The organism is Staphylococcus simulans (assembly GCF_002902285.1).
Classification (GTDB): domain Bacteria; phylum Bacillota; class Bacilli; order Staphylococcales; family Staphylococcaceae; genus Staphylococcus; species Staphylococcus simulans.
Genome location: NZ_PPRU01000055.1, coordinates 1 through 51,564 on the forward strand (window position 1 = coordinate 1; position 51,564 = coordinate 51,564).

At 37.8% G+C, this 51,564-nt stretch carries 31 protein-coding genes, 1 pseudogene and 1 riboswitch; of the genes and pseudogenes, 7 read left to right on the plus strand and 25 right to left on the minus strand.

The window, feature by feature from the left end:
• The 8 genes and pseudogenes from CD112_RS11940 to CD112_RS11970 all read right to left on the minus strand — a co-directional run.
• Positions 1-7,888, minus strand: a 7,888-nt coding sequence (locus CD112_RS11940; protein WP_103364382.1) for a Rib/alpha-like domain-containing protein, incomplete at its 3' end; no start/stop codon positions are given.
• 373 nt (positions 7,889-8,261) lie between these two features.
• Entirely contained in the window at positions 8,262-8,972 is a 711-nt protein-coding gene (locus CD112_RS11945; RefSeq protein WP_103364383.1) for an alpha/beta hydrolase, read from the minus strand.
• Positions 8,973-9,149: 177 nt separating this feature from the next.
• Positions 9,150-9,992 carry a dipeptide ABC transporter glycylmethionine-binding lipoprotein gene (gmpC, locus tag CD112_RS11950; protein WP_002480032.1) on the minus strand — a complete coding sequence of 281 codons (843 nt, stop codon included), beginning with the start codon at positions 9,990-9,992 and terminating at the stop codon, positions 9,150-9,152.
• A gap of 23 nt (positions 9,993-10,015) precedes the next feature.
• Positions 10,016-10,675: a methionine ABC transporter permease gene (locus tag CD112_RS11955; RefSeq protein WP_002480033.1), complete on the minus strand. Its 660-nt coding sequence runs from the start codon at positions 10,673-10,675 to the stop codon at positions 10,016-10,018.
• A gap of 1 nt (position 10,676) precedes the next feature.
• Entirely contained in the window at positions 10,677-11,693 is a 1,017-nt protein-coding gene (locus CD112_RS11960; RefSeq protein WP_002480034.1) for a methionine ABC transporter ATP-binding protein, read from the minus strand.
• 117 nt (positions 11,694-11,810) lie between these two features.
• Positions 11,811-11,922, minus strand: a riboswitch (SAM riboswitch).
• A 183-nt stretch (positions 11,923-12,105) separates the two neighbouring features.
• Positions 12,106-21,912, minus strand: coding sequence for an LPXTG cell wall anchor domain-containing protein (locus tag CD112_RS11965; protein WP_373364863.1), 9,807 nt, complete (start codon positions 21,910-21,912; stop codon positions 12,106-12,108).
• Between the two features lie 837 nt (positions 21,913-22,749).
• A pseudogene (locus CD112_RS14000) lies at positions 22,750-22,884 on the minus strand (YSIRK-type signal peptide-containing protein); the annotation flags it as partial.
• Positions 22,885-23,282: 398 nt separating this feature from the next.
• Complete coding sequence (locus tag CD112_RS11970; protein ID WP_373364862.1) at positions 23,283-24,542, minus strand: putative glycoside hydrolase; 1,260 nt, start codon at positions 24,540-24,542, stop codon at positions 23,283-23,285.
• Between the two features lie 237 nt (positions 24,543-24,779).
• On the opposite strand from CD112_RS11970, the gene CD112_RS11975 reads away from it, so the two are divergent.
• The gene (locus tag CD112_RS11975; RefSeq protein ID WP_159081719.1) at positions 24,780-25,808 is read left to right on the plus strand and encodes a DNA-3-methyladenine glycosylase family protein; all 1,029 of its coding nucleotides are present in this window, start codon (positions 24,780-24,782) and stop codon (positions 25,806-25,808) included.
• 62 nt (positions 25,809-25,870) lie between these two features.
• Here CD112_RS11975 and CD112_RS11980 read toward each other — a convergent pair whose 3' ends face one another.
• The 10 genes from CD112_RS11980 to CD112_RS12025 all read right to left on the minus strand — a co-directional run bounded on the left by CD112_RS11980 (position 25,871) and on the right by CD112_RS12025 (position 38,764).
• Positions 25,871-27,178, minus strand: a complete 1,308-nt coding sequence (locus CD112_RS11980; RefSeq protein WP_002480042.1) for an anaerobic C4-dicarboxylate transporter family protein — start codon at positions 27,176-27,178, stop codon at positions 25,871-25,873.
• A gap of 195 nt (positions 27,179-27,373) precedes the next feature.
• Positions 27,374-29,308, minus strand: a complete 1,935-nt coding sequence (locus tag CD112_RS11985; RefSeq protein ID WP_070462596.1) for a catalase — start codon at positions 29,306-29,308, stop codon at positions 27,374-27,376.
• A 340-nt stretch (positions 29,309-29,648) separates the two neighbouring features.
• Positions 29,649-30,971, minus strand: coding sequence for an APC family permease (locus CD112_RS11990; protein WP_002480045.1), 1,323 nt, complete (start codon positions 30,969-30,971; stop codon positions 29,649-29,651).
• Between the two features lie 30 nt (positions 30,972-31,001).
• Positions 31,002-32,042, minus strand: a complete 1,041-nt coding sequence (tdcB, locus tag CD112_RS11995; RefSeq protein ID WP_002480046.1) for a bifunctional threonine ammonia-lyase/L-serine ammonia-lyase TdcB — start codon at positions 32,040-32,042, stop codon at positions 31,002-31,004.
• A 42-nt stretch (positions 32,043-32,084) separates the two neighbouring features.
• Positions 32,085-33,203, minus strand: coding sequence for an alanine dehydrogenase (ald, locus tag CD112_RS12000; protein ID WP_103364387.1), 1,119 nt, complete (start codon positions 33,201-33,203; stop codon positions 32,085-32,087).
• A gap of 321 nt (positions 33,204-33,524) precedes the next feature.
• A complete protein-coding gene (locus tag CD112_RS12005; RefSeq protein ID WP_103364388.1) occupies positions 33,525-34,034 on the minus strand; it encodes a DUF4411 family protein in 510 nt (169 codons plus the stop codon).
• Positions 34,031-34,282 (minus strand): hypothetical protein, encoded by a 252-nt coding sequence (locus CD112_RS12010; RefSeq protein ID WP_103364389.1) that lies wholly within the window; start codon positions 34,280-34,282, stop codon positions 34,031-34,033. The genes CD112_RS12005 and CD112_RS12010 overlap by 4 nt, the downstream gene beginning before the upstream one ends.
• A gap of 134 nt (positions 34,283-34,416) precedes the next feature.
• Positions 34,417-35,205 carry a putative hydro-lyase gene (locus tag CD112_RS12015; protein WP_070684389.1) on the minus strand — a complete coding sequence of 263 codons (789 nt, stop codon included), beginning with the start codon at positions 35,203-35,205 and terminating at the stop codon, positions 34,417-34,419.
• Between the two features lie 203 nt (positions 35,206-35,408).
• The gene (locus tag CD112_RS12020) at positions 35,409-36,869 is read right to left on the minus strand and encodes an MDR family MFS transporter (RefSeq protein WP_103364390.1); all 1,461 of its coding nucleotides are present in this window, start codon (positions 36,867-36,869) and stop codon (positions 35,409-35,411) included.
• A gap of 296 nt (positions 36,870-37,165) precedes the next feature.
• The gene (locus CD112_RS12025) at positions 37,166-38,764 is read right to left on the minus strand and encodes an FMN-binding glutamate synthase family protein (protein WP_002480052.1); all 1,599 of its coding nucleotides are present in this window, start codon (positions 38,762-38,764) and stop codon (positions 37,166-37,168) included.
• A gap of 334 nt (positions 38,765-39,098) precedes the next feature.
• Between CD112_RS12025 and CD112_RS12030 the strand changes: the two genes are divergently transcribed.
• Entirely contained in the window at positions 39,099-39,803 is a 705-nt protein-coding gene (locus tag CD112_RS12030) for an SDR family oxidoreductase (RefSeq protein ID WP_002480053.1), read from the plus strand.
• 103 nt (positions 39,804-39,906) lie between these two features.
• On the opposite strand, the gene CD112_RS12035 is transcribed toward CD112_RS12030, so the two are convergent.
• The gene (locus tag CD112_RS12035) at positions 39,907-40,098 is read right to left on the minus strand and encodes a hypothetical protein (RefSeq protein ID WP_002480054.1); all 192 of its coding nucleotides are present in this window, start codon (positions 40,096-40,098) and stop codon (positions 39,907-39,909) included.
• A 175-nt stretch (positions 40,099-40,273) separates the two neighbouring features.
• Between CD112_RS12035 and CD112_RS12040 the strand changes: the two genes are divergently transcribed.
• Both CD112_RS12040 and CD112_RS12045 read left to right on the plus strand, forming a co-directional pair.
• A complete protein-coding gene (locus CD112_RS12040) occupies positions 40,274-41,398 on the plus strand; it encodes a hypothetical protein (RefSeq protein ID WP_103364391.1) in 1,125 nt (374 codons plus the stop codon).
• A gap of 220 nt (positions 41,399-41,618) precedes the next feature.
• Positions 41,619-41,819: a hypothetical protein gene (locus CD112_RS12045; RefSeq protein ID WP_103364392.1), complete on the plus strand. Its 201-nt coding sequence runs from the start codon at positions 41,619-41,621 to the stop codon at positions 41,817-41,819.
• Between the two features lie 65 nt (positions 41,820-41,884).
• Here the strand turns inward: CD112_RS12045 and CD112_RS12050 are convergent, their stop codons facing one another.
• The 3 genes from CD112_RS12050 to tenA form a co-directional block, all read right to left on the minus strand.
• Positions 41,885-42,745 (minus strand): YdeJ family lipoprotein, encoded by an 861-nt coding sequence (locus CD112_RS12050; protein ID WP_103364393.1) that lies wholly within the window; start codon positions 42,743-42,745, stop codon positions 41,885-41,887.
• Between the two features lie 156 nt (positions 42,746-42,901).
• A complete protein-coding gene (locus tag CD112_RS12055; RefSeq protein WP_103364394.1) occupies positions 42,902-43,642 on the minus strand; it encodes an acetoacetate decarboxylase in 741 nt (246 codons plus the stop codon).
• 67 nt (positions 43,643-43,709) lie between these two features.
• Positions 43,710-44,393 (minus strand): thiaminase II, encoded by a 684-nt coding sequence (tenA, locus tag CD112_RS12060; RefSeq protein ID WP_002480059.1) that lies wholly within the window; start codon positions 44,391-44,393, stop codon positions 43,710-43,712.
• A 724-nt stretch (positions 44,394-45,117) separates the two neighbouring features.
• Between tenA and CD112_RS12065 the strand changes: the two genes are divergently transcribed.
• A complete protein-coding gene (locus tag CD112_RS12065; protein ID WP_060804083.1) occupies positions 45,118-46,677 on the plus strand; it encodes a BCCT family transporter in 1,560 nt (519 codons plus the stop codon).
• Between the two features lie 249 nt (positions 46,678-46,926).
• Here CD112_RS12065 and CD112_RS12070 read toward each other — a convergent pair whose 3' ends face one another.
• The gene (locus CD112_RS12070) at positions 46,927-47,850 is read right to left on the minus strand and encodes an osmoprotectant ABC transporter substrate-binding protein (protein ID WP_103364395.1); all 924 of its coding nucleotides are present in this window, start codon (positions 47,848-47,850) and stop codon (positions 46,927-46,929) included.
• A 297-nt stretch (positions 47,851-48,147) separates the two neighbouring features.
• Here CD112_RS12070 and CD112_RS12075 point away from each other — a divergent pair, with 297 nt between their 5' ends.
• Together CD112_RS12075 and yidC are read left to right on the plus strand one after the other, a co-directional pair.
• Entirely contained in the window at positions 48,148-48,717 is a 570-nt protein-coding gene (locus CD112_RS12075) for a hypothetical protein (protein ID WP_103364396.1), read from the plus strand.
• Between the two features lie 225 nt (positions 48,718-48,942).
• Positions 48,943-49,797 carry a membrane protein insertase YidC gene (gene yidC / locus CD112_RS12080; protein ID WP_103364397.1) on the plus strand — a complete coding sequence of 285 codons (855 nt, stop codon included), beginning with the start codon at positions 48,943-48,945 and terminating at the stop codon, positions 49,795-49,797.
• A gap of 97 nt (positions 49,798-49,894) precedes the next feature.
• Here yidC and CD112_RS12085 read toward each other — a convergent pair whose 3' ends face one another.
• Both CD112_RS12085 and CD112_RS13655 read right to left on the minus strand, forming a co-directional pair.
• Complete coding sequence (locus CD112_RS12085) at positions 49,895-50,821, minus strand: DMT family transporter (RefSeq protein ID WP_061055132.1); 927 nt, start codon at positions 50,819-50,821, stop codon at positions 49,895-49,897.
• Between the two features lie 140 nt (positions 50,822-50,961).
• On the minus strand, positions 50,962-51,123 hold the full coding sequence (locus tag CD112_RS13655) for a hypothetical protein (RefSeq protein ID WP_159081720.1): 162 nt from the start codon (positions 51,121-51,123) through the stop codon (positions 50,962-50,964).
• Between the last annotated feature and the right edge of the window lie 441 nt (positions 51,124-51,564).

Genomic DNA, 51,564 nt, shown 5'->3' on the forward strand with positions numbered 1-51,564 from the left:
TACCTTTGACTTCATCTTCAGTAGTTGCTGTGCCATATGGTTTTGTGATTTCTCCCGCAGTCGGTTCATATTTATCATTTTGCGGTTGTGGAGTCACTGTAACTTTGACTGTTACATGATCTTTTGTACCGTCTGGATATGTCACCGTTACTGGCACATCGAATTCACCTGGTGTTTGACCATTAGGTACTTTTGTTGGATCATCCACTGTGACCACTGGTGTTCCTTTATCCGCTGGGAAGTTCGGTACTGTCACTTTATCTTTGACCTCTTGTTCAGTTGTGCCTTGGCCGAACGGTTTTTCAATTGGTTTGACTGTTGGTTCATAAGTGTCTGAATCTTTTGGACCGACTGTAACTTTCACATTCACTGTATCTGTTGTTTTATCTGGATAAGTCACTGTAACCGGTACTTCGAACTCGCCGCTAGTTTGACCGTCAGGAATTTTTGTTTCATCTACTGTCACTGTGAATGGTTGGCCGTTTTCTGGATATCCTGGGACAGTCACTTTTTCTTTTACTTCATCAAGTGTTGTTGTTTCACCATAATGTTTAGTTACCTCTCCTGCTTTAGGATCGTATTTTACATTTTCTGGTTGGTCTCCTACAGTCACTTTAACTACCACGTGGTCTTTTGTACCGTCTGGATAAGTAACTGTTACTGGAACATCAAATACGCCATGAGTGTTTCCATCAGGCAATTTCGTTGGATCATCCACTGTCACTACTGGTGTACCTTTATCTACTGGGAAGTTAGGTACTGTCACTTTATCTTTCACTTCTTGTTCTGTTGTGCCTTGACCAAATGGTTTTGTGATATTTTCAAATTTCGGTTCATAAGTATCAGCGTCTTTCGGACCTACTGTTACTTTAACTTTCACAACATCTGTTGTTTTATCCGGATAAGTGATTGTTACTGGAACTTCGAATTCTCCACTTATGTTACCGTCAGGTACTTTAGTTGTGTCAACCGTTATTACTGGTTGGTCTCCTTCTTTAGGGAAATCTGGAATGCTTACTTTGCCTTTGACTTCATCCGCTGTAGTTGGAGTTCCGTATGGTTTTGTGATTTCTCCTGCAGTCGGTTCATATTTATCATTTTGCGGCTGTGGAGTCACTGTAACTTTGACTGTTACGTGATCTTTTGTGCCATCTGGATATGTGACTGTCACTGGAACTTCGAATTCACCCGGTGTTTGACCGTTTGGAACCTTAGCTGGATCATCCACTGTTACTACTGGTGTACCTTTATCCGCTGGGAAGTTTGGTACTGTCACTTTATCTTTCACTTCTTGTTCTGTTGTGCCTTGACCGTATGGTTTAGTGATTGATTGTGTTACCGGTTCATAAGTGTCTGAATCTTTTGGTCCTACTGTTACTTTCACATTAACTGTGTCTGTTGTTTTATCCGGATATGTGACTGTCGCTGGAACTTCGAATTCACCTGGTGTTTGACCGTCAGGTATTTTAGTTGTGTCAACCGTAATAACTGGTTGAGTACCTTCTTTAGGGAAATCTGGAACGCTTACTTTACCTTTTACTTCGTCTTCAGTAGTTGGAGTTCCGTACGGTTTTACGATTTCTCCCGCAGTCGGTTCATATATATCTTTTTGAGGTTGATCGCCTACAGTGACTTTAACTGTTACTTTATCTGTTGTTTTATCCGGATAAGTAACAGTAACTGGAACTTCGAATTCACCCGGTGTTTGACCGTTTGGAACCTTAGTTGGATCATCCACTGTTACTACTGGTGTACCTTTATCCGCTGGGAAGTTTGGTACTGTGACTTTGTCTTTCACTTCTTGTTCTGTTGTGCCTTGACCAAATGGTTTTGTGATTGGTTGTGTTGTTGGTTCATACGTATCTGAATCTTTCGGTCCAGTTGTAACTTTTACATTGACAATATCTGTTGTTTTATCTGGGTAAGTGACTGTTACAGGAACATCAAATATGCCAGGTGTTTGACCATTTGGTACTTTTGTTTCGTCATCGATAGTAATAACTGGTTGAGTACCTTCTTTAGGGAAGTTTGGAATTGTAACATTTCCTTTAACTTCATCCGCTGTAGTCGGTGTACCAAAAGGTTTTACTATTGGTTGTGTTATAGGTTCATACGTAACTGAATCTTTTGGTCCAACTGTTACTTTAACTTTCACAACGTCTGTTGTTTTGTCTGGATATGTGACTGTAGCTGGAACTTCAAATTCACCACTTGTTTGACCATCAGGCACTTTACTTGTGTCCACAGTAATAACTGGTTGATCGCCTTCTTTAGGGAAGTCCGGAACACTTACTTTTCCTTTTATTTCTTCTTCAGTTGTAGGTGTACCGTATGGTTTTTTAATCTCTCCTGTAGTCGGTTCATACGTGTCTGAATCTTTTGGTCCTGTTGTCACTTTCACGTTAACAATATCTGTTGTTTTATCCGGATAAGTTACTGTGGCTGGAACTTCTACTTCTCCCGGTGTTTGACCGTCTGGAATTTTTGCTTCATCTACTGTCACTGTATATGGTTGACTGTTTTCTGGATATCCTGGAACAGTCACTTTTGATTTCACTTCATCCGGTGTAGCTTTTTCACCAAAGTGTTTAGTGATTTCTCCTGCTTTAGGATCATATTTCACATTATCCGGTTGTTCACCGACTGTTACTTTCACTGTGACTTTGTCTGTTGTTTTGTCTGGGCAAGTGACGGTTACAGGTACATCAAATACGCCAGATGTTTGACCGTTCGGAATCTTAGTTGGATCATCCACTGTTACCACTGGTGTACCTTTATCCGTTGGGAAATCTGGGACTGTTACTTTGTCTTTCACTTCTTGTTCAGTTGTATTTTGACCATATGGTTTTGTGATATTTTCAAATTTCGGTTCATAAGTGTCTGAGTTTTTCGGACCTACAGTGACTTTCACATTAACTGTATCTGTTGTTTTATCCGGATAAGTCACGGTTACTGGGACTTCGAATTCTCCACTTGTTTTGCCGTCAGGGACTTTCGTTGTATCAACACTAATAACTGGTTGGTCGCCTTCTTTAGGGAAGTTTGGAATACTTACTTTATCTTTGACTTCATTTTCAGTAGTCGGTGTACCATATGGTTTTGTGATTTCTCCCGCTGTTGGTTCGTATTTATCTTTTTGCGGTTGGTCTCCTACTGTTACTGGAACTTTCACATAATCTTTTGTTCCGTCTGGATATGTGACTGTTACAGGGATATCTACTGTTCCTGGTGTTTGACCGTTTGGTATTTGTGCCGGGTTATCGACTGTGACTGTCGGTGTGCCTTTTTCTTTAGGGAAGTCTGGTACTGTAACTTTGTCTTTCACTTCTTGTTCTGTTGTGCTTTGACCAAATGGTTTTTTAATTGGTTGAAGTGTTGGCTCATACGTATCTGAGTCTTTTGGTCCAGTTGTAACTTTTACATTGACAATATCTGTTGTGTTGTCTGGATATGTCACTGTGACTGGAACTTCCACTTCTCCCGGTGTTTGACCATCTGGAATTTTTGCTTCATCTACTGACACTGTATATGGTTGACCATTTTCTGGGTAACCTGGAACAGTCACTTTTGATTTCACTTCATCTGGTGTTGCTTTCTCACCGAAATGTTTAGTAATTTCTCCTGTTGTTGGTTGGTAAGTCTCAGAATTTTTTGGTCCTACCGTTACTTTCACATTAACTGTATCAGTAGTTTTATCCGGATATGTGACTGTTACAGGAACTTGAGTTTCTCCGCTAATTTGTCCGTTTGGCAATTTACTTGTATCTACTGTGATAACAGGTTGATCGCCTTCTTTAGGGAAGTTCGGAACATTTACTTTGCCTTTGACTTCTTGTTCTGTTGTTGGTGTACCGTATGGTTTTGTAATTTCTCCTACTGTTGGTTCATATTTGTCTTTTTGTGGTTGTTCTCCTACAGTTACTGGAACTTTCACATGATCTTTTGTACCGTCCGGATAAGTCACTGTGACTGGGACTTCTACTGTTCCTGGTGTTTGACCATTTGGAATTTGTGCCGGATTATCGACTTTGATTGTCGGTGTACCTTTGTCTTTAGGGAAGTCTGGTACTGTGACTTTATCTTTCACTTCTTGTTCTGTTGTACCTTGACCATATGGTTTTGTGATTGGTTGAACTGTTGGTTCATATTTATCTTTTTGTGGTTGTTCTCCTACAGTTACCGGAACTTTCACATGGTCTTTTGTGCCATCTGGATATGTGACAGTTACTGGGACTTCTACTGTTCCTGGTGTTTGGCCGTTTGGAATTTGTGCCGGGTTATCGACTTTGACTGTCGGTGTACCTTTGTCTTTAGGGAAGTCTGGTACTGTGACTTTATCTTTCACTTCTTGTTCTGTTGTACCTTGACCATATGGTTTTGTGATTGAACCTGTTGTTGGTTGGTACGTATCTGAGTCTTTCGGTCCGACTGTCACTTTCACATTCACTGTATCTGTTGTTTTGTCAGGATAAGTCACTGTAACTGGGACTTGGAATACGCCACTTGTTTGACCGTTTGGTAAATTGTTTGTATCAACAGTAATGACTGGTTGTGCACCTGTTTTAGGGAAGTTTGGAACACTTACTTTTCCTGTTACATCATTTGATGTTGTTGGTGTACCATACGGTTTTGTAATTTCTCCTGCTGTTGGTTGATATTTATCATTATCAGGTTGAACTCCTACTGTCACTTTGACATTCACTGTGTCCGTTGTTTTGTCAGGATAAGTCACTGTGACAGGGACTTGGAACTCACCGCTTGTTTGACCATTTGGCAACTTGCTTGTGTCAACTGTGATTGTTGGTGTGCCTTTGTCTTTAGGGAAATTCGGTACTGTGACTTTATCTTTTACTTCTTGTTCTGTTGTTGCTTGACCGTATGGTTTTGTAATTTCTCCTGTAGTTGGTTGGTACGTATCTGAATCTTTCGGTCCTGTAATAACAGGTACATTTACTACTTCACTTGTACCATCTGGATATTGTACAGTCACTGGTACATTTACTGTACCTGGCGTTTGACCATCTGGAATTTTTGAAGTATCTACTGTATAAGTCGGTTGATTACCATTTCCTGGGAAATTAGGAACAGAAACTTTTGATTTCACTTCATTTTCATCTGTTTTTTGACCAAATGGTTTATGGATTGCTTCAGTTGTCGGTTGATATTTATCGTTATCAGGTTGTACTTTTGTAGTAACCGGAACTTCAATAACTTCTGAAGAATTATCAGGATAATGTACAGTCACCGGTACATTCACTGTACCTGGTGTTTGGCCATCTGGAATTGTTGTTTCATCCACTGTATAAGTTGGTTGATTACCTCCAGTTGGGAAGTCTGGTACAGATACTTTTCCTGTGATTTCACCAGGTGTTGCTTTATGACCGAAGTCTTTTTCAACTGAGCCTGCAGTTGGCGTATATTTGTCTTTATCAGACTGTGCTTTTGTGACTACTGGTACATTAACGTGCGCAACAGAACCATCTGGATACGTAACAGTAACAGGTACTAGAACTTTACCAGGCGTATTTCCATCAGGTAATTTATCAGGATGATCTATTGTTATTGTAGGTTTTTTAAGATGAGTCGGATATTTAGGGAATGTGACATGACTCATAACATCTTCTTCAGTTGCTGGTTGTCCGAATTCTTTAGTAACTGTTTGCGCTTTTGGTGGATATTTATTAGCTTCTGTTATATGAACAATTACAGATGAACCAGCGATATCGTTACCACCAGAAACAAGTACTGCAGTATAAATATCACCTTCATGAGCCTCTTTAGGAATCGTAAATCCACTTACTTGTTCTCCTCGTTTTGGCGTTGTAAAGTCCGGAGCTCTATGCACTGTTTGTCCGCTAGGATCTCTCCATTCGATGTGTGTAGGCATTGGTGGTACATCACCATTAGGCAATTTAACATTAACACGACTGCCTGGTGCTGCTGGGTTGTCTGTCGCATTATACGGTACAGTATGAAGATCAATGGTATCCGATGGACTCAATACTACCGCAAAGTTCACATTCGCCCATTGTTGAACCCCTGAATAAGGTGCTGAAATTGGTACGAAAGAGATATTTTGGTTCGCTTTTCTAAATTCTGGTGAGGTAAATCCTGAATACGTTTGGACGAGTTTACCTTTAGTATTTAGCACAAAACCATAAATATGATCTACATCCAAAGTACCATTAGGAAATTTAGCTGCGTAAACCCCATTTCCATCAACCACTGAAACAACAGTAGCTGAAATATATTCTGGATGCGCAGTTAATAATCTTTTCGCAGCTGCAGCACGTTCATGTACAGGTACACGTTGTACTTCATTTCTATAAGCTGCTGCACCTTGTGAAGTTAATGAACTTAATACAACTTTATAACCCGCTGCGACTCTATCTCCTAAATTTGGGTTATAGTTAGGACCAGTTGCTGAGTTGGCTCTATCTCCACCTGAGCTTTCTATCCAAACTTTACCACGAACGACATTATAACCATCAACAGCTAATAGTTCTGGATAACTATGGTTACCTTCGCTTGTAATCCATTGATTTTTAGGTTTCGTCATATAATTACCGACTGGCACTTCAGCCATAAAAATACCTGTACGGCCAATGTTTTTACCTACTACTGGAGTTTGCCCCATATTGTTATCAGTAAATGTGTCTACAAATACACCTGGATAGAATCCACCGGTTTGTCGTAACATTGTCGCTTTGTTGCCATTAGGTAATGTAAAATCTGGAATAGCAAAACGATATTTTTGTCCTTTAAAAGCTTTATATACATGGTGTTTACCTGTCGCATCTGTCCAACCTTGTCTTAAGTCAAAGGCAAAGGCACCTGGACCATCTTGTGCACTGTCATCACGATTTTTATTATGTGTATATGCACGATAAATTGGTGAAATTGATCCATCTTTGTCCATCCATTGTAAATAAACCGGTGTATTGACAGGTACAGGTGCTAAACCATTTGTACCTAGAGATGGGATACCTTGGTCCGCCATCCAAGCACGACCGGAAATTAAGTTAGTTTTACTTAATTCATCTGAACCTGAACGAACATAACCGTTTTTAATCGCATCTGCATCAATAATTATCGGTTCTATTGGAAGCGTTACCGCATATTTTACAAAGTCTGGATTATCTGCCACTTGTTCTGCCTCTGTAGTCAAATCTTCACGTACAGCAGGTTTATACCAAGTTTCATATTCATGGGACAATTGATAAAGTAAAGCTTGTTGAATTTCTTCGGGTGTGGCTTGACTGTCTAAATTCAATTCTTGAATTAAAGTCTGTGCTTCTTCTATAGAGACGCCTGAAGATTGTGCATAAAATTCAGCAGCTGTATTCAAATCTTGAACTTGTTGAATGTCTAAAATAGATTGAGGTACTTCTACTTTAGGTGTTTCAGCTACTTTTTGAACTGTTGTGTTTGTCTCAAACGGAGCTGTTTCTGTTGAAACTTCTTGTGATTTTGGAGCTGCAGTCGCTTCTTTTTCGACTGTTGGATCTACAACTTCTTGATGATCAGAAGTTGCTTTTTCTGTGGAATCATTACTAGCTTTTGTTGGTAGTGATTCAACTTCAGTTTTCGGTACTTCTTTAGTTTCATCTAGTGTTGTTATTTCAGATGATGTAGTTACTGCAGTTTCATTAACAACTGCATCTGCATGATTCACTTCAACATTAGTGTCTTTGTCTGGTGTTGTTGCGTTAATTGTAGATGTGGTTGATGTTTCAGCTGCTTTCGCATCTTGTGTATTCACCCCGAATAATAAGATAGCTCCTACTAGAATAGAAGCAGTACCTACAGTGAATTTACGAATAGAATATTTGTTTTTTCTATCCGGTTGGAAAGATGCTTTGTTCTTAGATGTGTGTTCGTCTTTCAACCTAGACACTCCTTAATTTTAATTTAGGCATGCAAAATAATAACAAGAATAATCCCTTTCACCCCTTCTTGCTCTCTTTGAAAATTACAGATTCGTATTCTTCTTATCATCATACATAGCACCAAATAAATTATAACACTTATCTAATTGTACGTAACATTTTTTGGTTCGTTTTCCTTATGTTATTTTATAAAAAAACGTTATAATTTCACCCAAACTAGTTAACGCATATCTAAATTTAGTTATCTCTCAGAAAGAGAATTAAATATGCTTTTCTATGAATTTTAGACATACAAATAACGTTACAATATAAAAAAGGAATGGATTGCTCCATTCCCAATGTGTTTTACTATTATAGTTTCCTTAGAGTTATTTAATTCTCTTCATTTTCTTGTTCTTGATCAACCCATTCTAACATCAAGTCAAAGTGTCTGCCTTCAGGTTCAATGTTATCCATATGAGCTAAACTTGAAAATGCATATAAATCAATCGTGTTTTCAGTATTTTTTGTCACATAATCAATCGTTGTATCAATCTCTACTTGTGTATCATCAAAACCATGAATGATTAATGTTTTAGTATTCAATGGCAAACATGAAATGGGTGATGCCGCATATAATATATCTTCTGAAACATCACCAAAATATTCTTCTGCTGCGTTTCGTCCTAATTCTTTTGCTTTTGTATATGGTACATCAGTAACAGGTGATAATGCGACAATTCTATCCGCTTCATCTTCATTATTTAATACAAGTTGTCCACCCACTGAATGTCCTATAAGAATCAATGATTGACCTTCACCTACAAATTCAGAATTTCTAAATGTTTGAACTGCTTTTTTAACATCTTCTTCTGGTATAGGCCATTTATGTTCTCCACGACGATATTCAACATTTGCGACATTGTAGCCTTTATTTGTTAAAACTTCAATCATTTTATCATTTAAAGAACGATCAAATTTTTGGCGCCAATAACCACCATGAACTAACACAATCCATTTATCAGCATGTTCTCCATTTTTATCATTTGATGCATAAACATCAATTAATTGTTCTTCATGGTCTCCATAATATAATACTTCCATCGATAATCACTCCTAAGTGAATGTGATTTTCTAGCACTAACTCTTTACCCCCTTTTGTCAGTACCCACACTTTGCCGGACTAACAATACATACAAATTGATGATGTCAGCATTCGTCACATAAAATAAGCCGACAAACCTAGAAGATTTGCCGGCCATTTAAATGATAGCTGTGTTATTATTTTAAGCTGTCTTGAATTTTTTTGATTTCATCTTGTTTTAAATCAACCACGATTTCGCCATCTTTAACTTCTTCTTTTAAAGCTTTTTGAGCTTCTTTAGAATGATAAAGTGCCGCAACTTTTTTCAATGTTTTATCGTCTTTGTCTTTAGAGTTTACTGCAATAATGTTGATGTATGGTTGTGATGCTTTTGTATCATCTTTTTCTAAGTAGATTGGATCTTTCTTCGCATCTAAACCTGCTTTAGTTGCTACGCCGTTGTTGATAACTGAAATATCTACATCGTCTAATGCACGTGCTGTTTGTTGTGCATCTACGGCTTTGATATCTAAATTCTTTTTGTTTTCTTCGATATCTTTAATGCCGCCTTTTAAACCGAAGTCTTTAGAAAGTTTGATGTAACCTGCTTTTTCTAATAATTTTAATGCACGTGCTTGGTTAGAAACATCGTTTGGAATGATAACTTTCGCACCGTCTTTTAAGTCTTTAATGTCTTTAATCTTTTTAGAATAGATACCTAATGGCGCAAATACTGTCGTACGAATCGGTGTGATTTTTGTACCTTTATTCGCTTTTTCATATTGATCTAAGAATGCAAAGTGTTGGAACGCGTTCATTTCGATATCCCCATCGTTTAGCGCCTTGTTTGGTACATTGTAATCAGAGAATTGTTTAACTTTCACTGTAATACCATCTTTTTTCGCAAGTTCTGCAACTTTATCCCATACTTTTGTTTCGTTAGATGCTACGCCGACTGTAACTGTTTTACTATCATCTTTCTTACCGCATGCAGCTAAAAGAACCACAAATGCGATTGCTAATACTAATAATTTCTTCATTCAATGACTTCCCCTTTACTTGTTTAATTTCTACGAATTTTCTTAGCCAAGACATTCCCTAAAGATTGAATCAGCTGAACCATAATAACTAAAATGACTACTGTAATCACAATGACGATTGTGTCGAAACGTTGATAACCATAAGCAAGTGCCAGGTCACCAATACCGCCTCCGCCGACAGCACCGGCCATGGCAGTTGCTCCGATTAAACCGATAATTGCTGTTGTTAATGCTAAAATCAATGAACCTAATGCTTCAGGTAATAAGAAGTAACGGATGATTTGAAGCGGTGATGCACCCATCGCATTTGCTGCTTCAATCACACCTGAATTCACTTCTAATAATGAGTTTTCAACCAATCTCGCAATATAAGGTGCGACATAAACTGTTAACGGTACGATTGCAGCGGCTGTCCCAATTGATGTACCTACCACTAATTTTGTGAATGGCACAATCGCAATTAATAAAATAATGAAGGGTACCGAACGCAATACGTTGATGACAGGGTTGAGAATATGATAAATCACCACATTTTCCCATATACCATCTTTCTTAGTGACTACAAGTAGTACACCAAGCGGAATACCGATTAAAGAACCGATTACTAATGAAATAGAGACCATCAATAACGTTTGATATAACGCCTCCATTAATTGAGACGAATCTAATGTAGATCCAAGCATGTTATACGACCTCCTCAAATTCAATATGACTTTGTTTCATATAATCAAATGCACGTTGCTTACTTTCATTTGATCCTTTGATACGAAGTGTTAAATAACCGACTGAAGTATCTTGAATATCTGACATCGATGCATAAATAACATTCACATCTAAATTGAAGTCTTTAATTAATGTTTGAATCACTGACAATCCAATTTGTGAACCTTCTAGATAAACTTTGACGTCCACATAATCTGCGTCAGTTGGCAATTGATGAATCATCTTATCACTAATATCTGTACTAATAACTGTAGAAACGAAGCTTTTCGCAGTTTTCGTCTTAGGATGACTGAACACCTCTAATACACTGCCGATTTCGATGACACTGCCTTGCTCCATAACCGCAACTTTATCGCAGATTTGTTGAATTACGCCCATTTCATGGGTAATCAATAAAATGGTAACGTCAAATGTTCGATTGACCTTCTTCAATAATCGCAAGATTGAATCTGTTGTAGCTGGGTCTAAAGCACTTGTTGCTTCATCACATAACAAGATTTTAGGATCAGTAACCAAAGCTCTCGCAATCGCAACTCTTTGTTTTTGACCACCCGATAACTCATTAGGATACTGTGAACCTTTATCTCCTAGACCTACGAACTCAAGCATTTCGTCAACTTTCTCTTTTATGTATGACTTTTCCTTGCCTTCAAGGATGAGCGGCATCGCAACATTATTGAATACTGTCTTAGAATTTAATAAATTGAAATGCTGGAAAATCATGCCTATATTTTTCTTCACTTTACGCAATTCTTTTTTGCTGTATTGATTGATGTCATGACCATCCACAATAATGTTTCCTGATGTCACATTTTCAAGCTTATTGACTAATCGGATTAACGTACTTTTACCAGCACCGCTATACCCGATGACACCGAATATTTCTTGGCGTTCTACAGTAAAGCTGACATCTTTCAAAGCCTGAATTTCCGTTGAGCGTTTACGGAATGTTTTATTGACATCCTTGAACTCAATCATAGGTAAATCCCCCTTAATAATTTGAAATAAATGAATGTTAACTATTTTGAGATAACTCTATAAAAAGAAAATCCCGAGGACTAATGAAACAAGTCCTCGGGATACATATATCGGCTCGTCTCATCTTCACAGTGTTCTACTGTAGGAATTGGCACAGTAATTAATCTTCATAATTAATCCTGTTGCCGAGGCTTCGCAGGGCCTGTCCCTCCGCCTCTCTGGATAAGATAGTTTTATTCAATTCATTTATATTCCATATATTACAAAGTCTGACAGAAAAAGTCAACATTATTTTTCAGAAATTTAGATAAATTTATTCAATTCAAAAAATCTAAAATAAGAAAGCGATTACATTACTCGCAATAAAAAGAACCAGGCCGAAGCCCGGTTCTTACATACTTAGAATTTAATCTTATTCTTCTTCTTTACGACGTCTTGATCCAAGTACTGTTGTTGCACCTAAACCAGCCATAATTGCACCATAAACTAATGCTGCTGTATCGTCTGAACCTGTTTCAGGTAAAGCTTTAGCTGTTTGTTTAGGTTTTGTAGTTACTTTTGGTTGTGGTTGTTCTACATTATGATAAACCACTTTATGCGTAGTTTGTTTACCTACGAATTTATGACCATGATCATTATTTACATTAATGAATCCAGTATAACCATGAGTATCCGATGTTGGTGTACCATTGTTTCCACCTGGTGTAACTGTATCTGGTGTTGTATTTGGTACTGGCACTGTATTTGGTACTGGTACCGTATTCGGTACTGGTACTGTATTTGGTACTGGTACTGTATTCGGTACTGGTACTGTATTCGGTACTGGTACTGTATTCGGTACTGGTACTGTATTCGGTACTGGTACTGTATTTGGTACTGGTACCGTATTTGGTACTGGTACCGGTGTCGGTGTTGGCACTGGTGTCGGTACTGGTGGTGTCACAGTATTGTGTTGTGCTGGAACCAATGGAATCATTGGAATTGTCACTTTTGGTGTGTCTGGTTTTCTGCAAGGTACGATAATTCTTGTATTATCTGCACATTGTAATATTACATTACCTTTCACATCATGATTATATCCAATAATCACAACCGCGTTACCGTTCGCATCACAAGGAATATCAACACGTTGACCATCGCTAAAGATAATCACATTCGTATTATCATTATCAATGTAGTTATTGATGATATATATCGGTTGTGTTGGTTGAGCATCTCTGCCATCGCGACCATCTCTGCCGTCACGTCCATCTCGACCGTCTCTACCATCATTTCCTTTTTGAATAGTGATTCTTGATCCATCACTAAATTCAATCACTGTATTACCATTTGGATCTTGGCTTGTACCTTTGACTGTAACTGAAATGCCGTCTTTGCCTTTCGGTACTGTAATTGAATTACCATCGCTGAATGTCACTACTGTGTTACCATTCGGATCGATTGTTTGACCCGTTACTGTGATTGATTTACCGTCTTTTCCGTCACGGCCATCTTTACCGCGTTGAACAGTTACTTTAGAGCCATCACTGAATTCAATTACTGTATTACCGTTTGGATCTTGGCTTGTGCCTTTAACTGTAACTGAAATGCCGTCTTTGCCTTTCGGTACTGTAATTGAATTACCATCGCTGAATGTCACTACTGTGTTACCATTCGGATCGATTGTTTGACCCGTTACTGTGATTGATTTACCGTCTTTTCCATCACGGCCATCTTTACCGCGTTGAACAGTTACTTTAGAGCCATCACTGAATTCGATTACTGTATTACCATCTGCATCTGGATGTGAATCTTTGACTGTAACTGAAATGCCGTCTTTGCCTTTTGGTACTGTAATTGAATTACCGTCACTGAATGTCACTACTGTGTTGCCGTTCGGATCGATTGTTTGACCTGTCACTGTGATTGATTTACCGTCTTTTCCGTCACGGCCATCTTTACCGCGTTGAACAGTTACTTTAGAGCCATCACTGAATTCGATTACTGTATTACCATTTGGATCTTGGCTTGTACCTTTAACTGTAACTGAAGTTCCGTCTTTGCCTTTTGGTACTGTAATTGAATTACCATCACTGAATGTCACTACTGTATTGCCATCTGGATCAATTGTTTGGCCTGTTACTGTAACTGATTTTCCGTCTGCACCGTCTTTACCAGGTAAACCTTGGTCACCTTTATCTCCTTTAGCACCTTTAGGTATTACAACTTCGTGTCCATCGCTGAATGTCACTTTAACATCGCCATTAGGTAAGTTTTCAGTATTTGTGATAGTAATTGATTTACCGTCTACGCCATCTTTACCTTTCGGCACAGTAACTTTCGAACCATCACTGAAGTCAATCACTGTGTTGCCATCAGCATCTGGTTCAGCTTTAGTAATTGTGACAGATTTACCGTCTAATCCTTTAGGAATGTTGATTTCACGACCATCTGAGAACGTTACTTTAGTTGAACCGTCAGGTTGTACTTCTGTGCCTGTAATAGTCACTGATGTACCGTCTGCACCTTTGTCGCCTTTATCTCCTTTAGGGATTGTGACGCTGCTGCCATCACTGAAGTTAACTACAGTGTTGCCATCTGGATCTTTCGTTGTTTTAACTACAGTAACTGATGCGCCTGAATCTCCTTTAGCGCCTTTAGGAATGATGATTTCATGTCCATCACTGAATGTCACTTTGATATCACCGCTTGGTAATGCTTCATTACCAGTAATAGTAACTGACTTACCGTCTACGCCATCTTTCGCTTTAGGAATTGTCACTTTAGAGCCATCTGAGAACGTTACTTCTGTATTACCATCTTTATCTGGCGCAACATTTTGAACTGTAATAGATTGACCATCTGCACCTTTATCGCCTTTAGAGATAACTGCTGTACCACCATCACTGAAGTGAATAACAGTGTTGCCGTCCGCATCTTTTTCAGTGCTTGTAACTGTTAATGGTGCTGCATCTTTACCATCTACACCGTCTTTACCTGGGTCACCTTTTTCTCCTTTAGGAATGACAATTTCTTTACCGTCAGAGAATGTAACTTTTGTATCACCATTTGGTTGCGGTTCTACTTTCGCAACTGTAACTGAATCGCCTTTATCACCTTTATCGCCTTTTGCGATTGTGATTTCATGTCCATCAGAGAATGTAACTTTCGTATTACCTTCTGGTGTTGTTTCTGTGCTTTGAACTGTAACTGATGTACCATCTTTACCGTCTTTGGCTTTTGGAAGTACAACTTTTGAACCGTCAGAGAAAGTCACTACTGTATTACCGTCAGCGTCAGGCGTTGTACTTTGAACAGTAATTGATTTACCGTCCGCACCATTTTGTCCTGCTTCACCTTGTGCACCAGTATCACCTTTGTCGCCTTTTTCTCCTTTAGGAATCACAACTTCTTTACCATCTGAGAACGTTACTTTTGTATCGCCGTTTGGTTGCGGTTCTACTTTCGCAACTGTAACTGATTGACCTGCTGCACCTGTTTCTCCAGTATCGCCTTTATCACCTTTTGTTCCTTTTGGAATAGTGATTGTGCTGCCATCAGAGAATGTCACAACTGTGTTGCCATCAGCGTCTGGTTCAGTTTTTTCAACTGTAATTGATTTACCATCTTGTGCTTTTGGAATTGTGACTTTTGTACCATCGCTGAATGTCACTTCAGTATTACCATCAGGTGTTTGTGTAGAGCCTGTGATTGTTAATGGTTTCGCATCTGCGCCATTTTGACCCGCTTCACCCTGTGCTCCAGTATCACCTTTGTCGCCTTTTTCTCCTTTAGGAATTGTAACTTCTTTACCGTCAGAGAATGTAACTTTTGTATCACCATTTGGTTGTGGTTCTACTTTCGCGACTGTGACTGAATCACCTTTATCTCCTTTATCTCCTTTATCGCCTTTTGCGATTGTGACTGTAGTGCCATCAGAGAATGTAACTTTTGTATCGCCTTCTGGTGTTTTTTCTGTGCCTTGAACTGTGATAGATTGACCATTTAAGCCGTTTTGACCCGCTTCTCCAGTGTCACCTTTATCACCTTTCGCACCTTTAGGAACAACAACTTTAGTACCATCGCTGAATGTGATAACTGTGTTACCATCCGCATCTGGAGCTGTTGATTGAACAGTTACAGATTGACCATTCGCACCTGCGTCACCTTTTTCTCCTTTAGGAATAGTAAGTTCTTTACCATCACTAAATGTGACTTTCGTATCACCATTTGGTTGTGGCTCTACTTTTGCGACTGTAACTGATTGACCGTCTGCACCATTTTGTCCAGCATCGCCTTTTTCGCCTTTAGGGATAACAACTTCGTGACCATCGCTGAATGTCACTTTTGTTGATCCGTCTGGTTGAACAGCTGTTTCAGTAATTGTGATTGATTTACCATCTTTACCATCTACACCGGTTGCGCCAGTTTCACCTTTGTCGCCCTTGTTGATTGTAATAGAGTGACCATCTGAGAAGTTAACTTTCGTATTACCTTCAGGTGTAGTTTCTGTACCTGTGATAGTGATTGAAGCACCATCTTTACCAGCTTCACCTTGAGCACCTGTGTCGCCTTTCGCGCCTTTAGGAATCACAACTTGTGAACCATCACTGAATGTTACAACTGTATCACCATTCGCATTTGGTTCAGATGATTTTACTGTAATAGATGCGCCATCTTTACCGTTAGGAACTGTAATTGATTTACCATCACTAAATGTAACTTTTGTGCCATCTGGTGTTTGTTCAGAGCTTTGAACAGTCACTGAAGTACCGTCTGCGCCTTTTTCACCTGCAGCACCTGTATCACCTTTATCCCCTTTAGGAATTTCAAGTGTTTTACCGTCTGAGAATGTCACTTGTTTATTACCATTTGGTAATGTTTCAGTTTTTGTGATTGTCACTGATGTACCATCTTTACCTTTTGGCACTGTGATAGATTGACCATCAGAGAAAGTAACTTTTGTATCTCCGTTTGCTTGTGGTTCAATACTTGCGATTGTGATAGACGTACCATCTTTACCAGCTGCACCTGTATCACCTTTCGCACCAGTATCACCTTTATCTCCTTTAGAGACTGTTGCTGTTTGACCATCACTGAAGTGAATAACTGTGTTGCCCGCTTCATCTTTAGTAGTTTCTGTAACTGTGAGTGGTTTAGCGTCTGCGCCGGCTGCACCTATATCGCCTTTTTCACCTTTAGGAATTGTTAATTCTTTGCCATCTGAGAAGACTACTTTTGTATCGCCATTGGCTTGTGGTTCGATACTCTTAATTGAAACAGATTCACCTTTTTCACCTGTCGCACCTGTATCGCCTTTATCTCCTTTAGAGATAGTCGCTGTTGAGTTATCACTGAAGTGAACGACTGTATTGCCAGCCGCATCTTTAGTTTCGCCAGTTACTGTTAATGGTGCAGCGTCTTTACCATTCGCTCCAGCTGCGCCTGTTTCACCTTTATCCCCTTTAGAGACAGTGGCTGTTTGGCCATCGCTGAAGTGGATAACTGTGTTGCCTTCAGGATCTTTAGTTGTGCTAGTTACTGTAAGTGGTTCAGCATCTTTACCAGCTGCACCTGTGTCACCTTTCACACCTTTAGGAATTGTTAATTCTTTACCATCTGAGAAGATAACTTTTGTATCGCCATTGGCTTGTGGTTCGATGCTCTTAATTGAAACAGATTCGCCTTTTTCACCAGTAACACCAGTTGCGCCTGTATCACCTGTATCGCCTTTATCTCCTTTAGAGATGACTGCTTGTGAACCGTCACTGAAATGAACAACGGTATTTCCAGCTGCATCTTTATCAGTTTTTGTGACTGTTAATGGCGCTGCATCTTTACCAGCTGCACCTGCGTCACCTTTATCCCCTTTAGGAATAGTAACGTTGCTGCCATCACTAAAGTGTACAACTGTGTTGCCGTCTTTATCCGGTGCAGAACTTTCTACAGTTACGGATTGACCATCTTTACCTTTTGGAATTGTGATAACATGTCCATCACTGAATGTAACTTTTGTATCTCCAGTTGGTGTTGTTTCAGTGTTTGTGATAGTAACTGAAGTACCATCTGCACCTTTTTCACCAGTGGCACCAGTTTCACCTTTGTCTCCTTTAGAAACAGTCGCTGTTTGACCATCACTGAAGTGGATGACGGTGTTACCATCAGCATCTTTAGTTGTGCTAGTTACTGTAAGTGGTTTAGCGTCTGCGCCGGCTGCACCTGTGTCACCTTTGGCACCTTTTGGAATTGTTAATTCTTTACCCTCTGAGAAGACTACTTTTGTATCACCATTGGCTTGTGGTGTGATACTTGTGATTGAAATTGAATCACCTTTTTCACCTTTCTCACCAGTAGCTCCGGTAGCACCTGTTTCACCAGTCGCACCTTGTGCACCCGTATCACCTTTGTCTCCTTTAGAAATAACAGCTTGTGAACCATCACTAAAGTGTACAACAGTATTTCCAGCTGCATCTTTATCAGTTTTTGTGACTGTTAATGGTGCGGCGTCTTTACCAGCTGCACCTACGTCACCTTTATCTCCTTTAGAAACAGTTGCTGTTTGACCGTCGCTGAAATGGATCACTGTATTACCTTCAGGGTCTTTTGTTGTTTCTGTGACTGTAAGAGGTTTAGCATCCGCACCTGCTGCGCCTGTTTCACCCTTGTCACCTTTCGCACCCTTAGGAATTGTTAATTCTTTACCGTCTGAGAAGACTACTTTTGTATCACCATTGGCTTGTGGTGTGATACTTGTGATTGAAATTGAATCACCTTTTTCGCCTTTAGCACCTGTTTCACCAGTTGCACCTTGTGCACCAGTATCACCTTTGTCCCCTTTAGAGATTGTTGCGTGAGAACCATCACTGAAGTTCACAATTGTATTGCCTTGCGCATCTTTAGTTTCACCAGTCACTGTTAACGGTGCGGCATCTTTACCTGCGGCACCTGTTGCGCCTGTGTCCCCTTTATCTCCTTTAGGAATTTCAAGTTTCTTACCATCTGAGAATGTTACTTCTTTATTTCCATTAGGAAGTGTTTTAGTTTCAGTAATTGTAACTGAAGTACCATCTTGACCTTTAGGAATTTCGAATGATTTTCCATCAGTAAAGGTTACTTTTGTTGTACCGTCAGCTAATGTTTCGATTTTATCGATTCCAATAGATGTACCGTCTTTACCCGGATCTCCTTTAGCACCTTGAGCTCCTGTTTCTCCACGGTCACCTTTATCTACAGTAATTGTAGAGCCATCACTAAAGTGAACTAATGTATTACCTTGACCATCTTTTTCAGATGAAGTTACTGTCAATGGTGCAGCATCTTTACCTGCGGCTCCTGTTGCACCTGTATCACCTTTAGAAATTGTAGCGGTTTTACCATCGCTGAAATGTACTACTGTGTTGCCAGCTGCGTCTTTTGTTTCTTTAACAACTGTTAACGGCGCTGCATCTTCTCCTTTATCGCCTTTAGCACCTTTTGGTACTACGATGGATTTTCCATCGCTAAAGTTGACTTTGATATCACCATTCGCTTGTGGTTCTGTTGATGTGATTGTGATTGATTTACCATCTTCACCTTTCGCACCTGTTGCTCCTGTGTCACCTTTATCTCCTTTAGAGATAGTAGCTGTTGAGTTATCACTGAAGTGAACGACTGTGTTGCCGGCCGCATCTTTTGTTTCTTTAACTACTGTTAACGGCGCTGCATCTTCTCCTTTATCTCCCTCAGCACCTTTTGGTACTACGATGGATTTTCCATCACTAAAGTTGACTTTGATATCACCATTCGCTTGCGGTTCTGTTGATGTGATTGTGATAGATTTGCCATCTTCACCTTTCGCACCTTGTGCGCCAGTTGCGCCTGTAGCTCCTGTATCACCTTTGTCCCCTTTAGAAATCGTTACATGCGAACCATCACTAAAGTTAACGACAGTATTACCTTGACCATCTTTTGTTTCACCAGTCACTGTTAATGGTGTAGCGTCTTTACCTGCGGCTCCTGTTGCGCCTGTTTCACCTTTCGCGCCTTGTGCACCCGTATCACCTTTATCCCCTTTAGAGATTGTTGCTGTTTTACCGTCGCTGAAGTGGACCACTGTGTTACCAGCAGCGTCTTTTGTTTCATTGACAACAGTTAACGGCTCAGCATCTGCACCTTTATCTCCCTTAGCACCTTTTGGTACTACGATAGATTTGCCATCACTGAAGTTGACTTTGATATCGCCATTCGCTTGCGGTTCTGTTGATGTGATTGTGATAGATTTGCCATCTTCACCTTTCGCACCTTGTGCTCCAGTTGCGCCTGTAGCACCCGTATCACCTTTGTCACCTTTAGAAATTGTTACATATGATCCATCACTGAGATGTACCACTGTATTACCGTCTCTATCTCTTGTTTCTCTTATTACTTTTAATGGAAGGGCATCTTTTCCAGCTGCACCTGTAAGACCAACATCACCTTTATCTCCTTTGTCACCTTTGTCACCCTTAGAAATTGTGGCTTGTGAACCGTCACTGAAGTGTACTACTGTGTTGCCAGCTGCATCTTTTGTTTCACCAGTCACTGTTAATGGTGCGGCGTCTTTACCTGCGGCTCCTGTTGCGCCTGTGTCACCTTTATCGCCTTTTGCTCCTTGAGCGCCTGTGTCACCTTTATCCCCTTTAGGGATTTCAACTGTATTACCGTCTGAAAATGTTACTTGTTTATCACCATTCGGTAAATCATCAATTGAAACTACAGTGATTGATGTTCCAGGTCTTCCATCTCTACCATTTCTACCATCTCTACCAGCTTCGCCTTTTTCACCTTTAGGGATAAAAATTGAACTGCCATCTGAAAACTCTATAGTAGTACCAAGATCAGATTCAGGAGTTGCAACTACTCTAATTGAATCACCTTTATCTCCTTTTGGGATTGTGACTGTTTTACCGTCAGTAAATGTAACTAGAGTGTCACCATTTGGTAATTTCGTTTGGCTTTTAACAGTGATTGAATCACCCATCGGACCTACTGGACCTCTATCACCTGGGTCTCCCTTTGGAACAGATACTGAGTTATTATCACTAAAGGTAACTTTAGTATCACCGTTTGGTAATCTTTGAGTATACTTAACAGTTACAGAAGTACCATCTGCCACAAAGAATTCACCAAGTTTTTCACCAGTTGCTTTATTAGTGATTGTTACTAAAGTGCCTGGTTTACCATTTTGTTCTGTTTTCAAGCTAGAATAGGCAAGTTCTGGTGTATTACCATCTCTCGGCACAATTGTTTTGCCTGGTAAACTTGTATTTCCATCCTTAGCAGTAATTGCTGAAATAACTTCACCTTGTTTTAATGGTGTAGCTAACGTTTGAGTGAATTTACCTTGTGCGTCTGCTGTTGTTTGATAAGTCGTAAGCCCTACTGTAATTGTTACAGGGGCATAAGGCATTGTTTCACCTGTGACAACAGTCTCTCCAGATAATTTCGGGTCTACAACAGGTGGTAAAATAAAACTATTAGCTGCAGGTGCAGCCACGCCTAATTCAATTATTTCAGGAATTTCATCTTTAATTTTTGTTTCAGTTTTAACAGTATTACCTAATTGAACATTTTTGTAGTACCAATTTGTGCTAGTAATTTCTTTAACACCATTAACACCTTGTCTTGCTACACGTTGTGTACCAGCAGGAATTTTTGTTGATGTTCTATATTCTTTAGTAAAAGGAATCGCTTCTTGGATTTTTTGATCCTCTTGTCTGATATTGAAATCAACATTACCATCTAAAACAATTTCCATTTTTTCATTGAAATAGTTGGCTGTTGAATATGGATCCGGTGTTGAACTATAGTTACTTCCATTTGGGAACATCATTACAAATCCATCTACACTTAAATCACCATTCCAGTTTTTAACTGGTAAGCTGAATTTAACATCCGCATACCCGTTATTTCTAATTGCTGTATCATTAAGGAAAGGACGGCCATTTAATGCATAACCTTCTGGATAACCAGGTTTTGCTAGACCTTCTTTCAGCACTGATGTTGTAGGATTTCCAGTAGTACCTACCATTTGCACGATTGCTGGAATGCCATCTTCGTTTGATGGTAATTGGAAAGCATCACCAAATCTAAATCCACCTAAATCAATAGAGTGAGTTTGTCCTGTATCAGCTGTCGCATAATATTTAATCTCAAAGTCCATTTTATTGTTAACTCTGTCTGGTTTAGCTGTAACAATATAATGCGCCGGTTTTTGTCCCATAAACGTTTTACCGTAACCAGTGATGATGATTCCTCTTTCTGGATCAATTGAAGCACTTGCTTTAAGTGCACCGATTGCTTCAGGTGCTGAAGAGTTTACTGGAATATCTATATTTGAAGATGTATTAGGGTCGCCTACACGGCTGGTTGTAGGTGCTGAAATTTCACCTTCAGTCGGTGCATTAGGATCATCCGCTGCTGCACGTACTGCATACACTGTATATTTAGATGTTTGTTCATTGGCATACTCAATGCCTGCACGTAGGATATCTTGGAATAAATCTTCTGCTGATACTGCATTATAATCAACATTTAACTTACTTAAGATGCCGTCTACATCTTGTGCCTTATATGTTTCAGATAATAGATTACGGACTAATCCTTCTTTATCTGATGAGTGTAAATATTGTTCTACAAATTCAACAGGTGCTTTTGCGCCATCGTTTAAGCTTGAGTAATCTACTGTACTTTCAGGAACAGTGTTTACTTGTGCTGTTTCTGTAGTTTTTACTTCATTAGATGGTGCTGTTTCTTTTGTCGTTGTGTCAGCTTTAGGCGTCGATTCAGTTTGTGAAGTTGCCTCTGCTTTTTCTGCTTTTTCTACTTGAACACTTTCTTTATTTGTAGGTGCTACTTGTGCTGTATTATCTGAAGGTTTTGCTTCTGATGTTGCAGCTGCTTGATTTGATTCGTTTGCTGGCTGTGCTGTTGAAACTTCTGGTGTTGTTTGTTGCGTTTGAGTTTCTTGGTTTACAACAGGTGCCTCAGCTGGAGCTGCTTGATCTGCTCCGTGTTCGGCAGGTTCCTCTGCTTGTTGTGCATCAGTTTCTGCTGCTTCTGCGTCACGGCTTGCGCCGAACAATAAAGTAGTTCCAAGTAAAATAGAAGCTGTACCGACTGTAAACTTACGAATTGAATATTTATTATGAATATTCGGTAAGAAGTCTAAACGCTTGTTGCCTGATTTTTTCATGATGTCCTCCGTTTAGTACTTTTGTACATAAAATAATAATGTTTCAAAATGTTTGTTTTTCTCTCACATTCGACTCATTATAGCAAAGTTTTGTACCATTTAGTATAGCAAAACTTAATTTTTAGTGAATTTGTTCGTGTTTGCACATCTAATTTCACTCAAATTTCTAATCAATCCATTTTCAGCCTCAATTTTTGACAATATTTTGTATCACAAATTAATATGTTCTTAAAATTTCTCTTTAATTCGTGTATACTATCTCGAAATAATCTATATGACTTTTCTACGCACATCTCATAGTTATTAATTTTATGTATAAGAAATATTCATCATCAGTTTCTTAAATTAGCATAAAAAGAACTGAACCTTCCATTAAAAGAAAGTCCAGTTCTTTAATTTTATTGATGATCTTTTTTGTCTTGATTATCTTCTTTCTCTTGCTTATCTTCATTTTCTTTTTCTTTAGCTTTTTCACTCTTTTCCGGTGAATAGTTCACACCTTGCGTATATTCATTTGAAGCATCCCAAAGTAAGAATTCATTGATACCGTGATCACGTAACGCTTGAATTTGATCAGACACCGCTTCTGCATCATAACTCTTATAATTCCCTGCACCTAAATAACTTGCAGTGAAATCTTGCAGCCAAGGACGTGTTTTCGGTTTATGGTCTGCTTTCTTCAATACATCTGATTCTTTCTCTAAGTACTTGTCTACTGTTTTATAAGGTTCTAAGTCAGGATGCTCAATCCCAAAGTCACCAGGGCTCCAATGTGATGGATATATCATAGAAGAAATCACATCTACATTCTCCGCAATTTTAGGGAAACTTTGACCAATACCCGGTGCTTCTTCTACTGTCGCAGAGTAACCAAAGACGTCTGCAGAAATTTGCGCATCTAAAGGATGAATTTCTTTACGTGCTGATTTTAGGAACTGCGTAATACTATCAACACGTTGTTGTGTATTATCCATATCATCGCCTTTATATTTACCATTAGAATATACTAAATCTTTGTCCATATTTTCAAAGCCTTCTGGGAAGCGTACATAGTCGAATTGTACTTCTCTAAATCCAGCCTTTGCTGCTGCTTTTGCGACATCAATATTATAATCTCTGACTTCTTTTTTGAATGGATTTAAGAATTTATCACCGCCATCACTTTCCCAAACTTCGCCATTCTTCTCTTTAAATGACCAATCTGGGTGGGCTTCCGCTGCACGTGCATCTTTAAACGTTACAACTCTGGCAATCGGATAGACATTGTTCTTCTTTAACGTCTTCATCAACTTTTTAAGATTGACCATTTCCGTTGTATTCTTTTGAATCAGTTTATTATCTGAATTCAAGTCCATGGTAATATTACCTGTATCGTCTTTAACATCAATCACCATAGCGTTCAAATCTGTATCGTTAATCATTTTGATTAATTCATCAAAGCGTTCACCTTGAAGGGTCCCAGGTGTCACATAAATTCCTTTAACCCCTTCTTTAGGGTATTTAATTTTATTTTTATTATCGTTATGCTTCTCTGATTGTTGATGTTCTGCGGACTTGTTGTCATTCTTTGAAGTTGAATCATTATTACCGCATGCTGTAAGGATCAAAGTACTCGCTGCAGCTATAGTCAGCACGCGTTTCATCAATTTTATCGTCATCCCTTCATCATAAATCAACAGTTATAATTATTTTATACATTTCATGAACAAAAATAATAAACTATCATCACTATTCTAGCTTAACGAAATCGTTGATAGTTGGCAATGAAATTCCTGTTTCTATTTAAAATCTAGCGAAAATTGATTTCATCACGCATTTATTGATGAAACAAAACACCTTTAATTCACTTGTGTATATGGGTATAGAAGAATAAGACGTTATTTAGGAGAATGAGAATGCGACTAAAATTGACTACACTCACACATTTCTATTATCAATTACCAGAATATAATCTGACAGAAGTCGATGACAGTTGGTATCGTCAAACCTTACACTTTCACCTTTATTACCAGCCACCCTATTCATTTGAAACACTACTTCAATTCTTAGATCGACGGGCAATTCCAGGTGTGGAGTCTGTATGTGATGATACGTATTACCGTACAGCACTACTTCGATCTGCATCACATATATTTAAAGGTTGGATTGCGGTTACACAAGATGATGAACAAAATGCTTTAGCACTCACATTCAGTGCGAGCCTCTATCCTGTGTTATCTCAAATCATTACACGCATACGTCACCTCTTCGATTTAGATTATCCTCCACAAGCATCAAGAGAAGTATTGAAGGCTTCATGGATGGATTCAAGTACCAGAATGCCAGGTGGCTTTGATGGTTTTGAGGTCAGTGTACGTACAGTATTAGGACAACAAATTACGGTACAAGCTGCGACGACGCTAGCCGGTCGTTTAGTTCATGCCTTAGGAACTCCTTTTGTCTTAGATTTACCTGGTTTATCTGCTTTCTTCCCACCTGCAGAGACACTCATTGCGGCAGGTAAAGCTAATAGTCTAGAAGGCGGCAAAGGTATCAGCGATGTTTTAGGACCACTTGGTATTACAGGTAGACGTGCTTCAACCATTGAAGCCATTGCTCGTGCATTAGTTAATGGAGAAATTCAGCTCAAACCTTACCCAATATGGAAAGATAAACAGATAGATACAGAAATCATGACTCAAATTGAAGTTGAAATGAAACGTTTATTAGCTATCAAAGGGATCGGCCCTTGGACTGCACATGCGATCGGTATGCGTGCTTTAGGATATCCCGATGCCTTCTTAGAATCTGACATTGGTGTCATCAAAGCTTTGAAAGCTTTATATCCTGAGTCAGAAGAAGCCGAAACTTCAAAAGGCCGGTTAGCTCTCGCTGAAGCTTGGCGTCCAATGCGCAGTTATGTGGTTATGAATTTATGGAAATAAATGATACAAAAACGTCCTCCACTTTGAAAAATACTCAAATTGGAGGACGTTTCTTTTATGAATTAATAACCAAGCAATGCTTTAATACTAAATCCGACAATCACAGAAACTGTAATCGCAAAGAAGCCAGGTAATATAAAGCTGGTTGGTTTTGTTTGTTTCGTTTCATCTAAATCTACCGCAAATAATAACGTTGGTTGTGCTGGAATGACGAAGTTAACATTTAAAGTTTGCGCCATCGCAATAAAGTACATCGGCGGCACACCCATACTCATCAGAATCGGCAACATAATAGATGCTGTCGCTGATTGTGAAATCACCACAATCGTAACGAGTGAGACTAATATAATCACAAGCCAAGGCACTTGTTGAATCACACCGCCGATTTGTTCTGTCATAATTTTTTTATTGCCTGGGGCTGTGAAAATCGTCGCACCAAGCCAACCAGGTCCAAGTACTGCGAATAATGCCCCAATCGCAGATTGTGTAATATGACTATCCAAAATATCTCTCGTATTTAATTTAACTAAGACTAAGTTGATTGCGGCACTCATATACATAAAGAGCTGCACAATTTCAGTCGTTTCAAGTTTAACTGTTTCTCCATTGACTTTAAATGTCGGTACTAAATCTGAGAAAATACCAAACATTAAAATTAACCCGACCCCTAATAAAAAGACCAAAACACCTAATTTCACACGAGGTGAAAATTTCGTTTGTAGGGGTTGTGCTTCAATATCTTCCATAATATCTGTCGCAAATTGGCTAGGATTCATCTTACGACGTCTACCGACTACTGTACAATAAACACTCAGTGCTAACATACTAATAATCGCTGTCGGCATAACGATAGATAGGTATTTGCCCATCGTAACACCTGTCACTGCCAATGTCGCAATAATATAAGCCGTCGCAGAAGCTGCTGGACTACATAATAATGCTAAGTTAGCCGTTAACACCGATGCTGTTAATGGACGTTTCGGTTGAATCCCTGCACGTGTCGCAGTTTTAGCGATAATCGGTTCTAGTGATAAAGCAATATTTGTTGTCCCGATACCGAAGACAAAAATAAAGACAATCATGGGTGCGATAAAGATGATAGATTTCGGATAGCGCTCAATCACTTTAGAAGCAAGGTAAACTAAGTAATCAATACCACCTGTAGCTTGTAAGGTTCCACCCGCAATCCCAATGGATAAAATAATCAATACCGCTGTAACAGGTGCTGAACCTGGCGGCAGACCAAAGATAAAAATCATGATCAGCTGTGCCACAATTGCGAAGATACCGCAACCCAGTGCACCTGCCAGCCGTAACCCCATCAGTATGGCCAGAATCATGATAATAATTTCTGTGATAAATAGAAACATTTTAACTCCTCACTTTAGTATCTCTATATTGTGAAAAAGATAACATAGTCCAGTTTATCACGATTGCGTCACAATTTGGTAAGTCAAAATTACTAAAATATGAAAGTTTAGTGAATACAATTTTCTAAAATAACAACTTATAAATATGTATGAAAAAAAGCCCTGGCACGTAGCCAAGGCTTTAAATATTGAATACTATGCTCTATCCCAATAACGTACTTGATCAAATGCTTTCACAATTGTTTGTGGATCATCTGATACAAAGATACCCGGCGCATCTAATTTCACTTTACCATCTTGTAAGTCTTTAGAAGCCGCTTCATTAAAGATAATTGGTTTCTTATGCTTATAAGATAACGCCGCAAACTCTTCAGCATCTGGAATTAAACCATTGCCATCTGACAAGATGACTAAGCTGTCGAATAATGTCGCATGCGCTGTATCATACGTTTCATTGATTGAGATCTCATCAGACAAGTCTTTTTGTTGCTTGCCGACAAACGCATAGTTTAAACCATGCTCTGCGAATGTTTTCGCATAATTTTTCAATGTTTCTGCGTCAATATCACCGTTCACTAATACTGCCACTGAATGACCTGGTAATGGACGGTCATATTTTTCCATAGTCAATTGACTGTCTTTCTTATCTGATTTTACTTCTTCATTTTCTTCTGGCACTTGTACACCCACATTGTCTGCGACACGTTCAGCTAATTCACGATCAATTTTATTTAATTGATTCACTGCACGTTGACGCACATCCATGCTTTTACATTTACCGATTTCAAATGAGAAGCCATCCACTGTATGGTCAAATTCAGGTTTTGTTAAACTGTTCAGATATAGTTTCGCTTGTGAATAGTAATCTTTGAAACTGTCACTGCGTTTACGGATTTTGTGTCCTTCTACTTTTTCAGGATAGTGTACATAACCGCCTTCTGCTTTTGAACTTGTGAATGGGCAGTTGCCTTCTAAAGCATTCTTATGATAAGACGTTTGACCTTCATGAATGTTCATTTGATGCATCGCATCACGTTGGTTGTTACGTACTTTATTCACAGGACGGTTGATTGGAATTTGGTTGAAGTTTGGTCCGCCTAAACGTGAGATTTGTGTATCTGTGTAAGAGAATAGACGTCCTTGTAGTAATGGGTCATTTGAGAAGTCGATACCTGGTACGACATGACCTGGGTGGAATGCGACTTGTTCGATTTCATCAAAGACATTATCTACGTTTCGGTTCAATGTCATTTTACCAACGACTTTAACTGGCACTTCATCTTCTGGCCAAATTTTTGTCGGATCTAATAAGTCGAAATCAAAGTCGAATTCTTGGTCTTCTCTTAAGATTTGCAAACCAAGTTCCCAAGCTGGATAGTCACCTTTTTCAATTGATTCATGTAAATCTTTACGGTGGAAATCGATATCTTTACCTTGTAAGATTTGCGCTTCATCCCATACAAGAGATTCTAATCCGTGAACTGGTCTCCAATGGAATTTCACGAAGAATGCTTCGCCTTGTGCATTGACTAAACGGTACGTATGTACACCGAAGCCTTCGATTTGTCTAATATTCTTAGGAATACCACGGTCACTCATTGCCCATACTGCAGTATGTGAAGTTTCTGGATTTTCTGCGAAGAAGTCCCAGAATGTATCGTGTGCTGTACCACCTTGTGGTGTTTCTGTATCGGGTTCAGGTTTAACTGCATGAATTAAATCCGGGAATTTGATTGCGTCTTGAATAAAGAATACAGGAATATCGTTACCGACTAAGTCAAAGATACCTTCATCTGTATAGAATTTCGTCGCAAAGCCACGTACGTCTCTGACTGTATCTGGTGAACCTTTTGAACCTTGTACCGTTGAAATACGTACAAAGACAGGTGTCACTTTGTCAGGGTTTGTGAGGAAGTCTGCTGAAGTATACTCAGATAAATCTTCATAAACTTGGAATTCACCATGTGCACCAAAACCACGTGCGTGAACGACACGTTCAGGAATTCGTTCATGGTCAAAATGCATAATTTTCTCACGGAAATGGAAATCTTCTAATAGACTCGGTCCTCTTTCACCTGCTGTGAGTGTTAATTCATCTTCACTGACTTTTGTTCCATTATTCGTCGTCATCGGCTCGCCTTCATGACTTTTTCTGAATTGGTCTAATTGTTCTTGCTTTTTGTTTTTAGCCACACAAATAACCTCCTATATATTAAGTCCTAATTATGAGTTTCCCGTTTCATTTTAAACAAAACACTTTTTGTTTTTGGAGATAATTTTAATACAAAATTTATAAAAATTTACAATCGTATTCACATGTTTAACACGGTATGTTTTACTATTAGTTCAAAATCCTTTTTTAGTGATAGAAACAAAAAGGAAGTCACTTCATGACGCTGACCATGAAAGACTTCCTTCTTTAATTTGAAAGGTATAAATATAGAGGGTGAATGAATTTTAGAATACTAGCTTATGACTTTACTTGTGCTTTCTTATAATAATAAATTGGAATTCCTGCTAAGGTCACGACAATCCCGATGATTGCCAGTACAGGTTGTGTAATTAATGTGTTAATTAATACGAATATACCTGCCGCTAAGGCAATGATTGGAATCACTGGGTACAACGGCACACGGTAAGGTCGTTGTAATTCAGGTTCTCGTTTGCGTAAAAGTATGACCGCTAGGAAAGCCATACAATAGAATGTCCAAATAACGAAAATCAACATGTTCGTAATCGTATCAAACGCACCTAACAACATCATTATTGTAGCGATAACCAATTGAATGACACCGCCTAACCAAGGTGTATCTGATGGCGTTAAGCTTAAGAATGCGCGTTTAAATGGTAATTGATCGATTTGTGCCATCGCATAAGGAATCCTCATGCCTGTCATCGTATAACCGTTCATGGTACCGTACACAGAAATCAAAATACCGATAGTGATAATCTTGCCGCCGCTTGCGCCGAATAGAATAGATGAAGCATCACTTGCGGCATTTAAGTTACCTACGATATGTTCAATCGGCAAGGTCATTAAGAACGTTGCGTTGATTAATAAATACACAACCATAATTAAGCCAATACCTAAAGCAATCGCGCCAGGTAAATCTTTCTTAGGATTCTTCATTTCCCCGGCAATATTACCGACATGAATCCATCCGTCGTATGCGAACATTGTCGCAAGCAAGCCGCTTCCAATCGCTTCAAACCAACCAGAACTTGTACCATTCACCACTGGGAATAAAGAGAATGATACTTCGCTGCTTTGGAAGAAGCCGAATAATACAATCATCGCAATTGGGATTAATTTAATTACCAACGTAATAGATTGGAGTAATCCGCCTGCCTTTGATCCTAATAAGTTGATTAACAACAATGTTAACGCACTCATAACAGCGATAGGCACTAAATAAATAATGTTAAGATGAAACAAGTTGATAATTTGCGTACCGAATATAATCGCCAGTGCGGCTACGTTTGCGGGAAAATAGATGAACCCTTGTGCCCATCCAGATAAGAATCCCCAGAAGTTGCCATACGTATATTCGATATATTTTGTCAGACCACCTGTTTCAGGAATGGCAGCTGCTAACTCAGCACCTGTCAAACCTGCACAAATGGTAATCAGTCCTCCAAGGAACCAAACTAACATTGCCATACTCGTTGAGCCGGTCACTTCAGTGACACTGGAAACTTTGAAGAAGACGCCAGCACCGATTACCGAACCCATAACGAGAGAAAGTGCAGCAAAGAAACCTATATTTTTCTTTAAGGCTTTATCACTACTCATCAGGTTTACCTCCGTTCTGTCTTATTTCGGTTAACCTACTACACCTTCACTAGTATCGGCAGGTTCGAGTAATGTATCAATAATATGTGACACGCGTGTTAAATCGACGTTTCCACCAGACACGAGTGCGACTGTTGTTTTGTTTTTCAACCATTTCGGATCAATTTTACCGCTTAGAATTGCTGCTGTCGGTAACGCACCGGCTCCTTCTGTGATAATTTTTGCGCGTTGCATTAAGTGACGCATCGCATTAGAAATCTCATCTTCAGTCACTAAGATAAATTCATCAACTAATTTATCTGCGACTTCATATGTTTTTTCACCTGGAATTGCGACTTCTGTACCGTCCGCAATGGTATGTGCAGTAAATTGTGACGTAATCTTACCTTGTTTCACAGATTCTGCCATACCATGCACATTCTCTGCTTGTACGCCAATGACATGGATAGACGGGTTGAATGATTTTAATGCGGTCGCAACACCTGAAATCAAACCGCCACCACCAACAGGTACAATCACCGTGTTGACGTTCCAAATACTGTCTAAAATTTCAAGTCCGATTGTGCCTTGTCCAGCCATTACTTCATTGTCATCGTAAGGATGAACAATCGTTTTGCCCGTTTCTTTCGCAAGCTGTTCCATATAGAGGCGAGAATCATTGAATGTCTCTCCTTTCAATATGACTTCTGCACCATAACCTCTGGTAGCTTCTTGTTTAGCGATAGGTGCTTCTTCTGGCATAATCACAGTCGCTTTAATACCTAATAACTTACCGGTCAGCGCAAGTCCTTGTGCATGGTTCCCAGCTGACGCGGTAATGATACCTTTTTCTTTTTGTTCTTCTGTCAGATGTAAAATTTTATTCAAGGCACCGCGATATTTGAATGAACCCGTGAACTGCATGTTTTCTAATTTCAAATAAACATCTCCGCCAGTGATATCATTACTTAAGAACATGGATTGGATTAGCGGTGTTTTACGCACGTAATCACGAATCATCATTTTCGCTTCTTTAATGTCTTGAATATTACAATATTTCTCCGTTTGCATTACTGTACTGTTTACTGTCATTTCGCTCTCTCCATTTCTCTTTATATAGGGTAATTATTTCGCTTAATTCATTAATTTGTTTAACTCCTCGTAGGATAAGTCATGAGATTGTGCAAGTCCTTCATTCGTCACATGACCTTTATAAATATTGACACCTGTCGCAAGTACAGGATTATCTTTAATCGCTTGTTCGATGCCTTTATTGCTGATTTCTTGTAAGTATTCGATATTGCCTAAAGCAAGTGCCATAGTAGAAGTACGTGGTACAGCACCGGGTTGGTTTGGTACTGCGTAGAAGACAACACCGTCTTCAACATAAACTGGATTGTCAATCGTAGTTGGACGGATACCTTCAACTGTACCGCCTTGGTCAATCGCAATATCTACAACGACTGAACCTTCTTTCATAGATTGAATCATGTCACGTGTAACGAGTTTTGGTGGTTTAGAACCGGGGATAAGAATTGTTGAAATAAAGACATCCGCTGTCTTAATTTCTTTTGCGAGGTTTTCTTCATTAGATTTAATAACTGTAACGTCTTGACCTTTGAAGTGATCTTTAAGCCATGAGATACGGTCATCATTTAATTCGATAATTGAAACTGATGCTTGTAAGCCTAGGCCAATTGTAGCCGCATTGACCGCAGCTGATCCGCCGCCGAAGATAACGACTTTACCAGAAGGAATACCGTCAATCGCATCAATACCTGAAATCAATATACCTTCACCTTGATGTTGCTTTTCTAAATAATATGCGCCCATCAACATAGAACGTCGTCCAGCAATGGCACTCATCGGCGCAAGTAAAGGTGCTTGTCCATCTTTCACAATCGTTTCGCCGCCGATTGCGGTAACACCCGCTTCTTGCATTGCCTCTACGGTTTCTTTAGATGATGCTAAATGTTGGAAGCCCCAAATGACTTGTCCTGGTTTGAAAAAATGGAATTCTTTCGCATCCGGTTCTTTTACTTTGACAATCAAATTCGCTTGCCATGCTTCTTCATGATTCACAATAAAGCCGCCTGCTTTCTCATATTGTGCGTCATCAAATCCAGAGCCTGCACCTGCATTATGTTCAACAAGGACACGGTGTCCATCTAATACAAGTTTCTTCACATTTTCTGGGGTGCAAGCCACACGTCCTTCACCTGGTTTAAGTTCTTTAATGATACCGATTTCCATGTTCATCTCTCCTTGTGAATATTTTCACATTTAATTTAACACTTATATACAATAAAGGCAAACTAATTATTAGACGTTTTATAAATAATTCTATTTTTAAACATAATCAGAATATTTTAGTAATTTGTCATCCTTTTATAGTAAACGCTTACATATCATTTGTGACAAACATAATCTATAATGTTAAACCTAAAATGTCACAATTTGTATAATCACTTTTATATCGTAAAATAATTCTATTATTTTAAAATTTACTATGAGGGAAGCATGAAGTGAGTGTTAATGGAGGCATAAAAAAACCCTGGCTTTCGCCAAGGTAATTTATATACTCAAACTAATTTCTTTAAAACATTGATTCATATCGATACATTCAATATTCAAGTCATCACATATATCTGGAATTTTTGATGCTTTACTAGGTTGAGAAGTGGATAAGTTAACACTTCTATTTTCGTTAGTCACTATAGTATAGCCTTCTCTTTTAGCGATTGCGATTAACCAAGGGTCGGCAATACTTACATCTCCCCATCCTTTTCCCATTCCAGAAATTGCATCATTTTTATAAAAGTCACTCTCTTGTATATGCGTTAAAATGAATTGCCACTCGTCAAAGTAATCACTATGATTTAAAGTTTCACAACTATAATTGTTAGTTAGCCACTTTTTAAACCAAGGATCTTGATAGTTTTCTTTTAAAACAATATTAGGAATAATCACTTGTTTATTTAGGATTGAAGGTAAATTTTTCCAAAAGCTTGGAAAATAATCATACTTATAATAGCGGTCATAAAAGTTAATATAAATATTGGAGTCAAGAATATATTTTTTCATTTTATCTCTTGAATGGTTGCTTTAAGTTCTTCACTTTTAGCCCCTATATCATTAGAGCTGATTACCCGAAATTCTAACTTCTCTTTTGGAAAGTTTATTTTTTCATTTAGCACTAATAAACCTGCTGGAACGTGAATTGTTTTTGCAATTGTAACGAGTTGGTTAAAAGTTGGTTGTACCTCTCCGCGCATGATGTTTTCTATCTTTTCAACTTTCTTTTGAATTGCAGAGAGGGACGCTAGATTCATTGATATAGGCGTTCAAAACTTTTGTATTTATTGAAACACGTTTAACCATCAGCGTTGCCTCCTCTATTAGATTTAATTATTTATATCACGTCTTTTTTAAATGAAGTTAACGTTTAGTGTGCAAAAATCACACCTCAATCACTTAGTTCACTATCCTTAACATCTGTAATAAACATATGTCCAGGCGCATGTGTGATGATCAATTCAGGCTTAGCGTCTAAAGCTACAGATTGCGGTGTCACACCACATCCCCAAAAGACCGGGACTTCATTTTCTTTTATGTGTACCGGCTCCCCAAAGTCTGTTTGATTTAAATCTTTGATACCGATCGCTGAAGGATCTCCGATATGGATAGGCGTGCCGTGAACATTTTTAAAGTGTGTCGTAATCTCAGTCGCACGAATCGCATCTTTCATAGTCATCGGACGCATACTTACAGTAATATTTCCGTCAAAACGACCAGCAGGTTCAGCAGGTATATTTGTAATATACATCGGTACGTTATGTCCTTCTTCTAGATGACGTAATGGAATACCCGCTTCTAACAACGCATGTTCAAACGTAAAACTACATCCAATTAAAAAGCTGACCATATCGTCATTAAATCGATGCTTGATATCAGACGGTGTCTCTATTAATTCACCATTTTCATATACACGATAAGCCCCTACTTCTGTCGTAATATCCGCATTTTTACCATACTTTGAAAAGTTAACTTCCCCTACTTCAGATACATCTAATAGCGGACACGTTTTTGGATTTTTAAAACAGAATTTCAAGAAATCATAAGCATATTTTGAAGGTAGAATAACCACATTCGCTTGAATGTACCCCTTAGCCATTCCACTTGTATGTCCCGTTACTTCTTTATTACGTATCATTTGTCTTAATGCTTCTGGTTCCACATTTTGTAAATTTGCCATGTATAAACATCCCCTTTGTTTAAAAAATGGTATTTCTACTAGTTTATCAAAAATACGTAATCATGTGTTAAAGAACATTCAATTGTACACCTGTTACCCACACTATCATGACCATGTTTTTCAGCTGCTTTAAAAGAATTTTAGAACAGAAAAAATCAGCACTTCCATAGCGGAGATGCTGATTTTTATTTAGTGACTTCGTATTATGCAGTTGTATTTTGTTCTTGAGTGTTAGGATGTTTCACTTTCTTTTGGCTTTTTAATAAGAACACACTTAAGAATGCGATAACCGCAATGATTACTGTGAACCAGAATGCTGCGTGATATCCGTTCAACATCGCATCTTGTGCAATTTGCGCTTGCATCACTTCTGGTTTAAGTCCTTGATAATCTGCCATATCTGGTTTAAAGATTTTCGCGAAGTGACTCATAATTGTAAAGAGGATTGCTGTACCGATAGAAGCTGAAATTTGTTGCATAGTGTTCGTCATAGAAGAACCATGCGCATTCATTTTCTGCGGTAATTCGTTCATCGTATGTGTCATTAATGGCATTAAACCTAACGCAATACCGATCATACGAATCGCATACACTGTTGTTAACATTACTAACGATGTTTTAGCGTCCATAAAGACGAAATAAGTTGTCGTCACAACCACGATACCCATACCGATAAAGGCTAAAATTTTAGCGCCGAATTTCTCATAAAGGATACCTGATACTACAGACATAATCCCCATCACAATCGCACCTGGTAATAACGCTAAGCCAGATTCTAAAGCAGGTTTGCCCATAATATTTTGAATAAAGATCGGTAATACCGTTTCAGAACCAATCATCGCAATCATTGTAAAGGCCATAATAACAATGCCGACCGCAAATTGACCTTGTTTAAACACTCTGAAATCCAGCAATGGTGTCTCTAAACGTAATTGTCTGATGATAAAGAGTACCACTAACACAATGCCGCCAATAATCGTTGTTAGAACAACCGGGTCATCCCAACCGTCACGTGCGATAGAACTTGTACCATATAATAATCCGCCAAACCCTACAACAGATAAGGCAATAGATAAAATATCAATTGGTACTTTACTTGTCGTACCTACGTTCTTAATAAGTTTAAAACTCATTAGGAATGTGATTGCCGCAATCGGTGTTACTACGTGGAATAATGAACGCCAGTGTGAATACTCAACTATATATCCTGATAACGTTGGACCAATGGCCGGTGCTAAGCCAATCACTAAACCGAAAATCCCCATATATTTACCACGTTCTTGAGGTTCAAAGACATCTAAAATCGTTGTCATCATTAACGGCATCATAATACCTGAACCTAGTGCTTGTATAATACGCGCAATTAATAATACAGTGAAGTTCGGACTAAAGCCCGCAACCAGTGTACCTGCTAAAAAGATTAAAATGGATGTCAGGAACACTTGTCGTGTACTAAAGCGCTGAATTACCATCGCTGACAATGGAATCACAATACCGTTTGTCAGTAAGAATCCTGTTGTCAGCCACTGAACTTGTGTATATTCAATATTAAAATCTTTCATAATACTTGGTAACGCTGTCGCAAGTAAGGTTTCATTCAAAATTCCAAAGAACCCGCCAAGCAGCATCGTAAAAATCATCCATAATTTGGTTTTGAGTGTCATACTTCATCTCCTCTTCCTTTTCTTCCTCTATTTTCTCAACCTATGTTTATAACGCACTAAATCATACCACACTAAAGTTGAATTACATTTAATTGTTGTTTAAATGTGCGTAAAAACACAGCGCTTAAATGAACTGTTTACTTATACTTGATGAATGTCGCATTGAAAATTATCCCACACCAAAACCAGCTATTCTATCTACATCATGGGTGTTTTGTAGCTTAACTCGACATCAACAACTAATTATAGACATTAAAAAAAGCTCTCACGCATCAAAGTGAGAGCTTGAATAACATTTATACAGATACTTTTTGATTTGTATCGACTAATTTTAATTTATAATCATAAATCGACTGTAAGTTGCCGTTCGGATTTTTAAGGATTAAATGATCTTGTGTAATTTCTGTCGGACTTTCGACACCGACAGCCGCTGCTAAGTTGAATAATCCTTCATGTAAACTTGTGATGTAGTTTGTGACACGATAGTTCTTTTCGTTCACAAACAAACCACGTTCTAATTTAGGGTTTGTCGTCGCCACACCGACTGGACATGTGTTTAAGTGGCATTGTTGACTCATAATACAGCCGACACTGATCATCATACCGCGTGCGACATTGACTAAGTCTGCACCGAGACCGAGCGCAATCGCAATTTTATCAGGAGTCACCAATTTACCTGATGCGAAGATTTTCATTTTATCGCGAATACCATATTTCTCTAACATGCCTGTCACAATCGGTAAGGCTGTGAATAATGGTAAGCCGACGCTATCTTGTAATTCTTGATACGTCGCACCTGTACCCCCTTCACCACCATCAATTGTGATGAAGCTTGGATATTGTTGACGTTGTTTCATCGTTCTGACTAAGGCTTCAATTTCGTCGACATGACTCACCACAATCTTGAAGCCTACTGGTTTTTGTGCCGCTTCTTTCAAATCCATAATCCAATCTAATAAATCATCGTAATTATGAATGAATTCAAAGCGATTCGGTGAATTAATCGTTTTACCAGGTTCAACACTTCTGATTTTCGCAATTTCTTCTGTTACCTTCGCACCTTCCATATGACCACCACGTGTTTTAGCCCCTTGTGCTAACTTCACTTCAAAGGCTTTCACTTGGTCGATAGCTGCCTTTTGTTTAAACTTCTCTAAGTCAAACTCACCATTAGCTTTACGTACACCGAATAAACCGGGTCCGATTTGGAAGATAATATCGCCGCCGCCTTTACGATGGTGGTCAGATAAGCCGCCTTCACCGGTATTCATCCATGTACCTGCACGTCCTAATCCCATAGATAATGCGGTAATCGCATTTTTACCTAGTGCACCGTAACTCATACCAGATTGTCCGACTAAACGTTTCACTTTATATGGATATTTTAAATCTTCTCCTAAAACAATCGCATCCTCATCTGACAGATAATAAGGGTCAACCTTTTCAGGGTCTCGATGTTCTTCTCGATCAAATAAGCGTTCGTTATCAACCTTATAGACAAACGTTGAAATTAAAGTCGATTGATCAATACGCATTTCCGTTGCTTGTTTTGGAAACATCGTGTTTTGAATAAAGAAGCCTGTTTCATAATCTGTCTGCGTTCCGAAGCTCGTCATGCGTGATTTGTATTTACCAGCTTTCACGATGTCTGTATATTGACTACGTGAAAATGGTTTCCCTTTCGTGTCCTCTGAGAATAAATATTGACGCAACTCTGGTCCGATCTTTTCGAAGAAATAACGTACACGTGCCAACACAGGATAGTTACGCAACACACTGTGTTGTTGTTGCCGTTTATCTCTAAATAACAATACTAATCCAGTCACCAACAGTCCTATTACGACAAGCGCAATTAAGATGTTGATAATGAATTGAAGAATCGTAAGCAATAACATTATAGTTCCCCTCTCTCTATTTCTCTGCTTATCATGTATTACTTCAATTCCCAGCAGCCCACTCTGCTGAAATTGCACTAAATTTTAAATGTAATCCCATTGTATACCAAATTCCGTCGTGTTTCATCAGTCATTTAGAAAACGTTTACATTTTTGATGCAATATTGCTGAAAGGATGAGAAAAGCCGTTAATATTCTATCATTTTGCTTCAATTTTCGCATTCATAAGTCGCCTTGTATATACTGAAGATGTCGGCTATTATCTTTACCTTAAGTAGAAAAAGGGAATAAAACAATATAAGTGTAAATAAGAGAGAGAAAGGCGGATTTACTTATGACAGAATTGAATAAGAAAGTGGCAGTCATTACAGGCGCAAGCAGCGGTATCGGGAAAGGCATTGCCTTAAAGCTTTCAAATGAAGGTGCAACTGTAGTGCTTGTTGCTCGTGATGAAAAGAAACTAGACCAAGTTTCAACTGAATTGCGTAAAGCAGGCGCAAAAAACTATGAAATTATCAGCGCTGATGTCACAAACCGTGAAGATATTGATCGTGCAGTACAACAAGCTGTAGAAGAATTCGGGAAAGTCGATATTTTAGTCAACAGCGCAGGTCAAATGAAATCGTCTGCGATTACAGAAGGTGAAGTACAAGCTTGGGACGATATGATTGATGTAAACCTTAAAGGTACATTATACGCAATCAATGCGGTCATGCCGCACTTCCAACAACAGCAAAGCGGTCATATCGTTAACATCGCTTCAATTTCGGGCTTTGAAGTGACAAAATCAAGCGCGTTATACAGCGCCACAAAAGCAGCTGTCCATGCGATTACACAAGGTTTAGAAAAAGAACTCGCAAAAACAGGCATTCGTTCTACCAGCATTTCACCAGGTATGGTCGACACAGCTATGACTAGTGATACAGATTGGGGTTCACGTAAAATGTTAGAACCTAAAGATATCGCAAATGCGGTAGTCTATGCGTTAACACAACCTAGTCATGTTAATGTGAATGAAATTACAGTACGCCCTGTTTAATATACAACTAAACAGCTTTAAACAATGAAAGTCAGGCAACACGCCTGACTTTTTACATATATAAACATATAAGTTGGATCTGTATTCAACGCATACCTTTACTTTAAATTTCCGGTTTGAACAAGATAAAATAAATACTAAATAAGACCAGATATACACCCATGAAAATACCGACACGTTTTAACAAGTATAAACCTGTATTAGAACGGTTTTTAATGAAGCGATTCGAAATCATGTTTGTGACGATAAAGCTGATAAAAATAATAATGACATAAATCAAAGCTGTCGTATCCATTGCGGTACTCCTTCACATTGTTATTTAGTTTAATGTATCACAACTTGGTGTTGAATCCTATGTAGAATTTCTATAATTAAAGATCAATCCATTTAATCTTTAAAATATTCGTTTTAAGGGAAACATTGGTATAGAATAGATATAATACAATCTTACAATGCACGGGGTGACGCACATGAATTACTTGGAAGAACAAAAACATAAATATATCGAATTAGCCGAAGCCATCGAATTCCATAATGCTGATTATAAAATAGATGATGCAGAGAAAATGTCTGTTCAAGAAATCTGTACGGATTATGGAAAGTATACGACGTTAAAAGAAAGACAAGTCTTAGAATCTATCTTGAAGTATCATCCTGAAGTCACAATCATTTCAGAAGACAAAGCCGATGAATTAAAAATATTAAGAAGAACAGATTTCGTTTATGAAATTGAGAAAAACTCTTATTTTGTAGAAACTGAGTTTTTAAACAACTTCAATAGCCACGTACTCAACCATAAATATGACTCTATTCCACCATTAGATGACGATGAAGAAGAAGCCATTCATGAAATGCGTGAAATAACACAAGCACGTAGAGATTATGAAGATTTCCAACTTGCTGACTTACTAGAGAGATACAATACTGAAGAATTAAAACAAATCTGTCGTGAATTTAAAATTACCGGCTTTTCTAAAGGAAGCAAAAGTGACATCGTTGATTTAATTCAAGATAAATTTACAAACAAAACTTCATTAATGTTCAAACGTCTCACGCAAAAAGAATTGAGTTTAATTGCTTACTTTATCGCTGAAGAAAGCAACGTTATTCCTTACACGCATCTTGATGCCTTAAGTGTGAAAACTTTCTTCATTCAAGTGCAAGATGACTATGAAATACTTTATATGCCGATGGATATCTTTGAAGATTTAGAGGACTACTTCGAAGAGAATGATTTGAATCCATTAGACTTCCTTGATGAAGCAGATCGTGAGTTATTAGAAGAAATTGAAAAATATCAAAAATTGAATAGCCTGCCGATTAATGAAGATGAAGATATCGATACTGCGATTTCTGCGTTTGTGGAAGCGGGCAAAGATGAAGACATGCGTGAAATGTTTAAAGAAATGTTCGACTTAAACCAAGATAGTGACGATGCGAAAGTTATGAATGCGATTATAGATGGTAAAGTCACATCTCAAGAAGAGTTAGATCAGTTCTTAGAAGAACTGCACAGTAAACCTCAAACAAAAACACAAGAACAAAATCATAAATCTTCTGGTAATGTCATTGATTTCAATCAATACCGAAGATAAAGCGATACAAGGTAATGCAATCATAAATACCTTATAAAGCCAATACTGAAAAGTACAAACTTTATAGGGTATTTTTCAACTCAAACCTTACACTTTATTCAACCTTTTACTTTATAATTTCAATTGGATAACGCATTATATCGTGATACACTGTCAGTGAAGTAAGTAGAATTACACTTACATTCAAAGCGCGACACAAAAAAATAAAAGGAGCTTAACTATGACAGTCATCAAACAAATTAAAGAAGATATTGAAAAATTATTTGAAGCTGAAAGCGGCTATAAAATCTCAAAAGCTTCAGGTGTTCCCTATCAAACTGTTCAAGATTTAAGAAATAAGAAAACAAAGCTCGAAGATGCGAAATTCAAAACAATTATTAAACTTTATGACTATGTATCAAATAAACAAAGTGAAGCATAATATTAACGATAAAAGAACTTGATTCAACACATGAAAGCTGTCGAATCAAGTTCTTATTCAATATATTAAACTTCGTCGCCATGTTCATCATATTTTGTCACATCACCGTCTGAATCAATGATATATGAACCGACTAAATTACCTTGTTTGTCTAAAATTGAGAAGCCCCAACCCCCATCATCACGACGTTCTGGTTCTTTGAAAGTATAACGGCTTGTATCTAATTGATGACCTTCATATTCTTCAACTTTATCAATCACATTTTCACGTGTCACCGTTTCTTCTGACTCTTCATCATCCTCATCAATTCCAGGTGGTGTCGCACCAATATAACTTTCAACTAGACGCACCGCTTCTTCATTCCCATCATACAACGGTACCACTTCTCCGCTATTCATAATACGTTGAGATTCCTCGCGACTATAATCTTCTTCTTGCCAACGATGATCTTGGAAATGACTCGGTACAGGATAAATCGTAATCGTACCATCTCCGTTATTTTTATAAACAACATATCCCGCGGCAGTAGGTGTACCTAACAAACTTTGAACACCTTGTTCATATCTAATCGACCCTGGTCCATACATAATCTTTCCTGACAAATCATCATGACTAATAGAGATATCTGCCGGATTTGCGCTTCGATAGCTTGGTAATGCGGCTAACCATACACGCGCAAGATATTCATCACTATTCGGATTCAAGTGACTAAATGCATTGTGTTTAGATTCAGATGCTTTTGAACCTAAATGTTTCTCGTTGTTTTCTTCACTTTTTTGATGATCTTCATGTGTAGATTGTTCTTCTGATTGATGTTCTGTTTTTTCTTGTTCAGATGATGTTTGTGTTTCTTCTTTTTGTCCACAAGCAGTTAATAATAACGACGCTGCTAAGAGTCCAGTACCTAAATATTTAATTTTGTTCATTATGTCCCTACTCTCTCTTTATAATGACTATCATACTTAATATTTAGTATACCTGAGTGGAATACAACTGTATTCATTCTTTACAAAAAAGACATATTCTGTCTATTTGTTTAAAAAAAGAGAAACAAACATCAAAGCTTGTTTCTCCTAAAATACTTATGATCCTTTTAAATAATCATGAATGACTTCCGGTCGGCCGAGTCTTAAGTCTGCCAAAATATGTTGTGCATCGACAATTTCTTTGACCGGGAAATCTGCGAGCGGCGCATTCACATGTTCAAATAGTTGTAGACGCGCATCACCACGGAATGCTTCTTTAATTTGAATATCTGAAATTTGAGAACGTGTCATTTCAAGTATTCTTGGTGTCCCATCGTAATTTGGCAATTGTTTCAACATGAAGCTTGGTTTGGTAATAAGTTGTTTCGCTTCTTCTGTTTCAATCGGATGGTATTTATAGGTCATTGTTGCTTGTGCGACGCGTAATGAATGATAATCTAATGTACCTACTAATGTATCGTTATCGACATATAATCTTGGTTCTCCGTATTTCTTAGGAAATGTTGAAAGTTCTCTGCCTAACGCAATCGCAGGTTGATTGTTTAAATACATGGATAAGTAGAACTCGCCTTCTTCTCCATTGTATTCTACTGGAATCACTTGTCCGCATTCTGTATATGAACCAAGTCCTGTACTATCCGGCATATCAATGACTTCAAATTTGATTAAGTCACTTGTCACTTTTAGCGGTTCAGGTACGACTTCCTTTAGTTTCTCAATATCCGTGCGATACACAATGTTTAAAAATTCTCTATTTCTGAAATGAACATCCACTCTTGAATATGTCGGTGCATTCACAGGTGTTGAAGCTAAGTTCATGAGTTCTTTTTTATTCAATTCTTTGCCTCCTCAATATACTTTGCTTACCTAAGCTTAAAGGCAACAACTTGAATCTTCAATCATTCTATTTTACCGGCACATCCCAAGTGCTTAAGTTTTCTGCCATATCCCAGAATTTATATTCATAATAACTTGTGCGTACGACAATATCTTCTAGTCGTTTTAAGTCCGCTTCTGAGCGTCCTTCTGTCACTTTATTCATCAGTTCAACACAGTCTTTCTTAAATTGCGTAAATTCCTCAGATGAATACATATCTACCCATTTTCGATATAATGGATGGTCTTTCGCAGCATCTTGTTCTGCCAATTTCAAACCAATATAGTTGTAACTCCATGTACAAGTTAAAATTGCGGCAATCACATTTTCTACGCCGCCGATTTGCGCCATATTCAACATATAACTTGTATAAGCGGTTGTCGTTTCTGCAGGTTCAGTAGCTTCTAATTCCGCTTCACTAATACCAAATTCCTTCGCATAACCACGATGCAAGTTCATTTCTGTATTCATTGTGCCATCTAATAATTGTGCATACGTCGACATCATATCTAAATCAATGGCTTTCGCGGCACCAATCGCAAATAAACGAGAATACTCAATTAAATAAATATAATCTTGTTTCAACCAATGTTTGAATTTCTCTTCATCCAAAGAGCCGTCAGCTAACCCTTTAATAAATGGATGTTCCATATAAGATGCCCAAATTGGCTCAACGCGTTCATATAAACGATCTGTAAATAATTGTGTCACTACAAGTTCCTCCTAATTAGATTTGATTCAATATTTTTACTGCTTATCTTTAATCTAACCTATATCGACACAATATACAAAAATACGCCGGCTTGTTTCTAAACACAAGTCGACGCATTCAATTATCATGCTGAATAAAGCATGATAATTTAACATCTTGTTTGCCACCTGAAATAAATTGCGCAATCATTTGTTTAACCAATGCAACCACAACATCTAGCATCACTATCACCTCCATTGTGTGATAGTTTTAATATTTTATTTGAATTTAAAAGAACATCTTCCATTTTATGTGCTAAAGCTTTGCTCATACAAATAAACAATGAATAGCTTACAGTCTGACATTGTTTTTGGTCTCTAATGGGATGAATTTCAATATTTGTTAAAAACGTTGTAAATGCTTCTTGTCGATTTTGATATTCATTTTCTAAATTTTGTTCCCCAAGCATGTAAAATATTTTTTCAAATTTTTATAATACACCTTCACCTTCTTTTTTCTTATATATCAGTTTTTTTATTTTACCCCACCCTAAGTTGGATATAAATTCAAAAAATACCCCTTTTTTGAATTTACAATGATTTTTTCACTTTTTAAGCTACGATTTTCAAGAAGTTGAATTATTTCCTAGGTATGATAGCATAAATACCGTCTTTGCTTTTTTTCAATACTCAAATCAGAAAGGATGTTGCAGTTTTGAAGACGACTCATAAAGAGACAAACAAGATGTTTTCACCCGTATTTACTTATGCGTCTATACTTGTAGGTTTATTAGTATTAATCGGCGCAATTTTCCCTAACCAATTCGGCAAGGTTTCTGGTGCACTTGGGGCGTGGATTACAGAAACTTTCGGTTGGTATTATATGCTCGTCTTTTCTTTCATATTGGTTTTCTGTATTTTCTTAGTTTTTAGTCCGATCGGCAAATTAAAGCTAGGTAAACCTACAGACAAACCTGAGTTCCATACAATCTCTTGGTTAACAATGTTATTTAGTGCTGGTATGGGGATTGGCTTAGTATTCTATGGGGCTTCTGAGCCTGTATCACATTATTTAACTCCTCCTACAGCTTCTGCAGAAACGAAAGCAGCACTTGCAGATTCGTTACGTGCGAGTTTCTTACACTATGGCTTTCACCCTTGGGCCGTTTACGGCATCGTAGCGTTATCACTCGCTTATTTCCAATTCAGAAAAGGCGAAGTCGGTCTTATTTCTAAAACATTACGACCACTTTTAGGTAAACGTGTGGACGGTTTACCAGGTACCATTGTCGATGTTTTAGCAGTATTTGCGACAATTATCGGTGTAGCGGTATCACTTGGTGTTGGCGCGATGCAGATCAATGGTGGCTTGAATTATTTATTTGGTATTCCAAATAACAAGTTAGTTCAAGGTATTATTATCGCAGTCGTAACTGTACTCTTCTTATACAGTGCATGGAGTGGTTTAAGCAAAGGAATTCAATATTTAAGTAACTTGAATATGATTTTAGCTGCGATTCTCTTTGCGATTTTATTAGTCATTGGTCCAACTTTACTCATCTTAGACATGATGACTTCTGCGACTGGTGATTACTTAAACACTTTAATCTTTAACAGTTTAGACACTGCACCATTAAACCAACAAAAACATGACTGGATGCAGACATGGACAGTTTATTATTGGGGCTGGTGGATGAGTTGGAGTCCGTTCGTCGGTATCTTTATCGCCCGTATCTCTAAAGGACGCTCTATCAGAGAATTCGTTATGGCAGTCTTACTAGTGCCGACAATCGTCAGTATTTTTTGGTTCAGCGTATTCGGTTTAACAGGTATTAGTGTTGGACAAGAACATACTGAAATCTTTAAAATGCCACCTGAAACACAATTATTCGGTATCTTTAATGAATTGCCGATAGGCAGTGTCTTATCCATTATCGCACTCGCATTAATCGGATCATTCTTTATTACTTCTGCCGATTCAGCAACATTCGTTTTAGGTATGCAGACGGCATTTGGTACATTACGTCCAGCAGGATTCGTAAAAATTGTATGGGGACTTGCGCTTTCTGCGATTGCGTATGTATTACTGCTTGCCGGAGGCGAAACAGGATTAGACGCCCTACAATCTGCGGCGATTATCTCAGCCTTACCATTCAGTGTGGTCGTTATCTTAATGACGCTTTCATTCTATAAAGATGCGAATAGAGAGCGTAAAGCGTTAGGATTAACACTCTCACCTAATGAAGAACATACTAAGATTTTACATGCCGCATCTAAGAGACACTCATCAGAAGATCGCTCATAAATTTAACTACATGCGTATCCATACGCTTCAATTTAAGGATAAACAAAAGCAGCACCTTCTCTTCTAATTTGAGAAAGTGCTGCTTCTTTATATTAATAACGTTTATTATTTCTAGAACGCATGATCTGACGTACAATACGTGTGACTAAACGCACAATTTGTCTCACTTGTCTTTGGTTAATTTTAGCCATAATCTACCTCCAATTTTTTGTAAGTATAACATGGTCCTAACACAAGACAAATTGATAACTATTTATTTTCGAAATAGTTGTGTTTTTTGAGGAACCTTTCTGCGACTACGGCTGGCTCTTGTTGTTTGCCGTCTGATTGATAATTTAACTCTTGCATTGTTTTCGTAGAGACCTTGCCTTGAAGTTTTTCTAATGAATGTTTAATTTTAGGGTTCTTTCTTAGGAAGTCGTTCTTCGCAAGCGGACTTGCGTCATATGGCGGGAAGAATTTACGGTCATCTTTTAATACTTTCAAGTTATAAGCTGAAATACGGCCATCTGTAGTATAACCTAGAGCCACATCTAATTTATTATTTTTTAAAGCATCATATACTAAGCCGATTTGCATAGGTCGGATACTTTTAAATTTAAACCCATAGGCTTTAGTGAAAGCCGGGTAACCATCGCCAGCACGTTTAATCCAAGTAGAATCTGTACCTAAACGCAACGCGTCTTTATGTTTCTTTAAATCAGAAACTGTTTCAAGATGATACTTGTCAGCCACTTCTTGAGTAGCCATAAATGCGAAAGTATTTTCAAAGCCATACGTATCAAAGAACGTTTGATCATATTGTTTCGTAAAGCCTTTTTGAACAACATCCATAGCCTTCTTGGTATCAGTAATAGGTTGTTGATTTAACGCTCCTACTAAATCTGTACCTGTATAACGCGTAGAAGAAATTTGCGCATCTCCGTTCAATAAGGCGTTATGTTGAATAGTAGCTGAGCCTAAGTTGTTAATAATGGTTGGTTTTACTTTCCCTTTCGTATCATGTTCAATTTGTAGGCGAATCATATGTGCCATAATTTGCGATTCACTTGTTGCGAGTGCAGTAATCTTAACGTTTTTACCTGGACCGCCATCTAAGCCAGGTAACCCACATCCAGCAAGTATAAGGACACTTGTTAAAACTATCCCCATTAAATATTTAAACTTTTTCATTACAACCCCCACATTAATTTCTTTTATAATCATTTTATTTTCACAATTAACCACTACACATTATAACACATACATTTTTTGTGCATGGCATACCATTTCTACCCTAACTTCAGTCTAACCTCACACAAACGTTAGACTAACCCAGGCACTTTATCTCTTGTCCTCACAACATTCTTCATCATTTAATCAATCTAGACATACCCTCTTTTTTAATTTAAAAATTATAAAATGACAGTTGATTTTTATTGTATTTTATCTATATACTCATTACATAAAGAGAAAGAGGAGCTTAAAATCATGAAAGTTTATTGGGATTTCGGTGTAGAATTCTTAAGTCAGTTATTTACAGGTAAACTTCCGACTGTCTTTATTATCTTGGTTGTTGTTTCGATACTATTGAATTTTGTCATTGAATATATTTATGAGCGCTTTGAGAAACCAGAAAAGAATATTGTCAGCTCATTTTTGGCACTACTTATTGGAGAAGTAATTGGCTTCATTATTTTTATCTTTGCGTTTATCGCTGCGATAAAATTTTTAGATTCAGTTACACTTTCAAATTTAACTGATACGTCTGCGATAGCTTTAGGAGAAATAACACTCGTTAGTTATGTTGTTTTTAGTGTGTTATCTTTGCCCTCTTTATTACTTCAATTTGTTGAATCTAATATTGGAAAGCTCTTAAACATTGCGGGGCAGGTCATTATTGGCGGGTTAGTTTATTATGTGTTGTTTGAAACCTTGCCGTTGCCTATAACTTTTGATTTTCTATATACAGTTGTCGCATTATTTATTGTGATGATCTTAAATATCGTTTTATGGTCTATTTCTATCAATACGTTGAAAGATGAAAAAGCAGCAGATTAGTTAATTTGTCACTTTGTTTTGCCATTGTTTATTGTATTGTTTTTAGCTGTGTTGTTTTATCTTTTCTCTTCTTTAATCGATACAGGTTCTATGTTAGGATTGTATCTTGTAAGTGTATAAGCAATTGTTGTCCTTTTTTCGCAACCCTTGTTAAGCGGTTGCTTTTTCAATGACTTCGATACGATGCTTAATTATTTTCAATAAAAAAGAGAAAGGCAGAGAAAGATGAAAATAAAATACATACTGTTATTGACGTTATCTACAGTACTGCTCGCAGGTTGCGATTATTCAAAGAGTGAAAACCGCAATGGTTTCTTCTTTAATACTTTCGCAAAACCAATGGACAATTTACTACATTGGCTTGGTCATAATTTAAACGATAACTATGGTCTCGCAATTATCGTTATTGTATTAGCCATTCGCTTAGTTATGTTGCCGTTTATGTTAAGCCAAACTAAGAACGGTCAAATCATGCGTAAGGTTATGGATATTGCGAAACCCGAGATGAAAGAAGTACAAGAAAAAGTTAAACGTGCACGTACACAAGAAGAAAAAATGGAAGCGCAACAAGAATTAATGGCTGTTTATAAAAAGTACGACATGAATCCAATGAAGAGTATGCTTGGCTGTCTGCCAATCTTAATTCAAATGCCTGTACTCTTTAGTTTATATGTCTCATTAAAATGGCCTTCACATGGCGGTATCACAGATCATCCTCACTTCTTATGGTTCAAACTGACAGAACCTGATGTTTGGATTACAATCATCGCCGGTGCCCTTTACTTCTTACAATCACTTGTCAGCATTGAAAATATGCCGAAAGAACAGCGTCAAATGGGTTACATGATGATGATTATCTCACCTATCTTCATCATTTATATCTCATTCACTTCAGCTGCGGCATTAGGTCTTTATTGGTCAGTCAGTGCCATCTTTATGATTGTTCAAATGTTCTTTGCGAACAGATACTACAGTAAAGTTGCGGATGAAGAAGTAGCACGTATTAAGCGCGAACAAGAGAAGAAAGAAGATAAACCTAAAAACACGAAAGTCATTTCTAAGAAGAATAAGAAAAAATAAGCATGATGAATTGGCCCGGGAAGTTATTTCCTGGGCTATATTTATATAACAAAAAGAACGTTTCTATCTGTCGTAAAAACGTTCTTTTTAATATGAATTAGAAAAATCTTAGTAAGACGATGCCTATGAAGATACATATGATTCCTAAAATCTTACGTACATTAATCTTGTTTTTCTTCGCACCTAAAATGCCGAAGTGATCAATTATGACACCCATTAACATTTGACCCAGCATGCCGACAATAGTCGTCAATGCAGCACCTAAATGTGGCATTAAAACAATATTCGCTGTGACAAATACCACACCAAGTACCCCACCAATAAAATAAACTGGTTTGATTTTACCTACTTCTGGTTCATAAGTTGATAATTTAAATGAACGATTTACAAACGCTGTAATGATAATTAATGCGATTGCCCCTACAGAGAATGAAATTAATGACGCAAATAACGAACTATGTACTTGTTGTCCCAACTGACTATTGATCGCAGTTTGAATCGGTGGTGCAAACCCAAAGATAAATCCTATGACTAACCATGGTAAGACTTTATTAGCTTTTTCTTCTTTAGGTTGATGTTTAACATAATTCATCACAATGATGCCAATAAATAACAATAAAACACCAATCAGCTTTAAGAATGTGAATGGTTCTATTTTAGCTCCTAACCAACCAAAGGTATCAATCATCACACCCATAATGATTTGACCAGCAATGGTTATAATGACTGTCAATGACGCACCTAGCCTTGGAAACAGTAATAGATTTCCTGTTAAGAATAAGACACCTAATAGTCCTCCAACGAACCACGTATAATTAAACGATTGACCAGAAAAGAAACTTAATGTGAAGTGACCAGGTGCAATAATCAAGTTTACAATGAATAAAAATAGAGCGCCGACTGAAAATGAGATTGCTGAAGAATAGAATGATGAATGTGTATAGCGTATTAGTTTTGTATTAATAGAAGTTTGTACAGGAACCACCATCCCTGCAACTAAACCCAGTAAAAATAAAAACAGCATGCGCGCCCTTCTTTCCTACAATGATTAAAATAGTATAGCATAACTCAAACCTATTAGAAATCTCTGTTGTGAAATCTTCAATTGTCTATTTTTCCAACAATTAAAAAAGCTGCCGATGCGGCAGCTCCCAATCATTCTTCTTATTTACTTACTAATGCTAAAATACCTGCAACAAGTATTAAAATACCAGATAAAATTCCGAATAAACCAATGAAAATAAAGTTTAGTACGCCTCCTATAACAAGTAAAACACCCATTAAGACACGTTTTTTATTACTTAATTCCAATTGCTTTATTGACAACGAGCCTCTGAACCCTTAACAAACCCAAAACTTGTCGAATGGTCGGCTTAATAGCTCACGCTATGCCGACATTCGTCTACAAGTTTAGTTAAGGGTTCTTCTCATTGATCAATAAATTTTCTCGGCATAAAAGCTTGATTTATTTTTGTGCATGCTGTTTCTCTTAAAGATTTTTTATTTGAACAACATAAAAATTTGATAGATAACTAAAATTACCAAGACTACATAGACATACTTACTAGATAAAAAATTCTCTAAGGCTTCTCTAAATTTCATGAATATATCTCCATTCTTTTTAACAAAGTTTATCGCAAGACTAACAAAAACTTTCAATGCTTTTATTTTTAATTTTAAGGGAAATTTTGAAGTTTCGTAAGATATTTATATAGTTTTGTATCCAAAATTCTTTATTGGCTCTTAAAACGTAAATGAGAGATAAAT

Excerpts from the sequence above, each read along its gene's own strand:
- CD112_RS12010 (WP_103364389.1), bottom strand. The coding sequence starts at position 34,282 with ATGAATCTAGCGTCCCTCTCTGCAATTCAAAAGAAAGTTGAAAAGATA.
- CD112_RS12025 (WP_002480052.1), bottom strand. The coding sequence starts at position 38,764 with ATGTTATTGCTTACGATTCTTCAATTCATTATCAACATCTTAATTGCG.
- CD112_RS12085 (WP_061055132.1), bottom strand. The coding sequence starts at position 50,821 with ATGCTGTTTTTATTTTTACTGGGTTTAGTTGCAGGGATGGTGGTTCCT.
- CD112_RS11970 (WP_373364862.1), bottom strand. The coding sequence starts at position 24,542 with ATGACGATAAAATTGATGAAACGCGTGCTGACTATAGCTGCAGCGAGT.
- CD112_RS11965 (WP_373364863.1), bottom strand. The coding sequence starts at position 21,912 with ATGGGACAAAAACCGGCGCATTATATTGTTACAGCTAAACCAGACAGA.
- CD112_RS12075 (WP_103364396.1), top strand. The coding sequence starts at position 48,148 with ATGAAAGTTTATTGGGATTTCGGTGTAGAATTCTTAAGTCAGTTATTT.
- CD112_RS12015 (WP_070684389.1), bottom strand. The coding sequence starts at position 35,205 with ATGGCAAATTTACAAAATGTGGAACCAGAAGCATTAAGACAAATGATA.
- CD112_RS11975 (WP_159081719.1), top strand. The coding sequence starts at position 24,780 with ATGCGACTAAAATTGACTACACTCACACATTTCTATTATCAATTACCA.
- CD112_RS12065 (WP_060804083.1), top strand. The coding sequence starts at position 45,118 with ATGTTTTCACCCGTATTTACTTATGCGTCTATACTTGTAGGTTTATTA.
- CD112_RS12035 (WP_002480054.1), bottom strand. The coding sequence starts at position 40,098 with ATGGATACGACAGCTTTGATTTATGTCATTATTATTTTTATCAGCTTT.
- CD112_RS11955 (WP_002480033.1), bottom strand. The coding sequence starts at position 10,675 with ATGCTTGGATCTACATTAGATTCGTCTCAATTAATGGAGGCGTTATAT.
- CD112_RS11990 (WP_002480045.1), bottom strand. The coding sequence starts at position 30,971 with ATGAGTAGTGATAAAGCCTTAAAGAAAAATATAGGTTTCTTTGCTGCA.
- CD112_RS12070 (WP_103364395.1), bottom strand. The coding sequence starts at position 47,850 with ATGAAAAAGTTTAAATATTTAATGGGGATAGTTTTAACAAGTGTCCTT.
- CD112_RS12020 (WP_103364390.1), bottom strand. The coding sequence starts at position 36,869 with ATGACACTCAAAACCAAATTATGGATGATTTTTACGATGCTGCTTGGC.
- CD112_RS12050 (WP_103364393.1), bottom strand. The coding sequence starts at position 42,745 with ATGAACAAAATTAAATATTTAGGTACTGGACTCTTAGCAGCGTCGTTA.
- yidC (WP_103364397.1), top strand. The coding sequence starts at position 48,943 with ATGAAAATAAAATACATACTGTTATTGACGTTATCTACAGTACTGCTC.
- CD112_RS11985 (WP_070462596.1), bottom strand. The coding sequence starts at position 29,308 with ATGACGACGAATAATGGAACAAAAGTCAGTGAAGATGAATTAACACTC.
- CD112_RS12040 (WP_103364391.1), top strand. The coding sequence starts at position 40,274 with ATGAATTACTTGGAAGAACAAAAACATAAATATATCGAATTAGCCGAA.
- CD112_RS12045 (WP_103364392.1), top strand. The coding sequence starts at position 41,619 with ATGACAGTCATCAAACAAATTAAAGAAGATATTGAAAAATTATTTGAA.
- CD112_RS12005 (WP_103364388.1), bottom strand. The coding sequence starts at position 34,034 with ATGAAAAAATATATTCTTGACTCCAATATTTATATTAACTTTTATGAC.
- gmpC (WP_002480032.1), bottom strand. The coding sequence starts at position 9,992 with ATGAAGAAATTATTAGTATTAGCAATCGCATTTGTGGTTCTTTTAGCT.
- ald (WP_103364387.1), bottom strand. The coding sequence starts at position 33,203 with ATGGAAATCGGTATCATTAAAGAACTTAAACCAGGTGAAGGACGTGTG.
- CD112_RS12030 (WP_002480053.1), top strand. The coding sequence starts at position 39,099 with ATGACAGAATTGAATAAGAAAGTGGCAGTCATTACAGGCGCAAGCAGC.
- CD112_RS11945 (WP_103364383.1), bottom strand. The coding sequence starts at position 8,972 with ATGGAAGTATTATATTATGGAGACCATGAAGAACAATTAATTGATGTT.
- CD112_RS11960 (WP_002480034.1), bottom strand. The coding sequence starts at position 11,693 with ATGATTGAGTTCAAGGATGTCAATAAAACATTCCGTAAACGCTCAACG.
- CD112_RS11980 (WP_002480042.1), bottom strand. The coding sequence starts at position 27,178 with ATGTTTCTATTTATCACAGAAATTATTATCATGATTCTGGCCATACTG.
- tdcB (WP_002480046.1), bottom strand. The coding sequence starts at position 32,042 with ATGACAGTAAACAGTACAGTAATGCAAACGGAGAAATATTGTAATATT.